The sequence below is a fragment of the Robertmurraya sp. FSL R5-0851 genome, from assembly GCF_038002965.1.
Taxonomy (GTDB): Bacteria; Bacillota; Bacilli; order Bacillales; family Cytobacillaceae; genus Robertmurraya_A; species Robertmurraya_A beringensis.
In genome coordinates this window covers 3,742,443-3,800,113 of the sequence record NZ_JBBOOE010000001.1, presented here as the reverse complement: position 1 = coordinate 3,800,113, position 57,671 = coordinate 3,742,443, and the positions used below count along the sequence as shown (strand labels likewise).

Annotated in this window: 49 protein-coding genes, 1 pseudogene and 2 riboswitches (2 of these 52 cut by a window edge); of the genes and pseudogenes, 39 read left to right on the top strand and 11 right to left on the bottom strand. The window is 38.1% G+C overall.

The genetic code is table 11. The features are described 5' to 3' along the window. The 6 genes from MKX65_RS19455 to MKX65_RS19430 form a co-directional block, all read left to right on the top strand. A protein-coding gene (locus MKX65_RS19455) for an ExeA family protein (protein ID WP_251524396.1) crosses the window boundary here: on the top strand, positions 1-400 show its final stretch. The gene continues 401 nt to the left of window position 1, outside the view; 400 of the gene's 801 nt are visible here — the last part of the coding sequence; its start codon lies beyond the left edge, outside the window; it ends in the stop codon at positions 398-400. Then, positions 397-633: a DUF5348 domain-containing protein gene (locus MKX65_RS19450; protein ID WP_251524393.1), complete on the top strand. Its 237-nt coding sequence runs from the start codon at positions 397-399 to the stop codon at positions 631-633. The genes MKX65_RS19455 and MKX65_RS19450 overlap by 4 nt, the downstream gene beginning before the upstream one ends. Positions 634-794: 161 nt before the next feature. Then, positions 795-1,799 carry a glycosyltransferase gene (locus MKX65_RS19445; RefSeq protein WP_340905167.1) on the top strand — a complete coding sequence of 335 codons (1,005 nt, stop codon included), beginning with the start codon at positions 795-797 and terminating at the stop codon, positions 1,797-1,799. A gap of 6 nt (positions 1,800-1,805) precedes the next feature. Further along, positions 1,806-2,711, top strand: coding sequence for an SP_1767 family glycosyltransferase (locus MKX65_RS19440; RefSeq protein WP_340905166.1), 906 nt, complete (start codon positions 1,806-1,808; stop codon positions 2,709-2,711). 16 nt (positions 2,712-2,727) lie between these two features. Next, positions 2,728-3,834, top strand: a complete 1,107-nt coding sequence (locus tag MKX65_RS19435; protein ID WP_340905165.1) for a polysaccharide pyruvyl transferase family protein — start codon at positions 2,728-2,730, stop codon at positions 3,832-3,834. A gap of 60 nt (positions 3,835-3,894) precedes the next feature. Then, positions 3,895-5,448 carry a lipopolysaccharide biosynthesis protein gene (locus tag MKX65_RS19430; protein ID WP_340905163.1) on the top strand — a complete coding sequence of 518 codons (1,554 nt, stop codon included), beginning with the start codon at positions 3,895-3,897 and terminating at the stop codon, positions 5,446-5,448. Between the two features lie 151 nt (positions 5,449-5,599). Here the strand turns inward: MKX65_RS19430 and MKX65_RS19425 are convergent, their stop codons facing one another. From MKX65_RS19425 to MKX65_RS19415, 3 genes and pseudogenes are all read right to left on the bottom strand, one after another. Next, positions 5,600-6,679: a hypothetical protein gene (locus tag MKX65_RS19425; RefSeq protein ID WP_340905162.1), complete on the bottom strand. Its 1,080-nt coding sequence runs from the start codon at positions 6,677-6,679 to the stop codon at positions 5,600-5,602. Between the two features lie 206 nt (positions 6,680-6,885). Next, positions 6,886-8,447: pseudogene (locus MKX65_RS19420) on the bottom strand (IS3 family transposase). Positions 8,448-8,475: 28 nt separating this feature from the next. Further along, positions 8,476-10,818 carry a chitobiase/beta-hexosaminidase C-terminal domain-containing protein gene (locus MKX65_RS19415; RefSeq protein WP_340905160.1) on the bottom strand — a complete coding sequence of 781 codons (2,343 nt, stop codon included), beginning with the start codon at positions 10,816-10,818 and terminating at the stop codon, positions 8,476-8,478. A 212-nt stretch (positions 10,819-11,030) separates the two neighbouring features. Here MKX65_RS19415 and MKX65_RS19410 point away from each other — a divergent pair, with 212 nt between their 5' ends. The 8 genes from MKX65_RS19410 to MKX65_RS19375 all read left to right on the top strand — a co-directional run bounded on the left by MKX65_RS19410 (position 11,031) and on the right by MKX65_RS19375 (position 17,408). Then, positions 11,031-11,825 (top strand): class I SAM-dependent methyltransferase, encoded by a 795-nt coding sequence (locus MKX65_RS19410; protein WP_340905159.1) that lies wholly within the window; start codon positions 11,031-11,033, stop codon positions 11,823-11,825. Between the two features lie 59 nt (positions 11,826-11,884). Further along, positions 11,885-12,601: a metallophosphoesterase family protein gene (locus MKX65_RS19405; protein WP_340905158.1), complete on the top strand. Its 717-nt coding sequence runs from the start codon at positions 11,885-11,887 to the stop codon at positions 12,599-12,601. A gap of 27 nt (positions 12,602-12,628) precedes the next feature. Further along, complete coding sequence (locus tag MKX65_RS19400; protein ID WP_340905157.1) at positions 12,629-13,069, top strand: VanZ family protein; 441 nt, start codon at positions 12,629-12,631, stop codon at positions 13,067-13,069. 240 nt (positions 13,070-13,309) lie between these two features. After that, complete coding sequence (locus MKX65_RS19395) at positions 13,310-14,092, top strand: hypothetical protein (protein WP_340905156.1); 783 nt, start codon at positions 13,310-13,312, stop codon at positions 14,090-14,092. Then, positions 14,092-14,358 (top strand): PqqD family protein, encoded by a 267-nt coding sequence (locus MKX65_RS19390; protein WP_340905155.1) that lies wholly within the window; start codon positions 14,092-14,094, stop codon positions 14,356-14,358. Before MKX65_RS19395 ends, MKX65_RS19390 begins: the two co-directional genes overlap by 1 nt. Beyond that, positions 14,348-14,803: a signal peptidase I gene (locus MKX65_RS19385; RefSeq protein ID WP_160548932.1), complete on the top strand. Its 456-nt coding sequence runs from the start codon at positions 14,348-14,350 to the stop codon at positions 14,801-14,803. The genes MKX65_RS19390 and MKX65_RS19385 overlap by 11 nt, the downstream gene beginning before the upstream one ends. Before the next feature lie 77 nt (positions 14,804-14,880). Next, positions 14,881-15,897 (top strand): nucleotidyltransferase domain-containing protein, encoded by a 1,017-nt coding sequence (locus MKX65_RS19380; RefSeq protein WP_340905154.1) that lies wholly within the window; start codon positions 14,881-14,883, stop codon positions 15,895-15,897. 245 nt (positions 15,898-16,142) lie between these two features. Next, a complete protein-coding gene (locus MKX65_RS19375) occupies positions 16,143-17,408 on the top strand; it encodes an L-lactate MFS transporter (protein WP_340905153.1) in 1,266 nt (421 codons plus the stop codon). 41 nt (positions 17,409-17,449) lie between these two features. On the opposite strand, the gene MKX65_RS19370 is transcribed toward MKX65_RS19375, so the two are convergent. After that, the gene (locus tag MKX65_RS19370) at positions 17,450-18,388 is read right to left on the bottom strand and encodes an SDR family NAD(P)-dependent oxidoreductase (protein WP_160549780.1); all 939 of its coding nucleotides are present in this window, start codon (positions 18,386-18,388) and stop codon (positions 17,450-17,452) included. 185 nt (positions 18,389-18,573) lie between these two features. Here MKX65_RS19370 and MKX65_RS19365 point away from each other — a divergent pair, with 185 nt between their 5' ends. Next, positions 18,574-20,067, top strand: coding sequence for a methyl-accepting chemotaxis protein (locus tag MKX65_RS19365; protein ID WP_340905150.1), 1,494 nt, complete (start codon positions 18,574-18,576; stop codon positions 20,065-20,067). Positions 20,068-20,711: 644 nt separating this feature from the next. Here the strand turns inward: MKX65_RS19365 and MKX65_RS19360 are convergent. Genes MKX65_RS19360 through MKX65_RS19350 form a run of 3 tightly spaced genes read right to left on the bottom strand, consistent with a single transcriptional unit; the run spans position 20,712 to position 23,294 of the window. Then, positions 20,712-21,263, bottom strand: a complete 552-nt coding sequence (locus MKX65_RS19360) for a VTT domain-containing protein (protein ID WP_160549778.1) — start codon at positions 21,261-21,263, stop codon at positions 20,712-20,714. After that, a complete protein-coding gene (locus tag MKX65_RS19355; RefSeq protein ID WP_160549777.1) occupies positions 21,248-21,922 on the bottom strand; it encodes a response regulator in 675 nt (224 codons plus the stop codon). Before MKX65_RS19355 ends, MKX65_RS19360 begins: the two co-directional genes overlap by 16 nt. Then, positions 21,894-23,294 carry an ATP-binding protein gene (locus MKX65_RS19350; RefSeq protein ID WP_160549776.1) on the bottom strand — a complete coding sequence of 467 codons (1,401 nt, stop codon included), beginning with the start codon at positions 23,292-23,294 and terminating at the stop codon, positions 21,894-21,896. Before MKX65_RS19350 ends, MKX65_RS19355 begins: the two co-directional genes overlap by 29 nt. Before the next feature lie 197 nt (positions 23,295-23,491). On the opposite strand from MKX65_RS19350, the gene MKX65_RS19345 reads away from it, so the two are divergent. The 5 genes from MKX65_RS19345 to MKX65_RS19325 all read left to right on the top strand — a co-directional run bounded on the left by MKX65_RS19345 (position 23,492) and on the right by MKX65_RS19325 (position 29,140). After that, complete coding sequence (locus MKX65_RS19345; protein ID WP_340905146.1) at positions 23,492-24,700, top strand: cell wall-binding repeat-containing protein; 1,209 nt, start codon at positions 23,492-23,494, stop codon at positions 24,698-24,700. 21 nt (positions 24,701-24,721) lie between these two features. Further along, complete coding sequence (locus tag MKX65_RS19340) at positions 24,722-25,720, top strand: F510_1955 family glycosylhydrolase (RefSeq protein WP_340905145.1); 999 nt, start codon at positions 24,722-24,724, stop codon at positions 25,718-25,720. A gap of 166 nt (positions 25,721-25,886) precedes the next feature. Further along, entirely contained in the window at positions 25,887-27,332 is a 1,446-nt protein-coding gene (locus tag MKX65_RS19335) for a spore germination protein (RefSeq protein ID WP_340906322.1), read from the top strand. A gap of 24 nt (positions 27,333-27,356) precedes the next feature. Beyond that, entirely contained in the window at positions 27,357-28,451 is a 1,095-nt protein-coding gene (locus MKX65_RS19330; protein ID WP_340905144.1) for a GerAB/ArcD/ProY family transporter, read from the top strand. Beyond that, entirely contained in the window at positions 28,448-29,140 is a 693-nt protein-coding gene (locus MKX65_RS19325; protein ID WP_340905143.1) for a Ger(x)C family spore germination protein, read from the top strand. Before MKX65_RS19330 ends, MKX65_RS19325 begins: the two co-directional genes overlap by 4 nt. Positions 29,141-29,288: 148 nt before the next feature. Here MKX65_RS19325 and MKX65_RS19320 read toward each other — a convergent pair whose 3' ends face one another. After that, positions 29,289-30,788 (bottom strand): transposase, encoded by a 1,500-nt coding sequence (locus MKX65_RS19320; protein ID WP_340902990.1) that lies wholly within the window; start codon positions 30,786-30,788, stop codon positions 29,289-29,291. A gap of 194 nt (positions 30,789-30,982) precedes the next feature. Here MKX65_RS19320 and MKX65_RS19315 point away from each other — a divergent pair, with 194 nt between their 5' ends. Then, the gene (locus tag MKX65_RS19315; RefSeq protein ID WP_340906320.1) at positions 30,983-31,399 is read left to right on the top strand and encodes a Ger(x)C family spore germination C-terminal domain-containing protein; all 417 of its coding nucleotides are present in this window, start codon (positions 30,983-30,985) and stop codon (positions 31,397-31,399) included. Positions 31,400-31,434: 35 nt separating this feature from the next. On the opposite strand, the gene MKX65_RS19310 is transcribed toward MKX65_RS19315, so the two are convergent. Both MKX65_RS19310 and MKX65_RS19305 read right to left on the bottom strand, forming a co-directional pair. Then, complete coding sequence (locus MKX65_RS19310) at positions 31,435-32,271, bottom strand: ABC transporter permease subunit (protein ID WP_340905141.1); 837 nt, start codon at positions 32,269-32,271, stop codon at positions 31,435-31,437. Continuing rightward, positions 32,258-33,172, bottom strand: coding sequence for an ABC transporter ATP-binding protein (locus tag MKX65_RS19305; RefSeq protein ID WP_340905140.1), 915 nt, complete (start codon positions 33,170-33,172; stop codon positions 32,258-32,260). Before MKX65_RS19305 ends, MKX65_RS19310 begins: the two co-directional genes overlap by 14 nt. 158 nt (positions 33,173-33,330) lie before the next feature. On the opposite strand from MKX65_RS19305, the gene MKX65_RS19300 reads away from it, so the two are divergent. The 13 genes from MKX65_RS19300 to MKX65_RS19240 all read left to right on the top strand — a co-directional run bounded on the left by MKX65_RS19300 (position 33,331) and on the right by MKX65_RS19240 (position 48,225). Beyond that, entirely contained in the window at positions 33,331-34,149 is an 819-nt protein-coding gene (locus tag MKX65_RS19300; RefSeq protein WP_340905139.1) for a methyl-accepting chemotaxis protein, read from the top strand. A gap of 121 nt (positions 34,150-34,270) precedes the next feature. After that, on the top strand, positions 34,271-34,684 hold the full coding sequence (locus MKX65_RS19295; RefSeq protein ID WP_160549660.1) for a winged helix DNA-binding protein: 414 nt from the start codon (positions 34,271-34,273) through the stop codon (positions 34,682-34,684). Positions 34,685-34,699: 15 nt separating this feature from the next. Then, positions 34,700-35,923 (top strand): MFS transporter, encoded by a 1,224-nt coding sequence (locus tag MKX65_RS19290; protein ID WP_340905138.1) that lies wholly within the window; start codon positions 34,700-34,702, stop codon positions 35,921-35,923. 633 nt (positions 35,924-36,556) lie between these two features. Continuing rightward, complete coding sequence (locus MKX65_RS19285; protein WP_340905137.1) at positions 36,557-37,630, top strand: XdhC family protein; 1,074 nt, start codon at positions 36,557-36,559, stop codon at positions 37,628-37,630. Next, complete coding sequence (locus MKX65_RS19280; RefSeq protein ID WP_340905136.1) at positions 37,590-38,207, top strand: NTP transferase domain-containing protein; 618 nt, start codon at positions 37,590-37,592, stop codon at positions 38,205-38,207. Before MKX65_RS19285 ends, MKX65_RS19280 begins: the two co-directional genes overlap by 41 nt. Continuing rightward, positions 38,204-39,055, top strand: a complete 852-nt coding sequence (locus MKX65_RS19275) for an FAD binding domain-containing protein (RefSeq protein ID WP_340905135.1) — start codon at positions 38,204-38,206, stop codon at positions 39,053-39,055. Before MKX65_RS19280 ends, MKX65_RS19275 begins: the two co-directional genes overlap by 4 nt. Positions 39,056-39,079: 24 nt before the next feature. Further along, positions 39,080-41,338 (top strand): xanthine dehydrogenase subunit D, encoded by a 2,259-nt coding sequence (gene pucD / locus MKX65_RS19270; protein ID WP_445677926.1) that lies wholly within the window; start codon positions 39,080-39,082, stop codon positions 41,336-41,338. Further along, a complete protein-coding gene (locus tag MKX65_RS19265) occupies positions 41,335-41,838 on the top strand; it encodes a 2Fe-2S iron-sulfur cluster-binding protein (RefSeq protein ID WP_160549664.1) in 504 nt (167 codons plus the stop codon). Before pucD ends, MKX65_RS19265 begins: the two co-directional genes overlap by 4 nt. Before the next feature lie 92 nt (positions 41,839-41,930). Next, positions 41,931-43,235 (top strand): IS91 family transposase, encoded by a 1,305-nt coding sequence (locus tag MKX65_RS19260; RefSeq protein WP_083967595.1) that lies wholly within the window; start codon positions 41,931-41,933, stop codon positions 43,233-43,235. Between the two features lie 334 nt (positions 43,236-43,569). Continuing rightward, positions 43,570-44,664: an L-dopachrome tautomerase-related protein gene (locus MKX65_RS19255; RefSeq protein WP_061794307.1), complete on the top strand. Its 1,095-nt coding sequence runs from the start codon at positions 43,570-43,572 to the stop codon at positions 44,662-44,664. Positions 44,665-45,013: 349 nt separating this feature from the next. Further along, entirely contained in the window at positions 45,014-45,583 is a 570-nt protein-coding gene (locus MKX65_RS19250) for a cupin domain-containing protein (RefSeq protein ID WP_144530162.1), read from the top strand. Between the two features lie 608 nt (positions 45,584-46,191). Continuing rightward, the gene (locus tag MKX65_RS19245; RefSeq protein ID WP_340905134.1) at positions 46,192-47,400 is read left to right on the top strand and encodes a glycosyltransferase family 4 protein; all 1,209 of its coding nucleotides are present in this window, start codon (positions 46,192-46,194) and stop codon (positions 47,398-47,400) included. A gap of 474 nt (positions 47,401-47,874) precedes the next feature. Further along, positions 47,875-48,225 carry a VOC family protein gene (locus MKX65_RS19240; RefSeq protein ID WP_340905133.1) on the top strand — a complete coding sequence of 117 codons (351 nt, stop codon included), beginning with the start codon at positions 47,875-47,877 and terminating at the stop codon, positions 48,223-48,225. A gap of 36 nt (positions 48,226-48,261) precedes the next feature. On the opposite strand, the gene MKX65_RS19235 is transcribed toward MKX65_RS19240, so the two are convergent. Further along, positions 48,262-49,956, bottom strand: a complete 1,695-nt coding sequence (locus tag MKX65_RS19235) for a transglutaminase domain-containing protein (protein ID WP_340905131.1) — start codon at positions 49,954-49,956, stop codon at positions 48,262-48,264. 191 nt (positions 49,957-50,147) lie between these two features. Here MKX65_RS19235 and MKX65_RS19230 point away from each other — a divergent pair, with 191 nt between their 5' ends. From MKX65_RS19230 to uca, 5 genes are all read left to right on the top strand, one after another. Next, a complete protein-coding gene (locus MKX65_RS19230; RefSeq protein ID WP_340905129.1) occupies positions 50,148-51,140 on the top strand; it encodes a hypothetical protein in 993 nt (330 codons plus the stop codon). 141 nt (positions 51,141-51,281) lie between these two features. Continuing rightward, positions 51,282-51,376, top strand: a riboswitch (guanidine-I (ykkC/yxkD leader). A 70-nt stretch (positions 51,377-51,446) separates the two neighbouring features. Beyond that, positions 51,447-52,814 carry an APC family permease gene (locus tag MKX65_RS19225; protein ID WP_340905128.1) on the top strand — a complete coding sequence of 456 codons (1,368 nt, stop codon included), beginning with the start codon at positions 51,447-51,449 and terminating at the stop codon, positions 52,812-52,814. Between the two features lie 83 nt (positions 52,815-52,897). Next, a riboswitch (guanidine-I (ykkC/yxkD leader) is annotated at positions 52,898-52,992 on the top strand. Between the two features lie 50 nt (positions 52,993-53,042). Further along, complete coding sequence (locus MKX65_RS19220; protein WP_340905126.1) at positions 53,043-53,771, top strand: urea amidolyase associated protein UAAP1; 729 nt, start codon at positions 53,043-53,045, stop codon at positions 53,769-53,771. Continuing rightward, a complete protein-coding gene (locus tag MKX65_RS19215; RefSeq protein ID WP_340905124.1) occupies positions 53,771-54,421 on the top strand; it encodes an urea amidolyase associated protein UAAP2 in 651 nt (216 codons plus the stop codon). Before MKX65_RS19220 ends, MKX65_RS19215 begins: the two co-directional genes overlap by 1 nt. Positions 54,422-54,441: 20 nt before the next feature. Then, positions 54,442-57,671 carry the 5' portion of an urea carboxylase gene (uca, locus tag MKX65_RS19210; RefSeq protein ID WP_340905122.1) on the top strand. The gene runs 415 nt beyond the window's last position, so only the first 3,230 of its 3,645 coding nucleotides appear in the window; it begins with the start codon at positions 54,442-54,444; the stop codon falls past the right edge of the window.

The following is a 57,671-nucleotide window of genomic DNA, read 5'->3' as shown; positions in this document are numbered from 1 at the left end:
AGATCGTGAAATGCTTGAAGAGGTCAGATTTTTACTCAACTTCAAGATGGATGCACAAAGCCCGATGGCTCTTATCCTTGTAGGACAAAGTGAATTATGGGATCGTCTGCGTCTTCAATCATACTCTGCCATACGTCAAAGAATCGATATTCAGTTTAAATTAAGTCACTATGATCGCGCACAAGTAGATGCATATGTCTCACGACATCTAGAATATGCAGGAATTGAACAACAAATCTTCTCAGATGGGGCATTGGAAGAAATTCATCGGTTTTCTGGGGGCACCCCACGGCTTATTAATAAAGTATGTACTCACAGCCTCCTGTATGGAGCTCAAAATGGGCGACGTATCATTGATGATCATATGATTAAGCATGTTATTCAGGGGGAACTGTCATGAGGAGCCGCTGGAAAGATATGAAGTATAATGAGGATCTCGATTGTTGGGTGGTCTTCTGGGGTGACAATACTGGTTACAAGGTGCGTTGTGGTGATTGGTTTGATCTTCACCTAGGAGATGGAAGGAAACTTTCTTGCCGTATGGAACTAGGAAGGGATTGGTATATTATCGTTGGTAGAAATGAAACAAAATTTTATTTAAAACAAAACGAAACCTATCAGGTTGATATTTAGATAAAGGGGAAGCTAAAGAAAGTTGTGGGCTTCCCCTTTCTTTCGGTCAATATTTCCGTCAGATTGTGGACAAATGCTTCTGACAATTTCTTGCCAAAATAAAACGTCAGTAACAGCTAACTATAGGAAGATACTCCATATATTTACGAGAAGGTGATTATTTGAGTTCACTAATAAGTGTTGTTATTCCAATTTATAATGTATCAAAATGGCTGCCAGGTTGCCTGCATAATATACTACAACAATCAATTAATGAAATAGAAATAATTTTAGTGAATGATGGATCTACTGATAACAGTGGGGAAATCTGTAATTCATATGGACAATTAGATGAAAGGGTAAAAGTGATTCATAAACAAAATGGAGGATTAAGCAGTGCTAGGAATGCGGGTATAAAAGTTGCAACAGGCAAATATATTGTGTTTATTGATCCTGATGACAAGATACGTGAGGATTATTTTAGTGTACTATACAATGCTGCCGAGGAAAATGATTGTGATGCAGTGGTTAGTGGATACATGACGGTACCTAATAATCAAGAAAAATTGCCAGGTTTTATAAAAAATACAGTAATGGATGGCAAAACTTTTGTTTTAAGTTCTCCAACCATTCATACAAATAATGACCTTTGTTTTGTGTGGAGAAATATCTATAAGCTCAAAAATATTAAAGATAATAACATTCGTTTCAATGAGCAAGTGTTTATTGGAGAGGATGTTATTTTTAATTTGGAGTTTTTTTTGAAGTCAGAAAGAATCATTGCACTTAATAAAATTATTTACCATTACACAATCAATAATCCTGAAAGTTTAATGAGGGTAAACTATAAACCAAAGTTAGAGAATAGTTTAGTATTGCAATATAAAATTAGGAAACAACTCTCTCAAGAGTTCGAACTATTACCTTATAGACATTACAGGAAAGACTTAGCAAACTACTATATTAACAATATATATAGATTAATTATTAGTAATTTAAAAAAGGATAATAAACTTAAATTAGTAACTGAAATAAAAAGAGTAGTGAACTATGATTTGGTATCTGACAGTGTTAGAGAAATTGGTTTTAATTATAAATGCAGCAATTTAAAAGAGTATTTATATTTTTTGTTAGTAAAGTATAAAGTTTATCCAATAATCCATTTACTTGAAACAAAGGCAAGGTGATTTTAGTTGATTAGAAATGTGGTTAACAGCATAGAAAAAAAAATAGGGTTACTCTACTTTTTTGGCAAGGATAAATTGTTATCATTGACGACAAAAGCACCATGTGTGAAATCCAATGAAGAAACCATTGAAAAGATTATAAATGAAAAATGTTCAGTCACAAGATATGGAGATGGAGAATTTCACCTACTAATTCAAAGCAAGGACCTGAAATTTCAGAAAAGATCTGAAGAACTAAGTGAAAGATTAAAAGAAGTTTTATCTTCTGATAGTAAAGGACTACTAGTTTGTATTCCAAAAGTGTTTTCAAAAAACGATTTAGATTATAGAACAAAACAATCAAGAGAATTCTGGAAAGACCATGTAGCAAATTATAGATTAAAGTGGTACCAACATTTAAATATGAATAAAACTTACTATAATTCCACTTTTACGAGAAATTATATTGCTTTACAAGACAAATCTAAACTAGGTAACTATTTTAATAAAATAAAAAAAATATGGCAAGAGCGAGACTTGCTTATTATTGAAGGGCAGTTTTCACGACTTGGAGTTGGGAATGATTTATTTAATAATGCAAAATCAATTGAAAGAATACTATGTCCTAATGAAAATGCATTTGAGAGCTATAACAAAATAATCAATGAAGCAAAAAAACGACCTAAGGAGAAATTAGTGCTTATTTCCTTAGGTCCTACTGCTACCATTCTTTCATATGATCTGCATAAATTAGGTTTTCAAACTATTGATATTGGGCATCTAGATGTTGAATATGAGTGGTTTAAGGAGAATGCTGCAACTAGAACTAAAATTAAAAATAAATATGTAATTGAGGCAAATAATAGGATTATAGAAGATGATAAGTTCATTAATAAAGAATATCAAAACCAAATTTCAATAAAAATTCTTTGATTGAAAGAGGAGAAATATGTACTCTATTAAACAATTTATTCCCGTTAAGATAAAAAAATATCTATATATTAAGAATTACTTTAATAAAGCACAGAGTGCTTATTTTGAACGAAAGAAATTCAAAGAATATCTACAAACAACCAAACCAACGAAAAGAGTCTTTATCCTAGATGCATGTGACCATCGAAATCTTGGGGACCAGGCTATTTTATATTCTGAAATTGAGTTTATTAAAGATTTTTTACAAGGATACGAGATAGTTAGTGTGGGACTTGGGAGTTTTTCCAACTTAGTAGGAATCATTAGTAAGGAAGTAAGTCCTGGAGACCTTATTTTTTTACATGGAGGAGGTAATTTAGGTAATGAATATAAAATAGCTGAAAACACCCGAAGAAAGATAATTCAACTTTTTCCCAACAACAAGATAATTTTGTTTCCTCAAACAATGTACTTTTCAGATGATGCAGAGGGAAAGAAAGAACTGAGTAGTAGTATAGAGATTTACAGTCGCCATAAATCTCTTACTTTGGTTGCCAGAGAGAAGACATCTTATAACTTAATGACAAAGTTCTTTAGCAATAACAATGTTTTACTCACTCCAGATATTGTTTTGTATTTAAATAAATCAAAAAAGAAGACTGAACGGGAGGGGGCTTTATTCTGTTGCAGAAATGACATTGAGGGTGTGTTATCTCAAAGTGAAAAGCAAAAAATATTGGATAACCTCGATAGTTATTTTAAAAGGGTTTCTATAACGGATACAGTTGGAGAAAATAATTTTAAAGCAGTAGAAGAAAAGTTTGAAGAATTCAAAAGAGCAGAAATAGTTATAACTGACCGATTACATGGTATGGTTTTTGCTGCAATTACAGGAACGCCATGTATAGCTTTAACCAATTATAATTACAAAGTAAGTGGAACATACGAATGGATTAAGCATTTGAGTTATATTCGTTTTGTAGAAAATACGGAAGAGATAGACAAAAATATATTAGATTTAAAAGATCTTAAAAATACTTCCTACAGCAATAAATTTGCAATAAAACACTATAATCAAATAATAGAAGCTATTAATGAAAAAAATTTAAATAGTAATAATAATGTCTTTTCTCAAATATTTTAATTCTTATTTAATGAATTAGGTGGGTATTAAAGGGGACTAACCATTAGGAGAAAAATAAAAATGAGAGTAAAAAATTCATTAATTAATATATCGACAGGAATAGGAAGCCAATTAATACTTACAATACTAGGTTTTATCTCAAGGACATTATTTATAGCTTATTTAGGGGTAGAGTACCTGGGGATAAACGGTTTATTTACAAATGTTTTAGGAATGTTGTCCTTGGCAGAAGCTGGGATAGGCTCTGCCATTGTATATAGTCTTTATAAACCTGTAGCAGAAAACGATCATGTGAAAATAAGAATTTTGATGAAATTCTATAAAAAGACTTATTTGGTTATTGGCATTATTATTTTTCTTCTTGGACTATTACTGCTACCTTTTTTGAGTTACTTCGTTAAAGGGGCAACCATTGATAATATCCATGTGATTTTTTTTATTTTTCTAATAAATACAGTGGCTTCATATTTGTTTTCACATAAAATCTCTCTTTTGAATGTTAATCAAAAGGGCTTTATTGTCACTAGCTTTTATACTTTATCAACAGTGGTTTCAACAATAATTAAATTGGTAATCTTGTTTTATACTGAAAATTATATTCTTTATTTATTAATTGATGTAATAGTTACTATAAGTACCTCAATAATTTTATCTAAGGTAGTAAATAATATGTATCCTTTCCTAAAAGAATGTAAAGTAGAGGAACAATTGGATCTAGTAACTAGAGGAACTATTTATAGAAATGTTAAGGCTTTAGTTTTACACCGGTTAGGCGGATATGCTGTATTTGGAACCGACAATATGATTATAGCAGCTTTTGTAAGTGTAACTGCAGTAGGCTTTTATTCCAATTATTATTTGCTAATTAACATGTGTAGAACCCTTATTAACCAGGTGTTTGATAATATTAGTTATAGTATAGGAAACTTGGTTGCTAAAGAGAGTAATGAAAAAATATACAGTATATTCAAAGTTATAATGTTATGTAATTTTTGGATATACTCTTTTTTTACAATTGTCCTATTCGTTATTTTAGAGCCATTTATATCATTATGGTTAGGTTCAGAATTTATTATGAGTAAAGGTGTTTTAATTATTTTATTAATAAATTTCTATTTCTCAGGTTTGAGGCGGTCTATCTCTACAGTAAAAACAACAGCGGGGATTTTTCATGAGGATCGATATGCTCCTTTTGCAGAAGCAGCAATTAATTTAACAGCTTCAGTAGTACTCGTTCGTTATTTCGGTATAACGGGTGTATTCTTAGGTACTTTTATTAGTACATTACTAGTTCCATTTTGGATTGCACCTTATTTTGTATATAAGAAAGTTTTCTTTAGACCAGTCATTTACTATTTCATGAGGTACTGCTCCTTTACTATTATTGGTGTAGGTACTTGTATAATAACTATGTATGTTAGTGATTTATCTAACCTAGATGGTTTCTGGAATATAATATATAAAATAGTAGTCTGTTTAGTAATTCCCAATTTAGTGTTTTTAATTGTTTTTTATAAAACAGCTGAGTTTAGGTATTTGATGGAGGTATTTAAGAGTATGCGGGGAAGTTTCTCTGGGAAGTTTGCATATATAAAGAGCACCTCGAAAGGATGATATGAACATATTTGGTGATTTTATCCTACCACTATTTTCAGAAATCAAATCTTAGGCAAGTCTATCTTGGGAAGAGTTGGTAATGGATGTACAAATTTCACTTCACCAAGAAAATGGTAGTCCCATAATTAGGACTACCATTTCATTTGATTTACTTTATAACCGTGTTAGCTATGTCATGTATCTTGTAGGATGCTGAAGAACCATGCATAGTACTTAAAGTGTAATCAGGAAGTCCTTTTAAAACGTTCCTAGCAAAGACTGAGTCTCCCTGGGTAGAAAGACTTGGACTACCAATACTAGACTTTTGATTAAATATATTATTAAAAACTCTCCAGTTTTGTGTTCTCCCCCAAATGGTTAAGGCAGATCGGTTAAAGATATTATTAAATGCAGTTAGACTAGCCCCTCCACTCATAATAACACCTATATTTGAGTTAAATGTGTTTTCTCTTAATACATCCCCAACCATATGCTCCCATCCGTCTTCCCAATCAATGTCACAACCAGGCATTCTCCCTTTGTTGTTAGAAAACGTGTTTCCTTCAATAATCCATCCCTGACCTCCACATAATGCCAATCCAGTACTAAAATTATTTTCAAATTTACAATTTCTAATAAAACAATTTCTTGGCATTCCTATTGTGCGAATAAATGCTACTGCCCCACTAAAATCTGAATCACCACTTGTGGGAGGAGTTTCCTGATAAATAACGATCTTTGCAAAATGCGCATCTGAAGGTTTCGTATAATTATAGAATTGGAGGTTATACATTTGAGTTTGAATATGTTGGTAATTAACATCGTAAAAATATATTGAATATAATCTTGACCGTAAATGTGGATATCCGTGATAACCTTGTGTGTATCCTAATAAGAAATATTCACCAAGCCCAGACACATCAAGAAATTCATTATATCTATAATGGTTTTTTGTTATATTATTATCAATTTCCCCATTTTTATTTATATTTCCTACCTCAAAATTGTAACGACTTACTGAGATGCTTTTTGTTATTTGTCCCATATTTCTGTTCTGTCTTGTACCGGTGATTACATTGAAACCTGGTGACTTACTAAATGTACATGATTCCAGACCTGAGTTCAAGCAGTCCTCAATTAATACACTAATGCAATTTTCAACTGAATTGCTAATTGTAGTTGAATCTGCTTCTCCAAAGATATGTGCTCTCACTAGTTTTGTATTTATTACATTATTTAGGTTAAACATAGTGTACCCAGTTTTTGTTAAATTACTTGGCTCGATATTTATTATCGGTGTTTGTCAAGATAGTTGTCGCATTTAACTTGTTTACTAGTGTAAGAACGTAAGGGTAACTACCGCGCTTTGCTTGGTGGTCTTCTCATCAAAGAACAGAATTCATTCTGTTCTTTGATGAGAAGGGAATGGGTAGTTCAAGCTCAGTCGCAGTGGGGCTATTTTGTTCCATCCTTTTCTATCTTGTCCTTTATTGGGTTTAAAGCCACTGAATCATGTGCACTCCAGTCTCTAGTTGAGCGCGTCCAACGTTCTGGATGCTTTTGTTTCGCTAGTTCATAAACTTCTTTGCGCTTTTTCAGTATCCCAATATGCGCACCTGTATGGCATTGTTCTGGCGTCACAAAATTTATACCACTGTGTAAATGTATACAGTTATACCAATTCACAAATCTTAATGCCCATTCACGTGCAGCCTCAAGTGTTTCAAAGCCTCTGTACGGGAATTCAGGTCGATATTTCAGAGTCCGAAACATTGCTTCAGAATAGGGATTGTCATTACTTACTCTTGGTCTTGAATAAGAGCTTTGGATCCCTAATTTTTCAAGTAATACCTGAAATGTTGCGGCTTTCATGGGACTGCCATTATCGGAATGTAAAACGAGTGGTTTACCTTGGATTTTTTCACTAATAATCGTCTTCTTCATTAAATCTTCAGCGTGTTTTGCCTCCTCTGACTCCCAAATCTCCCAACCTACGATTTTTCTACTAAAAATATCGATAATTAAGTAGAGTCGATAAAACAAGCCTTTCACCGGCCCTTTTAACCACGTTATATCCCATGTCCATACCTGGTTTGGGGCTACTGCTAAATGACTTTCTGGTAATCTACCCTCGGGCTTTTTGCTTCTTCCCCGATGATTTTGCATTTTATGCTCACGAAGAACTCTATAAAAGCTAGATTCGGAGGCGATATAAATGCATTGATCTGCTAATTTTGGCACGATTTGAGTAGGCGGTAGGTCTACAAATTCCTCTTTTTTAACAACCTCCAGTATCTCTTGTTTTTCCTCTATCGTTAATTTATTTTTTGGCTCTGGACGTAACGCAATAGGGCGTTGATCCTCCTTGATTCCACCTTCTGAAATCCAGCGTTCATAGGTGCGAACGCTAATGTTCAATTCTTTACACGCCGGGGCTAATCGCGCACCATTTTGGTTTGCTTCTTGGATGAGTTCTACTGCTAGTGCGCGATCTGACGGGCTGATCATTCGTCCTCTTGGTCCCCCCAGATCGCTTGGGCCTTTTTTCTTAATAGTAATAAGGCTGCAGCTTCTGCCAATGCTTTTTCTTTTTTACGCAAATCTTTCTCTAATGCCTTTCCTCGCTTTTTCTCCTCTTTTAATTCTTGATTTAACTGCTTTGTTTGACTAGATTCTCGCCCATTTGCATTAAGGCATGAATCTCGCCATGCGTCAATCTGTTCTTTATAAAGTCCCTTTTTTCGACAATACTCCGCTAGCTCCGCACCATTCATTGAGTATGTTTCCATAACTATGAGAAACTTATCTTCACTGCTCCAGTGTTCAGAACTTTGTCCATCTCCGGGTGTGGGGTTTCCAGATGATCTAGCCTCTTTTCTCCACTTGTAAAGCGTGGGTTCAGTAATGCCCAACTCTTCACTTAATTGGCCAACCGATTCATTAGTGGGGGGCATCATTCTCTTAATAATTGATGCTTTCTCTTCCTTTGTATAACGTTTACCATTATTACTTTTCATGTCGATCAACCTCCGTGTATGATTTAAACTATACACTAAAGTTCCCTACGACATCTATCCTAACAGAGGGGGTTATCGAATCACTAAAATCAATTGTAGTATTCGAAGGAAGTGCTATAGTACCAACTGTTGGTGTAATAAGATATGTTCCTTTGGGGAAGACAATCTTACTATAATTCTTTGAAGCTCCAAACTCCAACGCATTACTTATTCCTTGGGTAGTATTAACAGAGTCTGTATTGTTGTTACTTATATTGTATTCTAATAAAGGAACCTGATAGGTTTCTTCAATTGATAATAAGGTTGGCTCATCTTTAAGAACAGTAATGTCAAAGCTTTCAGAGAATTGCATTGTTGAATCAAATGCAGTTATTGTGGTTGTCCCTTCTGAAATTCCTTCAACTACCCCATACTGAACCTTGGCTATAGTTGGGTCTGAGCTTTCCCATATTACAATATTATCGTTAAAAATATCAAAAGCAAGACCACTTGAAAGTGCAGTTGCCATAACAACGAAGTTCTCCCCTACTTTAATTGAATCCGTTTTTCGATTAATTGACATACCGTCTATGATTCTTGTAGAGGAAGGTGGTGATGGTGGTTTTTCTGCAACTGTAACATTAACGTATTCTGTAAATGTTTTATCCTGAAAAGTTGCAGTAATCATAATATTTGTCTGGCCAATTGTTTTTCCTGTTAATATACCATTACTATCAACAGTAACATATCCTTCATTTCCACTCTGGAATGACAATATTAAATCATTTGTAAACTTATCTGGAAGACCTTGAATAGATAATATTTGATTTTCACCTCTACCAAGGCTAATTGTAGTGGGTGCAACTTGAATACCATTAATCGTTTCTGTACTAGCAAAATATTTATGGTTGTTCCTAATTTCATCATCAGTGAGTGAACGATTGTATATTAGAAAGGCTACTACTTTCTCAGATGCAGTATTCAATGCTAAGAAATTACGCTTCAATTGTAGAGGGGAGCTTGCCATGCTGTTTATATAATTTGAAAAGTCACTTGGTATTGGCCTTGGTCCATTATCATTTATGGCATCGTTTATATAGGTGTTAATTGTATTATCAGGATTTATTCTAAAGGAGAATGTATTTAAAGCATATGATCCCAAGGGGTGAACAAAGTCTGCAAAAGTTTGTCTGACCCCGTCTGAATCCCTAAACCAATAAGAACCTCCGCCAGTAGTTCCTTCACTACTATCCAATTTTCTATATTTTAATCTAACACTATCGTTTGAAGAGAAAAATCCACCATCTTCAGTCTTCCAATGAGAACCATTAGTATCATAGCTAATCATTTGAATGGTTATACCGGAATTCAGTTCTATCAAATTGTTTAAAGGTTTTATATTCGTTGGTATATTAACATAATCTTGGATTTGAAGTAAAAGCCCTCGATCATCCACATACCCATCAGTGGATCCATCATGTGTAACTCCAACAAGGGTAGCTACCACATTGTTAATCTTGTCAGTAATCGTATTGGAAGAGGTTCCAGCTCTATTTGTAAAGTCATAATGCAAAATAAGACCTTCTTGTATCGGTCCGTCAAATACCTTTGTGTAGGTAATCGTTTGAATATTACTAGTGTTACCTGCAGAGTCTATTGCAAATGCTCTTAGAGTTGTTGTATTGTCAAGGCTTAGTGGTTCAGTATATAAAAAACTTCCCGATGTTGGCTCGCTCCCATCCGTCGTATAATAAATATTTGCAGCTTCATTGGTTGACATGCTAACGATTTGATTTTCTGTAAAAGTTCCTCCAGGAGTAATCGTTAATACTGGAGGGTCTGTATCCTCTACTTCTTGTGGGAATGTATTTATGGTAATGCTAGTTCCACTTGAAAAATTATTTGCTTCGTCCTTTGCTTTAACCATAAAAGAATACTCAGTTGATGGAGCTAAATCGGTAAATTCATAGCTTCCACCTGTAACAGTAGATAAAAAGGAACCATTGATATAAATATCGTAACCTACTACATCATCGGATTCAGACAAAGTCCATGAAAGGGTTAGTGAGTTAGAAGTTACATTGCTAGCTGACAAATTTGTAACATCAGCTGGTGGGGTATTGTCAGGATCAGTAGGTGACCAAGTTTCATCTAATAGTGTAGAGACTGTTGCCTCAAATGGAACAGTAGTTGTAATTGTAACTGTTTTAAATGGAGTAAACTTTCCTCTAAATCTTTGTTTTGATTTTACGGGAATTGTAATTCCATTAATAGTAAAAGTAAGTCTTTCTGTTTCGTGGTTATTCGTTATCGAAAAACCAATCATATCTTCACCATATGTTTTTTGTGTATTTGCGCTTCCCTCAAAGTAATCTTTAATAACTAATATCACTTCTTTCTCCTCCATTTTTCATTCTTTATATATCTTATGGAAGGATTTAAGTCATTGTTTGGACAACTTCCTTAAGCTTGTTTAAAAAGGCTAGTTGTACATGTTTGAATTTTTATATATTTAAAGATTGTTCTCAATAGTGTACAATGATATATTGTATATAGAAAATATATCGAAGATACTAATAAATTTTTGGTAGGTGATTAGTAAATATGGATACGAAGGAATCATTGATCAGTACAGCAAAACAGTTAGTAAAGGGGCACCAGACCTCCCATAATAAGATTGTTAAACTAGGAACTAAATTCCTTTCGGCGTTATGGAGTGCATTTCATATCTCAAAGAGAATTATTAACGACAAAGACTACCGTTATCTTCTATTATTGCAATTGGTTAAGTATAAAAATGTTCATCAAACTACCCCTCTAACCTTTATGAATCGGTATCCCAAAATTTTTTCAGCGTGCCAAGAGTATTTTGAAGGTAAGGGAGATCTAAAGATTCTTTCCTATGGATGCTCAACGGGTGAAGAGGTTCTAACATTACGACGCTATTTCCCAACTGCTCAAATAATTGGTGCAGATATTAATAAGCGCAGTCTTGAAACATGCAGAAAGCTTCCGGTAGATGAGAAGATTTCTTTTATTTTTTCCACACCTAGTGAAATTCAAAAGCATGGTAAATTCGATGCCATCTTTTGCATGGCAGTGTTGGAAAGGAAGCCGCACGATGTAGCTGCTAAAGGAATTACTAATCTGAGCAAAATCTACCCTTTTGAAAAATTTGAAAAACAGATTATTGAGCTTGATAATCTATTGAATCCTAATGGTTTATTAGTAGTTCACTTTACACAATACTCACTTTTAGATACAAAGCTTGCCTCAAACTACCAAGCATTAGGTAACCATGTTCAGGATGATTATTTGACTCCTGTCTTTGATAGGAATAGTGAATTAAGAAGAAATACGAATCCTCAAAAGAGTATTTTTGTAAAATTGAATGGCTAGTCATAAATTTGTATAATTAAAGGAAATAACTAGCAGTACATGATAAGGAGTCTATATTAATGAAACTAGCATTCATCTCCGACATCCACGGCAACGCCATTGCATTGGATGCGGTACTACAAGATATACAACAGAAAAACGTAGATAAAGTCGTAGTTCTAGGTGATATCTGCTATCGCGGACCTGAACCACAGCGTGCGTTAGACCTAGTTCGAGCACTCGATTGTAATGTAATCAAAGGTAATGCTGACGAATGGGTAGTACGTGGTGTTCAGCAGGGAGAGGTCCCTGATCATGTACTTGAACTAATGAACAAAGAAAGAGATTGGATAGTCTCCCAATTGTCAGATGAAAGTATCGACTACTTAAAAGCATTACCAACTCAGTTGAACCTTGAGGTTGAAGGAATACGAATCCATGCTTTCCATGCTACTCCGGACAGTCTTTTCGAAGTCGTGCCCCCAACAGCTAATGACGAAACGATCCTAGAAAAGTTGGTTACCAGCGAGGAAGATTTGTATATCTATGCTCACATTCACAAGCCATACATACGTTTTATCAATGGAAAATGTATAGTAAACATTGGAAGTGTAGGTCTTCCATTTGATGGTCTAAATAAAGCTTCATATTCTATAGTTGAAATTAATGAGGGTAGTATTCAAACCTCGAACGTCCGAGTGAGCTATGATGTCCATAAGGTAGTAGAGCAGTACAAGAACGTAGAATACCCAAATGCAGAAATGATGAGTAAGGTTGTCTTACAGGGGAAACTGTGATGGGGTGCTAATAATCGGAGGTACAAAATGTTTTTTATAAGATTGCTCCTACTTGTTATCCCTATCGTGTATATGGCACTAATTTGGATTCAAACTAGCAACTTCGATCCTGAATCTGTCTATATGCTTTCCACTCAAATCGACATGAACATTCTATTACTTATAGGAGCTGGGTTAGAGTTAGCCCATCTTTTTGAATTTGGTCTTCTATATTTATTTTTAGTGATGGCTTTCCTCGTATTTGGAAAGCTATCATATAAAAAAGAACTATTTGCAGTTGTTATCGCATTCGGTTATGGAGTCGTTGATGAACTACATCAATACTATATTCCCTTTCGTTCCTTCTCTCTAGTTGATTTAATGAAAAATGGTATAGGTGTTTGGGCATTATGGTACTTTACGCGAAAGAAATATCATAAAAGACAATCTAGATTTGGTAACCTACTGAAAAGAATTACTCATACCTAAGAAAACCATCATAATATTAAATTGTGATGGTGATAGCGAAAAGTGTCGAAAAAATGTTCTTTAAAAAGAACTATTGAAGAGATAAAATAAATCGTAGTATCCAATGTTTTTATATGAAAAAGAAGTGTATTTTCATTATGGATTAGGATAACTACATTTTGGTCGTTCTGTATTAAGAAAAATAGGATGGTTGGAAATCAAAGATTACTCCTTTGATCTCAACCTCTAAGGGTTGATAACATGAACAAAACATGTGTATTAATTGCTGAACATTATACCCACTTGAAATGGGAGTCCAATTGGGTAGGGGAATTTATTGATAAATATTTTATTCATGCGACTATCTCTTCAAATAGGTTGGATATGAAGATTAGTATCGCTGACAACTACGGAAAGCCATTTTTAGACTACGAAGTTGATATTACAAAATCCTCGAAATACATCACTTTTCGTAGAACGGATTATTTAATAAAAGCAACATTAGATTATAAAGAAATGACAATTTATGTTCATGATGAATTAGCGTTGAAACATGCGTTTATGAATATATACAGTTCCTACATTGTCTACCACAACTGGGGATTATTACTCCATTCTTCCTGTGTATTGGATAATAAGAAAGCCCACATTTTTACTGGACATTCAGGTGCAGGTAAGTCGACAGTAGCAAAGCTTTCTAGCCCTAGGATGCTGCTCTCCGATGAGGCAAGTATTGTTAAGATTACAAATGAGGGCATTAAGGTGTTCAACTCCCCTTTTCGAAGTGAGTTAGAAGCATCAGGAAGAGAGCTCCCTGCTTGTCTAGCATCTATTCAACTATTACACCAAGCAACGCATAATAATAGAGAATTCATGGCAAAATCAGATGCGTATCTCGAATTAGTCAATAAGATTTTTTATTGGTCTCATTCTAAAGAAGAGACTAAGCAAGTATTAAATCTATTAAAAGTGCTTGTTGAACAAGTTCCAGTTTACGAGTTACATTTCCAAAAGAATAATGCGTTTTGGGAGTTGATTTCTTAATGAAGCAATATATAAAAAAGAGTGCATATGATTGTACTCAGTTAGATGAAAATTGGATTATTCTAAATACCGACAATTTTACCGTTACGAAAGTGAATGAAGTGGGTGGATACTGCTGGACTCTTTTAGAATCAATGCAAACGGCGGAAACCATTAGGCAGGCGGTTCAAGAAGAGTATTCGAGTGTCGAGGATATTACTACAGAAGATATCGAGCAGTTTTTGGATGAATTGTTACAATATGGACTGTTAACCCATGAGGTTTGATATCGATACGGTTTCTTTATTGCAAAAATCTATTCAAAAAGATGGGTGGTTAGATCTTCCAAGTCAAGGTTATAGTATGTATCCGACCATTCAAAATGGAGATATCTGTCGCTTTGTTCCTTGTAATGGTAATCAATTGAAGAAGGGTGATGTCATTTTATTCTGGACTGAATCCGGTCAATTGGTTGCTCACCGCTACTACTACAGCAAAGCAAATGAAGACGGTAAGTTACAATACTTCTGCAAAGGTGATACAAATACAAGTTATGACCAGCCAATCGGAAATGAAAACATCCTTGGTACACTCAAATATATTGATAAAGGAAACCATAAAGTTTTTCCAAACCAACTAAGAATACATCTCTGGGGATGGTTAATTATGAATCAACCCATTTTAACTGACTTCTTAAGAAGATATCTAAATAGAAGAAGTGTTTTATTATAACGAACTTCCACACGTTTAGTCGCAAAAAGTTCAAACCAAGAGTTGAGCTAGCATCTGAATAAAGGAGAGGGAAAGAGGTGAAATGGATTCAGGCTTTGTATGAATCAGAGGTAACCCTAGATTCATATAATTATAAATCCCTGTTAAAAGAAATCATGGAGTTTGGTGTTGCTCCTCAAGTTTACTCCCTATTAAAGCAACAAGGAACTTTAAATCAAACACCTGTATTTTTCCAAGAACGTTTGAAGGAGCAATACGAAGAAAATCTCTTCTTATCTCTTTTTATCAAAAGCCAATTAATAAAAGTGTTGGATTGCTTTGATCAAGCTGAACTCCCAGCTATTCCTTTAAAGGGCGTACTATTTGCTGAAAAGTACTTTGGTCATATTGGAGCTAGATGTACATCAGATATAGATTTGTTAATCCACCCAAAGGATTTAGAGAAAGCAATAACAACAGTTATAGCTTTGGGGTTCACAATTAATGAGAAACCAATCGAAGGCCATTTTCACTACAGCTTCAGTAAACCAATTCCAAACTCCAAAATTCCATTAATAATAGAGTTACATTGGAACCTGTTAAGGGATGATACCTCCAAGCTTCCGATTGAAGAGTTTTGGCAGGGAGCTAGGACTTTAGGAAACTACCAATATATCAAAGAACTATCAGACTATCATACCTTTTATATGATTTGCTTGCATGGATGGAGACATAATCTGGATTCTCCGAAACACTTTCTAGATATCATTCAACTGATTTATCAGGTTGGAGACCAAGTGGATTACATACAATTGCTCGTTCAGGCTAGGCATCATCGGACTCAAAAGCGAATGATCCGTACGCTTGCGATTGTTTATCAACAGCATCCTTATTTACAAAAAGTAAAACCATTGCCTGTTAAAAGACCTAACTTATGGGATTATAATGCGTTTAGAAATGGACACAAGAAACAGTTAAAGAACTACCTGGATTTTGTGGACTATTCCTTTTTTAGTTATGATAGCTTATCACATAGTAAGAGAGAATTTTACAGTTGGATTAAATCCCTACGACCAACTAAACCACTTGTTATTTCCTCCAATAAACATCAGTAGCTGTAGCACTTATTAAAAGGCTTACAGCTATTTTTCATTCTTCAAATTAATACTATTCCCACATTAAATATCATATTTACTATTGTCTTCCTCACTTTCACATGGTAAAGTAGGTTTATTCTTTTAAAAGACGAATATTTTTAGTTTGCATATTATTAATGTTCGTGTTTCGGTTGATTCAATCCTAAGATAAGCAAAATCCGTTATGATCCATTCATAACGTTTTTAGAATTTAATAAGGAGAGATGTTAGTGAGGAAGAACAGGTGGTTGATCGCATTATCAGCAGTGGGGATTCATATTTCGATTGGCTCCGTTTATGCATGGAGTAACTTTACTGCGCCGTTAAAAGAGATGTTTGGTTGGTCTGATTCTGAGGTGGCTTTAACCTTTAGTATTGCTATTTTATTTTTAGGATTATCTGCGGCCTTTTTAGGACATTTTGTAGAGAAATACGGACCGAAAAAAGCTGGGTTACTAGCAGCGGTATTCTTCGGAATGGGGATGACAGGGGCAGGGTTTGCTATTGATATGGAATCCAAGTTCATGTTGTACTTCTTTTATGGGGCTCTTGGAGGAATTGGGCTTGGAGTTGGTTATATTGCTCCTGTATCCACTCTCGTAAAATGGTTTCCTGATAGAAGAGGTCTAGCAACAGGTTTAGCTATTATGGGATTTGGCTTTGCAGCAGCGATTGCTAGCCCGATCATGAACTCATTAATCACCTCTGTTGGAGTGGCTAACACCTTTTATATTCTAGGAATCTCTTATTTTCTCATCATGGTGGTCTCTTCTTTATATCTTGAAAAACCAGAAGAAGGCTGGTTGCCAGAGGGGTTTAAAGAGAAGATTGCTACTGGAAAAGCTAAGGCTACGTTGGATTTATCACAATTAACAGCCAATCAAGCTGTTAAGACCAAGCGCTTCTGGTATTTATGGTTCATGTTATTCATTAACATTACCTGTGGAATTGCGATTTTAGCAGTGGCCAAGCCGTTAGCGATGGAAGCAATTGGGATTGATATGGCCACAGCTGCTGCGTTAGTTGGTGCGATTGGAATCTTTAATGGTCTCGGACGAATTGGCTGGGCTTCTTTATCCGATTATATTGGGAGACCTAACACGTATACCGCATTCTTTGTACTGCAAATCGTTATCTTCTTTTTCTTACCGCAAGTGTCGATTCAATGGTTGTTTATGGGTATGCTGATCGTTGTTTATACTTGTTATGGTGGGGGCTTCGCTTCGATTCCTGCTTATATCGGCGACCTATTTGGAACAAAGCAGTTAGGTGCGATTCATGGGTATATTTTAACTGCATGGGCTGCTGCTGGTTTGGCAGGTCCACTGTTTGCCGCTTGGATTAAGGATACGACCGGAAGCTATGCAGGGAGCTTATCCTTCTTTTCGGGATTATTTGTAATTGCACTCGTTCTTTCTCTATTCATTCGTGAGGATATTCATAAATTAAAATCTCAAGCTCTAATAAAGTCTGTAAAAAAGGCTGGATAAAAGGAAGGGTTCATGCTAAAAGATACGCATGAACCCTATTTTTATTCTTCCGTGAGCGTGGTGCTCAAGCTCCATATTTGTTCCACATTTTGAGGATTTGTGGCATATCTGGGATATCTGCTTGAACCAAGTATATTCTTTACTTGTGTGAAGCCTTTTTCTGTTGTAGATGGTTCAACAATTTCTCTCTTATGGTTGATCAGTTGGCCGGTAACATTCTTGAATTCTTCTGAGGTGCAAATGTGGAAGTAATTATCGGCCATGCCCGATGGTAAAGGATTAGTGAGATTTTGTGTCCAGGCAAGTATTCTCCAATAAGACTTCATTTTATGAATCGTCTCTTTTGATAGCTTTACACGGTTAATTTGAAGGGCATTGACTTTAATTCCCTGGCTTTTAAGTTCTTCTGCCATTTTGATGGTTAACATCAGCAGGGCCATTTTCGAGTCCCCGTACATTTTATAAACACTATACGAGCGAGTGCCGCGCATTTCTCCTCGCAAATTATCAAACTCGATTTTCCTATTAGGGTTGAAAAAGTTTTTGATGTTTGTTGTACAGGCATTGAGTACCCTAGGATCCTGTGATTTTGCCAAATGATCAGCTAATAAACGAGTCAGTAAAAAAGGACCGAATGTATTCGTAGCGAAAGACAATTCGATATGCTCAGGACTAAGTTTATACTCTTTTTCACCATGGTTTAAGTAGGCTGCATTATTGATTAAGATGTCCAAGTGTGGGTATGTATCTTTAAAAGCTGCACAAAAAGTACGAATAGAATCAAAAGAAGAAGTATCAAGCTTCAACAAATCTACATGGTTATTTTTGGTCGTGTGAATGATTTCTTTTTGTACGGCTGCACTAATCTCCAAATTGCGGCAAGCCATGATTACTCGATATCCTTCTGTCGCAAATTTTAATGCAGCTGCTTTGCCAATCCCCGAATTTGCCCCTGTAATGATGACAATTTTATCGTTCATATCGAACCCCCTGTAGAAAACCTAATTACTATCAATATATGGAATCAAACAAATGAAAAGAAGAGGGGAAGGCTTTACAGAGGGAAAAAATTTATTTATAGCCGGTGTGTTTTTCAGCTAAAGGTATCACAAATTTTGTCGATATTTCATTTAGGAAAACAAAGTAATAATAGAAGAGGTGCACTATGGCTACACATTATGAAAAACTGGGCACGAAGTTGCTGACATATACAGTAATTGCGCTCTATTTATCAGCGATTCCGACCATCGGGCTCATGTATTTTTTAAAGCAAATTGAGCTTGGACCAATGCTTGGATTCTTTGCGTTAACAGTAATCATTTGTTCTTTACTATTTGTGATTAACAAAAAACTAGCAAGCTATAGTTGGACGAAGTATCTAGTAGTCTCGTTAATATTTATTGCGAGTCATTTTCTACTAATAGCCATTCCAACCTTTAATGCTTGGCCGATTTTTATTCTGTATTTGATATTTTCCATTGTTTATTTAGATCGTCAAGTGATGATTGTGGCAACCGCTCTTATGTTATTTGTTTTTACGATTCAGTTTTTTATTAATCCAGCCTTTCAAACATTGCAATTGCCCGTTCTGGATCTGGTTGTTTTATACGTGTTAATTACGATGTGTGGTGTGGCAGGAATGATTATTTCTGTTATTGGTAGAAAAGTAGTATCTGATGTGAACGTACACTTAGAAGAATCAAAAAATCAGCAGCAGCAACTTCAACAAACCTTTGAGAACATTAAAACCTCTGTTCATGGGTTATTATCTTTTTATCAATCGATTCAAGCCGAAGTAAGTCATACGGGCAAGGCAACGGAGGAAATTGCGGTTGGTTTTGGGGAAGTAGCTAAAGGGGTGGAATACCAAGCCGTTTCCATTCATGATATTAAGGATAATATTGAAAAAATTCATAAGGAAATTTCTCTTGTTACTTCTACATCAGAGGATATGAAGGCTTTATCTGGTAAGACAGGTGAGTCCACTCAAATAGGTGCCACACATTTATCTCAGCTTGCTTCTAATATGGGGAAAGTGGAAGGAAGCATGACGGAAACCGTTAGCTTGATGGGAACTCTTGCCGCTCAAAATAGCAAAATTGAAGAAATGCTTGGGTCGATAAAAGGAATCACGGAACAAACCAATTTGCTGGCTCTTAATGCAAGTATAGAAGCGGCTCGTGCGGGTGAACAAGGCAAGGGGTTTGCAGTCGTTGCAGACGAGGTTCGTAAATTAGCTGAACATTCTCGTCAAGCAACCGAAGAAGTAGGAAGCATGTTAACAGACATTTTTTCAAAAATTATTCAGCTTCAAGAAAAACTCGACCATAGTAAAAATGCTTTTGAATTAAGCTCGAAAGCGGCAAAAGAAGCAGAAAATATTCTTCAACTTATAAGAGAAAATACAACCAATGTATTTTCACAGGCGGATCAAATTCAGCATAAAACAAAATCTTTATTAGAAGCTTCGGACAGCATTGTTAATGAAGTAACTTCGATTAGCAATATTACGGAAGAAGCCTCCGCCACAACAGAAGAAATTTATGCAGGGGTAGAGGACCAAAGACATTCGATGAAAGAAGTAATTGCTAGCCTGGATCAACTGAATCATTTGATTATTGCTTTGGAGAATATTGTTGGTCAAAATTCAAAGAACTAAAGATAGAGTGTCCTTCATCATTTTGGTGAGGGCACTTTTGCGTTAAAGAAGAATGAAGAACGTTAGGAGGGAGGATTAACTCGGAAACGTCCTTCATCAAGGGGATGAAGAACGTTAGGATGAGAGTTATAGCAGGAAACGTCTTTCATCAAGGGGATGAAGAACGTTAGAATGAGAGTTATAGCAGGAAACGTCCTTCATCAAGGGGATGAAGAACGTTAGGATGAGAGTTAAAGTAGGAAACGTCTTTCATCAAGGGGATGAAGAATGTTAGGATGAGAGTTATGGCAGGAAACGTCTTTCATTAAGGGGATGAAGAATGTTAGGAGGGAGGATTAACTCAGAAACGTCTTTCATCAAGGGGATGAAGAACGTTAGGATGAGAGTTATAGCAGGAAACGTCCTTCATCAAGGGGATGAAGAACGTTAGGATGAGAGTTATAGCAGGAAACGTCTTTCATCAAGGGGATGAAGAATGTTAAGATGAAGAATTAAGCAAGAAACGTCCTTCATCAAAGGTATGAAGAACGTTAGATGAAAGTTTTATCAGGAAACATCTTTCATTCTAGGAATTTTTCTGAGAGTATAAAATCAGGTGGAGCGTTCCGCTGTTGTAGCTTTCCAATAGTAAGATCGTCCTCGTATTAACCGCGGGGACGTTTCTTTATGAAAAACCCAATCACAAATATCATGATAACAACAGCGACCAAGATGAATTGAAGGTGGGTGTCAAATTTCAGAACATGATGAACTCCATAAGCTTCGATAAACAAAGAAGGGATCTTTCCTATCGTACTCACTATTCCGAAAGCTAGAATATTCATCTTACCAACCGCAGCAGTCAGTGTCACGAAACCAGATGGAACAAACGGCAACAGCCGGAGCAAAAGAACAATCGCAGCAGCCTCAGCCCCTTTTGATTGATACAACCGGTCTAGAAGGATTTGAACCCATCTCCACTTGACTTGAAATTTGTCCTTCACCCGTGAAAACCCTTTTCTATATAACCAAAAGCTCACGATGGCTCCAAGTGCTTCTCCAATAATAGAAACAACTAATCCAACCTCAAAACCAAGGATGGAAATATTCGCTACCGTCAAAAAGGCACTCGGAATGACACCTGCTACAGCGATGAGCACATTTCCAATCACACTTGCAAAAATAAAAAGTATTGGTTCCATTATCCGTTCTGCCATTTATACCCTACTCCCCAAACGGTTTGTAAGTGCTCATCAGCAGGGAAATGGGCTTTTCTTAATTTTTCTCGGAGATTCCGGACATGGGAGTCAATCGTTCTGTCCTCAGTGGTGACTCCATGTCCCCATAAGCTGGTGATTAAATGGTCGCGCGTAAATACCAGATTAGGATGAGTTAAAAATAGCTCCATCATGGAAAATTCCTTTGGGGTTAATGAAATCGGTGTTTTTTCATAATGCAGATCAAAGGATTCTAGATTTAATATGAGCCCTTTAAACGTTAGAAGTGGGCTTGTCGACTTATGTCTTCTTAATACTGCCCCAATTCGAGCAAGTAGTTCGTCTTCATCAAATGGCTTCGAGATATAATCATCTGCACCAATATCAAGTCCCTTCACCACATCGGTCTTATCTGTGCGTGCCGTTAACATGATAATAGGAAGATTCCATTTTTTCCTAATTTCTGCACAGAGAGTCCAACCATCCATCTCAGGCATCATGATATCAAGAAGAACAAGGTCAACCTGATAGGATGATAGATAGGTAAGTGCATCTAAAGCAGAAGTATGTGGTACACAATTGTATCCTTTTGGTTCTAGATAAAGGGTTAATAAATCCAACATTCGTTGCTCATCGTCCACCAGTAAGATCGTTTTCATCACTCCACGCTCCCCTAAACATCATTTGAAATTCCGTTCCTTCTTGGATCTCGCTTTTCACCGTAATTGTTCCATTATGTTTATTTACTAGTTCTTTGACAATGGAAAGCCCGAGACCTGCACCACCTAGCAAGCGAGTCCGCGATTTATCAACCCGGTAAAAGCGGTTAAAAATATGTGGTAAATCCTCTTCAGGGATGCCGTTACCAGTATCACGAATCGTTACAAAAAGCTGGCTTTTCTTTAGTTCAACGGACACGTTTGTTACTCCGCCAGTTGAAGAATATTTCATCGAATTATCCAACAAGTTTAAAAAAATCTGTTCCATTCGGATTGGGTCAGCATGTAAAAAGAAATCCTTTTGGCAAGAGATGTGAAGAGTCATTCCCCTCTCTTTAAATGCTGGGGCTAGTTTGACTTCCACTTTTTCAAGAATCTCCTTTAGGTTGACTTCCGTTTTTTCAATCTGAAAGGAATTTTGGTCCATTTTGGCTAAGTCGAATAATTGCTTGATTAAATCATTTAATCGGTTTGTTTCTTCCAGAATAATCGCTAGATAGTTCTGTTTTTCTTTCTCAGAAAGATCGCGTTTCAGGATCATTTCTGTATATCCTTTTATATAAGTGATCGGTGTTCGTAGTTCATGCGATATGCTTGCCAGAAAGTCATTTCTCTCTTGCGTTAAAAAGGTCAGATCATGTGCTAGTGATTCAATCGATTTTGCGAGGTCGCCAAGTTCATCGTTCCCTGTTTCAGGTAAAGAGATAGAGTAGTTCCCTTGGCTGATTTGAAAGGTAGCATCCTTCATCTTTATTAGAGGCTTAGTGATTGCCTTCGATAGTAAAGCGATAATAAATAACGTTAGAGCAACCGTTAAGAACCCCGCAAAAACAAAATGCTGGTTTAATCGCTTGATTAATGAATGAACGGTTTCTGTGTCTTGAAACATGAACACATAGCCTATGATTTCTCCTTTTTTTTCTAACGAGCTAACGGTAGAAATGAAAGGTTCTGTTTCCCAGTCATTCTCGATAATGAGTCCACCTTGAGGAATCTCATTTGAAGGCAGCTTTATGTTTCCTATAAGTTGTTCATTTTTACTCGAAGACCCAAGTATACGTAAGTCAGCATCAGTTACCACTACGTCTGTCGTGGATTCTGTTTCCATTAAAGCAACGTGAGCAATCGTTTCTGGGGTAAAATGGTTCTCTAAAATGGCACGATGAGAATTCCCGCGAGCTTGAAGAGCATTGAGTTCTTCTTGTATCCGTGATTCGACTAAAGCGGAATGAAGAAAGATGAACATAAACGATTCAAGTCCTAAAATACATAAAAAGAAAATAGCACCTAATTTGATCGATAGTTTTTTCAAAGGGAAATCTCCTTTTCCTGTCATACTTCTATAGTAATCGAAAGTACTATGGAAATCTTACTTTATGAATGAGAAAAATAGGCAAAACTATGAGATGACAAAAAAGGATCAAACTTTATGCATAAAATCTGCACAAAGTATTGGTAAAGTAAAACTTGTTTCCACTATGAATTTGTAGAAAAAGGAGAGTTCCAACAATGAAAAAGCTATTTGCAAGTGTGATAAGTATATTGCTACTAACATTTTTAGCTGCTTGTACCTCAAATGGTGAAGAAGGAAAAGAAGGAGAAAGTGAGCATGGAGAGCATACGGAGGTTACCGAAACCAATGGTAAAGTAACGAATGAGCTTCTTGTTACTAGCACGAAGAATGTAACGAGACTGGATGCTGATACTTTGGAAGAAGCAGCGATTATGGTTTCGCAAACGATATGGCCAGCAACAGGGAAGGATAATCGACCTGGAACCGTTATTTTAGCACCTGCTGACCAATGGCAAATCGCTCTTGCTGGTTCGGATTTAATCCACCATCCGAATAATGGGCCCGTATTATTTTACAATCAAGAGCTTTCTGAAGAAACATTACATGAAATTAATCGCCTGAGCCCAACTGGAAATGTCAATGGAACAGAAGTGATGGTCATGGGAGATGCGACCGAAAAGGTTTTAGATGCGTTAGCAGATTACAAGGTAGAGCAAATCACCGGTAACGATTCGGCTGAATTTGCTTTAGCAGTGGATAAGAAGTATGCGGAGACGGCTGGGGAGTTGCCTCAAAGTGTGATTATCGTTTCTCTTGAAGACGATGCAAAATTATACTCACTCATTGCCTCTAATTGGATTGCACATATGCCTGAACCGGTTTTATTTGTTGGAAAGGATGACATCCCACAAGCGACTGTGGAAGCATTACAAACCCGTCGGAATAATGCAAATATCTATGTGTTAGCACCTGAAAAAGTGATTTCTGAGGAAGTTGTTTCTAGCTTACAAGAGTATGGAAAGGTAACTCGTATTGATGGAGAAACTCCCGTGGAAGCATCCATTGCGTTTGCTAAGTTTAAGGATGCAAAAACAGGCTTTGGCTGGGGTGTGACGGAGCCGGGACATGGGTTTGCTTTTACAACAACAGCTCAACCTGAGTTTGCCATCGCTGGAGCTCCATTTGCCCATTTAGGAAAGCATGCGCCCCTTCTTTGGTTAGAGAATGGAGAAGCGACAAGTGAAGTACATGAATATTTAGGAGCTCTTCAACCAAAGTTTACAGATGACCCAACTGTGGGGCCATACAACCACGCTTATATTTTAGCGAATTTGAAGGAAGTTTCCATGGATACTCAAGGAATGATTGATAGTATGTTAGAGATTTCTCCAGCTGATGGAAGTGGAGGACATGGTTCACATTAAAAGGAGGAGGACCTTTTTCAGATGAATAAATTTTTACTAATGGCTACTATTAGTCTTTTAACAATAACGGCATGTAGTCAAGAAGAAGAGACAGCTCAACCAGAGGAATCAACAAATCAAACCGAAACTCAGGGATCAGACTCACAGGATGAAACCAAAGATTCAACGTCAGCCTCGCTTGTATCACATGACTTTTTTGAGCCCTTCACAGGAAACATCGATCATATCCACGGGCTAGGGTATGTGGGAAATCAAGCGGCTCCCTTTTTTGCCGCACATGACGGGTTAAAGGTATATGAGAATGGAACATGGTTAAAAACGAAGAGGGAAAACAATGATTATATGGGTTTTAACGCCACCAATGATGGTTTTTATTCTAGCGGTCATCCGGGAACAGATTCAAAGCTGCCCAATCCGATTGGCATTATGAAAAGTGTGGATCATGGTCAAACCTTACAAAGTCTTGGCTTTGAAGCAGAAGTGGATTTCCATCTTATGGGTGTTGGATATAACAATCATCAGATTTTTGCAATGAGTCCACATAAAAACTCCGTTATGGAGGCTGATGCATTTTATGTGAGTGAAGACGAGGGAGCTAATTGGAAGGAAGTTGCAGCAAGTGGTTTAAAAGGAGAACTCATCGGATTGGCTGTACATCCAACAGATAAAAATATATTGGCTGCTGCGGGTGAAGACGGAATTTACTTATCTAAAGACCAGGGGGAATCCTTTGAGTTACTAACAACTGGAACACAGGGGACAATTGTTTATTTTACAGAGAATAGCCTCCTGTACGGTGAATATGATGGTCAGCCTTCATTTGTAATAAGAAACTTAACCGATGATAATGAAGAGGGAATTGCCTTGCCGAAGATGAAGGAAGACGCTGTCATGTATGCAGCAATCAATCCAAAAAACGAGCATGAAATCACATTCGTCAGTTTTAATAATGACATTTACCAAACTACTGATCACGGTGAAAGCTGGAATATTCTGGCGAAATCAGGAAATTTACAATAACGGGTCCGACGTAGAGAACCTATTCTCTACGTCTTTTTTATGTAAAGAAAGTATAATTTTTCCCTCTTAAAGGATAATAATCCTAGCATAATTTTTACTTTGTGAAAGTTCGGTGAGTAGTTTGATGAAAAAAGGGAGTAACAAAAAATCTTAGAAAAAACCAGAAATAACGACCATAAGGGAAGCGTTTGATTCTCTAAGGAAATCAACTGATTTTGTGTTTTATAAGAAAGAGCATGGCAAGGTTCCGTATGTTATTTCCTATTTTTCAAGTATCGTGGATGCGGAAGTAATTCATCAATATATCCTACCGAATTTGCTACAAATCAGTGACTTGGAGGAACTAAAGTCAAAGATTCCGATTGAGGAAATTATTGATGTTACTAGCCCAAAAGATCTGACTGAGAAGCTACCTTCAGGATATGTGTATATTTACTTTACAGATTCAGATCATCATGGTGTATTGATTCCTGCAATGAAAAATGAGAATCGGTCCATTTCTCCACCTGAAGTTGAATTTAGTGTGGTGGGTCCAAAAGAATCTTTTGTTGAATCGTTAGATACAAATATTTACCTTATTCGAAAAAGATTGCCGATTGATAGCCTAAGAGTTGAAAAAATTACAATCGGTGATTTATCAAATACTGGAGTGGCCTACTTATATATAGAAGATATTGCAGATGAAGAAAATGTAAATACGCTCAAGCAGCGGCTGAATGAAATCGATTTTGATGCGATTGGCGATACAGCATATATTTCACAAATTATTGCGGATAACCAGCGCTCCCCCTTTCCACAAATTCTTGATACGGAAAGACCTGATCGGGTGGCGACCGCATTAGCTGAGGGCAAGCTAGCCATATTAGTCGATCGATCACCACATGCATTGATCGGTCCTACTACGTTTAATGAGTCCATCTCTACATTTGAGGACTATTTATTAAATTGGTATGCTGCTTCCTTCATTCGGATTGTCAGAATTGCATCCATTGCCTTCTCTATATTGATTACACCTATATACGTCGCGACTTTGACGTATCATTATGAATTAATTCCAAAGGATTTACTGGCAACATTAATTACATCTAGAAGAGCGATTCCCTTACCTCCGATATTAGAAGCTCTGTTTCTTGAATTGACCATTGAATTACTCAGGGAAGCTGGAGCAAGACTTCCAACGAAGGTAGGTCAAACCATTGGTATCGTAGGCGGGATCGTTATCGGGACTGCGTCGGTTGAAGCGGGGTTAACTAGTAATGTCTTGTTAATTATGGTTGCCTTGGCCGCCTTGGCTTCATTTACCACTCCAACCTATCAATTCGGTAACACGATTCGTTTGATTCGGTTTCCGTTTTTATTCTTTGCACATGCATGGGGCTTAATTGGAATTGTTCTCTGCTTTGCATTTCTAGCAGGACATTTATTGCAGTTAACCTCATTAGGGAGACCATATCTAGAGCCATTTTATCCTACAAGGGTTAGAGATTTAAAGGATACCATTATTCGACTGCCGTTTTCCAAGCTAAGTCGAAGACCTGTTCACAATCATCCCGAACAGAAAAAGCGCTTTTCACCAAAAGATGAAAAAGTTCATCGAGATATTGATGAATAGCTCGTTAGAAGGAGTTGTTCCTTTGTGACTACCATCCCGGACCGATTAAAAGTGTCACCATTTTTTTCTTTTTACCTAGTACAAGCGATCCAAATAGGAGTTGGAATCTTAGGGTTCCAGCGAGTGCTCACAAAAGCAGTTGGAAATGATGCGTGGATGTCTATTATTTTAGGAGGAATAGGAGTTCATGTAGTCATATGGATGATGTATCAAATTCTAAATAAACAAAATGGAGATATTACTGATGTACATCGGGTTCTTTTTGGCAAATGGATAGGATCGGCCTTTTCTATTATGTTAGTCTTATACTTTTGTTTATTAACACTGACGGTCTTAAGATCCTATATAGAAGTGGTTCAGGTGTGGATGTTTCCTGGCATTAGAATTAGTCTTTTCTCTTTAGTGATATTGATTATTGTATTTTATGTTGTCAATGGAGGCCTCCGTACGGTTACTGGGATGGCCGTTTTAGGAGTTGTTCTCCCTGCCTATTTGCTGTTTTCCTTGTTTTATCCCTTAAAGTATGCGTTTTTTGAAAATCTGCTTCCTATTTTTGATCACTCCGTGTTTGAAATTTTAAGTTCAACCAAGCAAATTACTTTAAGTGTGTTAGGGTTTGAGACATTGTTATTTTATTATCCATTTTTTAAAGATCCGAAGAAATCACAAAAATGGGCTCATTTAGGTTCAGCATCGACAATCTTTATCTATCTTGCCGTTATGATCATTAGTATAGCGTACTTTTCTGAAGAACAATTAAATCGAAATATATGGGCAACACTTACCATGTTAAAAATCGTTCAACTTCCATTTGTCGAGCGAATCGAATACGTGGCAATTTCTTCTTGGTTATTTGTGATTTTACCAAATCTTTGTTTAGCAATGTGGTCTGCAAGCCGGGGGGCAAAACGAGTCTTTAAAAAGAAACAACGAACCCTATTAGTCGTCCTATTATTACTCGTTTGTGCAGGTAGTTGTGTTTTAAAAACCCGTGAGCAGATTGAAATGATAAGTGATTTTACTGCTGAAATAGGTTTTTATTTAATTTATGGTTATATTCCTTTTTTATTTCTTTTTAGTATTATTTTTTATCGTATGAAAGGGCGGAAATCCGCATGAGGAAAGTCATTTTTTTACTGATTTCCATGATGTTTCTAACAGGTTGTGTAGAGCAAAAAATCATCGATGATATCAATATTATGAGTGCGGTTGGTTATGATGCTAGAGATGATGGAGAAGTAAAAGGAACCATCGTAATCCCGGTTTATAAAGCGGATAAAAGTATATCTAATGAATCCTTTATGAGTGTGGCTAGAGTAAGCAAAGAAATTAACCGACAATCCCAAATGAAATCAGCGGACCCATTAGAAAATGGGGGAATTGAAGTCGTTCTCTTCGGAAAAGAATTAGCGGAAAGAGGAATATACGAAATAACGGATACATTTGAACGTGATGCGGCCATTGGTTCTCGATTGTATTTGGCTGTTGTTGATGGCAAAGCGGATGAGATACTGGAGAAGAATCTTGGAAACCTTGGAACAGGAGCCTATTTAAATACCTTATTTGAACATAATATGAGGTACAGGGAGCTACCTCGATCGAATTTACATTTATTTATGTACTCGTATTATTCAAAAGTAAAGGAACCTTTTCTTCCCTATGTGAAATTGACAGGAAATAAAGTGAAGATTATTGGAATCGCCTTATTCAAAAGAGATAAAGCTGTAGATTATCTAAATGATAGTGATATGTTTTTTTTCAAAGCACTTATGGAGAATTTTAGGAATGGTTCCTATACCTTTAAATAGACTCTCGGAATAACTAAGTCATTTTTATGGGATTTGTAAAAAAATAACTGGAAATTAGCTTCGATTCGATGAAAATTCCTTTTTTTCATTTCCTTTTTCAAAAAAATGCATACCAAATAAGCCTTGCTTATAAAATTTTTAAAAATGATTAAGCAGACTTTTTAAAAATGACATTTTCGAGATTCAGCTTTTCTTTTTTAACGTCGTACCAAGCATCAATATGTTGGCACATCATAATGGCATAAGTCCGAATGTACCACATTTTCGTGGAACGATGACGACCTAATTCTAAATGATAATCAACCTTTTCACGTTTGTTCGACCGTTCTACAGATGTACGACGCTTATAAGTTAGCTTCCACTTTTCAGACGTTCTCGGAGTCTTAGTAAACAACCGAAGGTTGTCCTTCCGGAATGTATGAAATGTTCGACCGTATTTAGCTTTAGAACAGGGATTCTCACAAGTAATTTTTGTGCCGCATGCGAGTGGACATCTCCATTTCTGCCGGTTTTTGGATTTATCAAAACCATTGGGCTTCATTTTTAACCCTGCAGAACAAATTGGTGTCCCTTCGGGAGATATTTGTATATCGCTTTCAGTGCTGAAATTTTTCTTGGTTCGAACATTCAGATCAATGAAAGGCTCGATATTATAATGATCTAGCAATTCATAAATAGGTTCCGCATCATGAGCAGCATCCAAGAGAATCTTACCAATTGTGCCCAAGGTAGTGCGTTGCGAAAATTCAATAGAACTGGCAACAAGACTGACAGAATCATGCCGGGAAGCTGGTTGAAGTCTTGGATACAAGGGTAGGTCGTATCGACTGTCGCTAGTGGATAACATGTAGAGATGGTATCCGTTGAAGTAGCGTTCCCGTGAACTGTCCCACCCTGAGTCGATGTCAGGTTGGGAATAATGACGAGGATGGTTACAATTCGTTAGTCCTTGGGCACTGCATTCACAAGTACGCTTGCTTCTTGGAAATCTAGCCGTTTCAATCGGGGTACCGTCTCCGACAACCCCTAGAGCGTCCAAGTCTCCGAGTAAGCCTAGGTTCGCTGATACATGGAGAAATTGAGATTGAAATAATTCAAATAATCGATCGCTTGGCAGCACTTTTTTCTTAGCATCATAACGAAAAAAACGATCGATTAACTTTCTAACTATACCTGGACTTGATGGGGACGCTTTTTCGCCTTTCTTGGGTTTCTTCTTTTTCTTTTTTTGGCGTTTCGGTTTGATATTGGGTTTTATATTAGCGTTATCCCTTCCCCATAAACGGTGGAAAAAATCGTAGAAAGTCCCTATACCAGGAACTTTCCCCGGTTCAAAGCCACTCATGATGGCATAGAAAGGCACTCGATACAATTCATCAACCCATTCAGTAATACTGAGAGTTGGTTTAGCCAAAAGAAGCAAAAGGTAAGAGCGCATCATAGAAGACGGATCACGAGGCTCCGGACCTTTATTCGAATAAGAGCTCCGAAGCCACGAGGTAATCTGAGAAAGGTCAGTGATCCATAACTTGTAAATAATGGGCCAATCATTATTTACAATAGTAAGGACGTTACCAGAGTAATGCTTTCTTAATTGTTCTAAAACGAAGTTTTGGTAATCTTCATGACTAACGACAGTTGGCTTCACCTCAACACCCCAATTCACGGTTTATAAGGAAATAAATCCCTTCGCCGGCGATTATTGTGGTGTTTTCAAAAAGTCAAGTATTTTCGACAAAAAAATCAACAAAATTTCACTGAGGAATTTCCAATTCTTCTTATAAAACGTGAAACATCCCCCTACTAAAAGTAGGAGGAATCAAATAAAAATGGTACAAGAAAATCCTTGTACCATCTAACTCGGCGAATGCCGAGAGTCTATTTAAAGTAGGGGAGGATTATGTCACTACGTACAATATAACGACGAAAAGGAAGTATGAAATCGAGGACCCATTAACTCAGCCTAAGGTAAAGTTACGTGTCAAATTAGAAGCGCATATACGAGAATATTCAGGTAAAACCCTTGATCCAAAGGTCATCGATTTAGCTGGAAAGTCATTGGAAGAGCAAATAAATAAACGAACAGAAGAGTTGCTGAATCGTTTCCGGGATAAAGGCATCGATCCAATTGGAATCGGTGCTTTAGCTAAAACTAAAACAAGAAATTTTGATCCGGAAAAGTGGCATGAAGTCTATCCCAATACTACTTTCAAAGTATCGAGTAAAGTGTTAATTACAGAAACCGGAGTAATTGAATAAGAAAAGGTACATTTGTCTGTACCTTTTCTCTTTTATTACACTTGGCTTTCAAATAAGGTGTTTCGGTTATTGTATTTAGATATTAAGAAAAGCAGTAGCACGTTAATTATCAATAAGAAAAGGCCAACCAAAAGAAGGATGATCGGGCTAATAATGAGCATTCCTGTCGCTTGACCAACGAATAATCCAACGATTGGAAGGACGACCAATCCACCAATTTGCTGAGCTTCCTGAAAGCTTTTTGACCTTGCAGACACTAATACTTCTATTAAAATCGTAAATAATGTAATGATTGGTGATAACCAAAATACGAGTAATATCCAGTTGGTATTTGGAAAAATAAAACCGTTAAAGATTGGATACGTAATAGCAGTCGTAATCACACCAAAAAGGACAAAGCTGCCGATTGTTAACACCATGGTGGGCACAAAAGCGGATAGTACCTTTCCAATAAACAGTTCTTTTACTGTGATCGGTGCAAATAACAAGCTCTCTAAGGTGCCTCTTTCCTTTTCTCCAACAAAACTATTAAGAGCAATCATCATCGAATTGATTACGGGAATAAGTAGAAACATGGAACCTAACAAATAGTTTACGATTACATAAATGATTTGATGGTTAAAGGACGGTAACGCGTTAATCGTATCTTTAATACCGCCGTTAGGTAGACCAGAAATAATAGTGTTTGTCATGATCTCAATATCAGAAGAGGTGAGAGAAACAAAATGAATAAGTAAAATAAATGCAGCAGGAAAAATGACCGCGAAAATTAACGGCAGGATAATCAGACCGATGAGCACTTGTTTATTACTTGTTATGCCTTTAATATCTTTCATGGCTATTGTCCACACTACATGCCTATTTATCTTCATTTTTCACACCTCTAATCTGAAAATACAAGCTCTCTAAATCTCTATTTTGAATCTCAACATGGTGAATCCAGAATTGCTTCTTCAATATCTCCTCTAATAATCTTGGAAGTTGCTCTTTTGTTTGCAGGATAAAGGTGATGTAAGAGCCGTCCTGTTTGACCACTTTATAAAGAGGATTTAATTCATTTACTACGGCATTTGTTTCAATTTTTACAGAGATTTCTTTGATGTATTTTGTTTCCAATTCTGACTTGGTACCTGACTCAATAATGGTGCCATGATCCAAAAATAAATATTGTGAACAAACGCTTTCTATCTGGTGCAGAATATGAGAGCAAAGGAAGATCGTGGTGCCGTATTGCTTGTTTAGTGTATGGATATTTTGAAGGACCATTTGAATACCTTCTGGATCCAATCCATTGGTTGGTTCATCTAAGAACAGGATGGTCGGGTTATGTAAGATGGCTTTAATGATTCCTAATCTACGTTTCATTCCTGTGCTATAGGTACCCACTTTTTTCTGCTGATGGTCGGCCAGTTGAAAGTCCTCAAGTAATTGTTGAATCCTCGTTTCATCATTTACTCCATAAAGTTTCCCGAAAAACCTAAGATTATCAACACCACTCATTTCGTGATAAAGACCTGCACCATCTGTAAGTATACCGCTGATTTTTCGAATTTCATGACCTTGTGAATGTGGATCCCAATTGTTGACGAGTATCTTTCCCGCTGTGGCTTCGATGACACCATTTAATAATCGAATGATGGTTGTCTTTCCACTGCCATTGGGTCCTAGCAACCCAACAATATCGCCTTTATTAACGGTGAAAGATACATCATATAAAACAGGCCGAGCATCGAATTGTTTTTGAATTCCTTCTACTTGAATAATTGGAGCCAATCTTTTTCCCCCTTTAAATAAACCTATAAAAATAGGTTCTATATAAATAACCACTTGTAAAAAAAAGTAACTAGATTTATTCTAGTAGTGGTGAATTTCCATTAATAAGGTAATTATACCATTTATAAAGTAGAAGAAAACGAACAGGAGAGCACGTTTTGAATAAAATAAACTCATTACAACAATTAGTTGAATACATCCCAGTATTTAAAGCAGCCATTCCTGCTGATTTATCGATGGCTGTCTGTAATCTTGAAGAATTTATTGCCTATTTTCCAGGTGATAATATTGATTTAAACATTAAAGTAGGACAAAAAATTCATCGAGAAGAACCCCTTTCCGTGGCCATTCGACAAAATAAAAGGTTGCAAGCAGAAGTACCAAAAGATTTTTATGGATTTGAATTTACAGGTACGGCTCTTCCCCTTCATGATGAGAATAACAAGGTCATTGGAGGCATAGCCGTTCAAATTAGAAAACAGAGTGAACTAAGAGCCATTGCTGAGAAAATCTCGAATTCCTTGTCGCTCGCTACGGAACAAATTAATGCAGTGTCGACAGGATCTGAATCCTTAGTCCGACTATCAAAGGAGCTCCTCGAACAGTCGAGCCAAGCAGGAGAGAATGTGAAAGAAACGGATGTCGTTTTGTCAATGATCAAGAAAGTTGCGGATCAGACGAACTTACTCGGTTTGAATGCAGCAATTGAAGCGGCTCGAGCAGGACAGCATGGTAAAGGATTTGAAGTAGTGGCAAACGAGATTCGGAAATTTTCGAGAGAAACCGTATCGTCCACACAAAAGGTCAGTGAAATCACCTCACAAATTCAAAAAGCAACGAACCATATGGGAAAATCGATTGAAAAAATTGCCACAGTTGGTGATGAACAAGCGCAGTCCATTCATGAGATTTCTTCCTTGGTTGAGGAAATTGAAAAACTTTCAAAGAAGCTCGGAGAATTTGCTAATAAATTATAAAAATGAACGATTCAAACAGGCACTTCGTTTTTCGCGGGTGCCCTTTTTATTGTAAATTACTTACCTAGGTAACTAATTTGTGATATAGTAATCATACGGATAGGTAAGGAGAGGTATTTATATGGAGGAGAATCACGAACTATTTCATAGTATCCACCAACTTTCAAGGAACCTGACTAAAAGAATAAATGCGGCTTTAGAACCGTTTGAAATTTACAGCTCTCAATGGTCCGTTTTATTTGTGCTTAAGGAAAAAGGATCTATGACCCAAAAGGAGCTATGCCATTATTTAGCCATTGAAGCTCCACCGATGACAAGAACCATTCAGAAGCTTCAAAAGCTGGGACTTGTTGAACAGACGGAAGGGGAAGACCGACGTAAAAAGTACATTGGACTCACCGAAAAAGCAATCACGAGCTATCCGGTTTGGGAGCAAGCCGTTATGAATGTGAATAATCAAATCGTTAGCAGTCTTTCAGAACATGATCAAAAGAAACTGCGAGTCATGGTGACCACATGGTTAAAAAAATTATAGGGAGTTGTGAACATCTTGGATGATAATACACAAACAAAATTGTGGACTAGAAACTTTATTGCAGTTTCAGCTAGCAATTTCTTTTTATTTATGAGCTTCTATTTTCTTTTAGTAACATTACCCGTTTACATCGTTAACGACTTAGGAGCATCCAAATCCTCAGCTGGTTTACTTACTACGGCATTTCTTCTAGCAGCGATTATTATTCGCCCCTTTTCAGGAAAACTAATCGAAAAATATGGCGGAAGAATCATTTTAATCACTTCATTAGTATTATTTCTTGCGACCACCCTTTTGTATTTCTTTTCGAATAGTGTTCCACAACTTTTAACCGTAAGATTGATTCACGGGTTAAGCTTTGGGATGGCAACGACTGCTACAGGTTCAATCGTAGCGGATATTATCCCTGAAAAAAGAAGAGGGGAAGGGATGGGATATTTTATCTTGTCCTCGGCACTAGCAATGGTCATTGGTCCTTATCTCGGGCTGACTTCCATGCAAAGTGGCGGCATTACCTTGATGCTTATGATTGCGCTTGTTGCTTCATTAGGTGGACTTGTTGCAGGTTTCACTTTATCAAAAACAAAGGAGCAGAGAGAAACTTCAAAGGAACCAACTAAGTTTACAACAGGTTCACTTTTTGAGAAAACCGCATTACCGATTGCCATAACGGGTGCTTTCTTTGCGATTATCTATTCATCGATCATTTCATTCATCTCTGTGTATGCAAATGAGATCCATTTAGGACACGTCGCAAGCTTTTTCTTCGTCGTTTATGCCATTGTGCTCTTAGTGTCGCGTCCCTTTACTGGAAGATGGTTTGATCAATTTGGAGCAAATATCATTGTGTTTCCTGGGATTGTTCTTTTCTCCATTGGTTTGTTCATTCTGAGTCAAGCATCATCAGGTTTTATCTTTTTGCTTGCAGCTGCTTTTATTGGCCTTGGTTGGGGTACTTTGTTCCCAACCTTCCAAACCATCGCCATACAGTCTGCCCCACCGAAACGAAGAGCCATGGCAACCGCCACCTTTTTATCTGTGTTTGATATGGGAATTGGTCTTGGCTCCTATATCGTTGGACTACTAGCATCTGGGCTTTCCTTTAGCCAACTATACTTTTACGGATCGTTTTATGTGCTAGTAGGAATGGCTGTATACATTTACTTTAATCTAAGAAAGTCCATCAGCAAGAACGTGGAAGCAACTTATCGTACGGAATTGAATAAGCGGGCTAATTAGTTTGGTTCGTTGTTATTTTGGAGGAGTGGACTCGGATTTTTAAATCCGAGTCCTTTTTGTGTGGATGGTTTCGGCAAAAGAGGTTATGGGAACGGTGGTTTTGTCTGGGTGAGAGGTGGATTGTGACAGGATTGCGCTCGAAATTTATTATTGAGCCCGAATCAAGGGTGGATTGAGACAGCACTGGGCATGAAAACAATGGTAGAGTCCGAATCAAAGGTTCATTCGGACAGGAGCAAGAGCCGAAAGCGCCACCAAAGTCCGAATCAAAGGTGAATTGAGACAGCACTGGGCTTGAAAACAATGGTAGAGTCCGAATCAAGGGTTCATTCGGACAGGAGCAAGAGCCGAAAGCGCCACCAAAGTCCGAATCAAAGGTGAATTGAGACAGCACTGGGCCCGAAAACAAGCCTTGAGTCTGAATCAATGGTTCATTCAGACAGGAGCAAGAGCAGAAAGCGCAACCAGAGTTCGAATCCCAGCTCTTAACAAGAGATCTTCTTTGTTTTCAAATGCTTCCCCATTTTAACTTTCTATGTCAGGTTACCTTACAATATTATACATTTCCCTTTTTTAATTTGGTATGATTCATAAATACACTGAATTATACGAAAATTCAAGGAGGACGCACGGATGGAAGCAATCCATGACATTCTACAGAAGATTTCAACTTCTAATGAGGGGGTTCTTGCAACGATCATCCGAGTGGAGGGCTCCGCCTATAGAAAAGAAGGAACATCGATGTTGTTCCATCAAAATGGGTTAAGGACCGGCATCCTCAGTGCCGGCTGTCTAGAAACCGATCTCGAGTATCGAGCCAAAGAATGGTTTGGAACAAGTGAACCCCAAACCGTTGTTTACCATATGCAAGCGGAAGATGATCTCTCATGGGGACAAGGAGCAGGCTGCAATGGAATCATTACAGTCTTACTCGAACCAATTGACGATCAACTTCTAGAACATCTGATTATTTTAAAAAATCATCTCGAACTTGGGAATAGAGTGACGATGATCAAACAACTAGATGAACATTTATCCGCATCCTCTTGCCTGTTTATAACTGATGATGGAACGATTTTTGGGAGCTGGAAGGGTAGCAATATTTTATCAGCCAAAAGTCTGTTAAAGAATTATCATTTGATGCCTCAAAAAAGCGGAACACTCTTTTCTACCGAGTTAGCTTCAAATATATATATCCATACCTTTGAACCCAAACCACGGCTGATGATTTTTGGAGCGGGGGAGGATGTCATTCCATTAGTAGATTTGGCTTCTAAAACTGGATTTTCAGTAATTGTATCAGATTGGCGTCCGGCGTTATGCAATAAAGAAGCGTTTCCGAAGGCAGATCAACTGATTGTTGGATTTCCGATGGAGAGCTTTGAAAAATTAACTTTTTTCCCTACAGATTCTGCCATCGTCGTTTCACACAATTTTCAGAGAGACAAAGAATATTTACAATACTTGCTTACAAAAGAGATCAGATATTTAGGGGTACTTGGGTCTAAAAACAGGACACAGAGATTGTTAGAAGGAAATATCATTCCACCCCATGTGAAAAGTCCAATTGGTTTATCCATTGGAGCAGAGGGGCCCGAGGAAATTGCGGTTAGTATTGTCGCTGAGTTAATTCAGCAACGGAAAAAAAGCAAAGAGGGAATTACTCATGAAAAATGGAATCATCGCCATATATCTTGCTGCGGGTAAGAGTAGCAGAATGGGGGGAAACAAGCTTTCTCTTCCACTCTCTACTTGTACCATCGGTAGCTCTGCCCTACGAACGGCATTATCTTCCTCCCTAGAACATGTCCTTGTTGTTTCAAAAATAGCAGACTCCCTCGACTGGATTGATCCCTCTCTCTTTTGTTCTCCTTATTCTAGTCAATGGTCTCCTGTGGTTTGTGATGACGCAGAGAAAGGGCAGGCACATTCCTTGCAACGTGGCTTACATGCAGCCATGAGTATGAACCCAAAAGGAATCATGGTTCTTCTAGCTGATCAGCCTTTTTTGTCTAGATCAATCATAGAACAGTTAATCACTGTTTATAATCATGCTCACCAGGGGGATTTTGTTGCCGCCTCTTTCGAAGAAACCCCTAGACCACCAGTCATCTTTTCCCCACGCGTAATCCCTAAGTTGATGAAACTACAGGGAGATGAAGGGGCAAGAAAGATTTTTCAGGAATTAGAAGGAATGTTTGTAGAGTTCTCAGAAGCTCGTGACTTTTATGATATTGATACGAAAGAAGATTATGAAAGAGTACTTGGAGGTGAATGGAGATGATTAGACAAGGAACGACTTCACTAATTGATACGGAAGTATGGATGCCTACCTCACTCGCGGAGGCTTGGGGTCTAATGGAAAAGTTAGGGGAAAATGCTTCGTTTATTGCAGGTGGAACTCTAATGCAAACACATTGGGCGAAAGGATTCGATGCTCCTTCTCATTTAATTAGTTTAGATGGCATTAAAGAGATGATAGGCTGGGGAAAGGAACTTGTAAATGGCGAGTCGTATACTCGTCTAGGTGCTGCCATTCCTTTGGATTTCTGTCGTCAAAACAAGGAACTCATCCATCCTCTTCTTGTGGAGGCCGCCAGAAATATTGCGGCACCCGCTGTCCGAAACAGAGCGACGATCGGAGGTAACATCGCAAATGGGTTTGGGGATCTTATTCCGGCCTTGCTTGTATTGGAAGCCGACCTTTCCGTATATGACGGTAACTCAGTTCAACATCAACCGATATATGATTATATAAAAAGTAACAATCAATCGCTTATTATCTCTGCCTATGTGCCAGACGATCCAACGAAGCGGTTTTTTTATAAGAAGCTTTGTCATCGTGAGGCGTTTACTCCGAGTGTTGTGACGGTGGCAGGAACCTTCCATCTTCATGAAAAAAGGGAGATATCAGCCGTTCGACTCGCTGTAAGTGGTAGCACCACTCAACCTCAACGATTATATCAATCTGAACAACTATTAGAAGGTTCGACACTGACGAACGATCAATTACAGAAGGTATTCCAAAAAATAGAAGAAGAATTTACTCCTTCTACAGATTCTTATTCTACTGCAACTTATAAAAAATCAGTAGCCGCCAATTGGATAGTTTCAGAGATTGCAAGGGGTTAGCTAGATAAAGGAGGGGGGATCATAGTGATAGAAACGAAGAAAAAGAAAATACGTCCTGACGGTCCTGGAAAAGTAACTGGTGCACTAAAATATTTAACCGACTTATCGTTTCCAGGGATGCTATATGGAAAAATCTTAAGGAGTATGGAGCCTCATGCAGAAATACAATCGATTTCCGTTGACCAGGCGAAGCAGCTTCCTGGGGTAAGAGGGATTGTCACCTATGAGGACGTTCCAGGGTTAAACGGGTTTGGACTCATATTTCCTGACCAGCCAGTACTATGTGAGAATCGAGTACGGTATGTTGGGGATGCGATCGCAGCTGTGGCTGCAGACACGATAGAAATAGCTGATGAAGCGTTGCAACTCATTCAGGTGGAATATAAGCAGCTTCCGGTCATTGTTGATCCTGAAAAAGCCCTGCATCCTGATGCACCAAAACTTCATCCCGATGGAAATCTACTCCACCGTGCCTATTATTCAAAAGGAGATGTGGAGGAAGGATTTCAGTCATGCTCCTATATTATAGAGGAAACCTATGAACTTCCAAGACAAATGCATGCTTATATGGAGACAGAAGGTGGAGTGATTGTCCCTGAAGCTGACGGAAAATTAACGGTCTATGTTGGTACGCAGCATGGGTTCAAAGATCGTTATCAGCTATCAAGAATTTTAAATATGAATGAGTCTGATATTCGGATTGTATCGAGTCCGATGGGTGGATCGTTTGGAGGAAAAGATGAATTAAATATACAGCCGTATGGAGCACTACTCGCACTTGCAACAAACTGTCCTGTTAAAATTCATCAAACGAGAAGAGAATCGGTTCGCGCGGGGCTAAAGCGCCACCCGATGAAAATAACGATGAAAACCGGTGTGGATAATTCGGGAAAAATCCTCTCACATAAGGTAAGGATTTTAGCGGATACAGGAGCTTATGCCACACTAGGTCCCGCTGTTTTGGATTTTGCTGTAGAGCATGCTCCTGGTCCTTACATCATTCCGAACATAGAAATAGAAGGTTTGTCCGTTTTCACAAATAACGGTGTGGCAGGTGAATTTAGAGGATTTGGTGGGAATCAGGTGACATTCGCACTCGAAGGACAAATCGATCGTTTAGCTGAAAAATTGCAGATGGATCCTATTGAATTTCGCGAAAAAAACTTGAGACAAGTGGATAGTCCTGGACCTTTAGGACAAAAAATTGCTCCAACTAGTGGGGCTAGAGATGTCTTAGAGGCAATAAAGGAAAAAGTGGTTAAAACTACAAACGAAAGTCATTTGTCAGATCCGTGGAAGGTAATAGGAACTGGAGTGACCATTTCCGTTCATGGTGGAGGATTAGGTGTCGGTCGAATTGACCCTGCAGGTGGACGACTTTCTTTTACTAAAGAGGGAAAAATAGAAGCTGCTTTTGGCTTCGAAGAGTGTGGGCAAGGCTTGCTAGCTGTGATTGAGACGTTAGTTATCGAAGAATTTAAATGCAAGGAAGATGATATTCGTATTGTTGTCGGAGACACAGACTCCGTACCAATATCGGGATCGTCCACAGCCTCTCGTGCAACAAGTATGGTGTGGAATTCCATTCAAAGAATGAAGGAGACTTTTCGAGGCGGGATTTTGGAAAGGGCATCGAGTGTAACCGGTATACCAGTTGCTGAACTAAATATGGGACCGAATGGAGTTTGGCTCAATGATGGCAATCTATGTGTCTCGTATGCTGAATTAGCTGAAAAAACTCTCAATGAACCACTTTTAAATGTAGAAACTTCCTTTAATTTTCCAGTAAGTCCTGATGCGGTTGTAGATGGAAGTCATTTCTTATATGCGTTTTCTTCTGTGTTAGCACGGGTGGAGGTTGACCTTTTAACCGGGAAGGTAAAGGTGCTTGATTTAGATCAAGCAATTGCGGCTGGTCCTGTTGTTAGCTTGCTAGGTTATCAGGGACAAATTGAAGGAGGAGGGATTATGGCGCTAGGCTACAGTTTGATGGAAGAAGCAAAGATGGAAAATGGAGCGTACGTAAATGATAATTTTGATACGTATCTAATCCCGACTATTCAAGATGTGCCATTCGTCATGAATGTGGAAGCGATCGAGAAGCTTCAAGAGGGAGATCTATATGGTCCGCGTGGAGTAGGAGAGATTGGTACCATTGCCGTTGCTCCAGCGATTGTGAAGGCGATCCATGATGCAACGGGGTGTTGGGTTAACAAACTACCTGTATCAAGGGAGTTTTTACTAGAGCAAATGTCTACTAGAGGGGAGAAGCGCTGGATATGAAAGAACAAACAGAAATCATGTCTCCTCCCCAAATGGAGCTCTCTTTAACCATTAATGGAAGCAATGTTGTATTACAGGTTCCCCCCACGAAAAGGCTTGTTACCATTTTGAGGGAGGAATTAAATTTCACAGGTACGAAAATTTCGTGTGAAGTTGGCCGTTGCGGAGCTTGTGCGGTTCAAATGAACAATCAGTTAGTGAACTCATGCCTAGTGATGGCTTATCAGGCAAACGGCGCTTCTATCGTGACGATTGAAGGATTAGCAGGAGAAGAACTGGATCCTATTCAACGTGCATTTTTAGAAGAGGGTGGTTTTCAATGTGGTTATTGCACACCGGGAATGGTGATGGCGGTAAATGCCTTGTTAGCTACAAACCCTTCTCCATCAGACGAGCAAATCCAGGAAGCTCTATCTGGGAACCTTTGTCGATGTACGGGATATGGTGGAATAATACGTGCTGTCCAAAAGGCGATATCAAGTAATAATCAAGAAATTTGAGGGTCCTTCAATAGGGCTCTCTTTTTTAAAAGATAAGAAAGTATAAAAATTTGGGTCTACCACAGTCATTTAAGCTGTGGTATTTTCATTTTATGGAGACCAATATATTGAGAAGAATATTTTTTGATAAACACCAACATTGGGAAGCTTTCAAAAGAAAACACGGTGCTAAAATCCGCCCTATCGTAATTAAGGAGGTTGAGAAATTTCGAGATTGTGGGGATATCAAAAATGGATTTAAGTTATTTGTGTGTGAAGGTTGTCATGATGTGCGAAAGGTTCCTTACCGATGTAAAGGTCGATTTTGTACCACGTGCTCTGTTGGAGAAAGTGAAGAATGGAGTAGGTTACTTACTGAAGATGTTCTTCAGGTTAATCATCGGCACGTAATTTTTACGATTGATGAAGGACTAAGAGATGTATTTCTCCTTCACCGACATCTATTAAAAGATTTAATGGATGCTTCTGCAAGACTACTTACTGACTTCTTCAAAAAGAAAGCAAAGGTAACACCTGGGATTATTGCTGGACTCCACACTTTTGGTTCAAGGGTCAACTTCAATCCTCACGTACATATGTTAGTTACAATGGGTGGATTAACAGAAAAAGGAGAATGGAAGCAGTATGATTTCTTGCCATTTACGATGCTTCGTAAACAATGGCAAACGGTCGTATTAAAATTAATTAGAAACGGAGTTTCACCAAGAGAAAAGAAAAGAATCCAACCAAGACTTCAAAAGGCGTTCACCAATAATGGCGAAGGCTTCTATGTGTATGCACCTAAACAGAGGGGAAAAATAAAAGAACAACTTCGTTATATTGGCCGTTATATTCGTCGACCAGCGATTGGAATCAATCGGATTGAGGCATATGATGGGCAATTCGTTACGTTCAAATATAAGGATAAAACTGACGGAAAAGACAAATCCGAAACCGTAAGTGTCGAAGAATTTATTTCACGTTTAATTCGCCATATCCCAGACGAGCAATTTAAAACTATTCGGCATTACGGTATGTATTCTAGAAGATCAAAAAACTTGTGTAAAAAAGTGTTGAGTACTTGGCAACAAAAAGCAAGACGTTGGGTTGTAAAAGTTAAGAAAACCTTACGTCGCCAGACGTGGCGTGAAAGAATAGTAGCCAGTGGCAAGAAAGACCCTCTCGTTTGTCAGAGGTGTGAATGTTACTATGAATACAAGGGAGAAGTCTGCCTTGAAAATGGTAAATTAGAAATAAAGGTAGCCTTATGCAAAACTACAAGAGCTTATTTAGAAAGGATGATTAACGATCTCACCGGTATCAAAAACCCGCAAAAAGGGAAAGAAAAAGAAGAAAAACATAAGCCTAAACCAGTCCAAGCAACAGAGCGTCAACTATGTTTGTTTGGCGTGTCATGAGAAAGAAGAGATTCCTATTAACGTGGTAAGGGATTTCGATTTAATGGATGATGGAGATCCGACAACTCCTCCTATGTTTGCATGTGAAAAATGTGGGGGTGAAATGTATCCTGAGTATTATAAAGGGGTACATGGCATAGAGTACAAATTATCGGATATTCTCTAACCATGAAAAGGACCGGGCTATGCCCGGTTTTTCTTATTCCGACCGACTTTAGTTGTTGAATCGATAGAGGTTAATGTTTTATAGAAAAAAACTTATTAAGAAACATGCACTAGAAAAAATATAAATCATATATAGGTGATATACCGTTTGATGCTTAAGGAGGATATGATGATACCTATGTTACCTAGTGAAAAATATTTCGGTAATTTTGAACTGGTTTATCCATTTTATGGGGCTATGCCTACAGGTGTTACTGTTTCAGAAACCGGTCGTATTTTCATTTGCTTCCCGAAATGGGGAGACGATGTTAAATTTACGGTGGCGGAAATTGTTGAGGATAAATTGCAGCCTTATCCTAATTTACAAACCAATTTGGTTAACCCCGAGAATTTTACAAGGACTTTTATCAGTGTCCAAAGTGTAGTTGCTGATGGAAGGGGAACACTTTGGGTATTAGATACAGCTGCACCCAATTTTTCTGAACCTATTAAAGGGGGGGCAAAATTAGTCGCTGTTGATCTAGAAACGAATACAATAAGAAAAGTATATACCTTTACAGAAGATGTTGTCCTGCCTACAACTTATTTGAATGATGTCCGTTTTGATTTTCGTGTTGGAAAAGCAGGGTATGCTTATATAACGGATTCTTCTTCAACAGGACCAGGAGCTATAATCGTCGTAGATTTAGCAGATGGAAACGCCTTCAGACGGTTAAATGGGGCAAATTCAACTTCACCCGATCCCTATTTTATACCGAAAGTAGAAGGAAAAGTATTAATGAATCGAAATAAAGATGGCAGTACTTCTCCATTTAGACTGGCTTCTGACGGTATTGCGATTTCGCCTGATGGAAGGGTATTATTTTTTTGTCCACTAACCAGTCGTCATCTGTTCTCGATCACAACAGAAGCCCTGAGAGACAGAAGCATACCGGACATGGAATTACCTTATCATGTGGAGTATTGGGGAGAAAAAGGTGCATCTGATGGAATGATCACTGATGCAAAGGGAACTGTTTATGCTGGAGATTATGAACACAACTGTATCCGCAAGATATTGCCAAATGGCACAATGGAAACGATCATACATGACCCGAGAATGTTGTGGCCGGATACTTTTTCAATTGGTCCGGATCAATATTTGTATGTCATTGTGAACCAATTACATCGACAGCCTAGATTTCATTATGGAAAAGACTTACGACAGAAACCTTATAGTTTACTTCGTATCAAAATTGATGAATTTCCTGCTCCGACCTTTTGATAATAAATAAACTTAAAATTAGGAACAGTTTATTGGGGTAATGACAGGGTTCGTGCTACAGACCGCAAAGTAAAGTAGCAAACAGTAGGCTAAAGTTGTGGTAAAAGTATTTGGTAATACTTTTGGACATATCTTTTGGTAATTATAGAATCCAATAGCAATCATTCATCTGATAAATAGACAGAGTAATTACAAAAACAGTGGTTTTTGGTAATCTAGTTGAGTAAAAAAAAGTTATTTAATTAAAAATAAATCGTTACATTTACAATATAGTAATCCTGCTGCGTAAATTCACGTTTTTAAAAAAAGTGACATATATTAAAGGGATAAATACGTCTGTGAAAGGAGAATGAATTTGTACCGACAATTAGGTTATTACCATCAATGGCAAAATCCAATGTATTATAACCGGTATGACAATAATTGGTGTAACGACTGGAATCCCCATTATTATAACTGGAAAAATAATTTGGGCGATAATGAAAATCCTTATAATAGAGGCAATGTATTAAAGGATTTCGGGCCGCAGCCATTTGTAATTAATATTGAACAGGCCGCCAAGAAGAATAACAATTTCCGCATAGCTTTATGGACGGGAAATCATTTGCAGGTTACTTTAATGAATATTGGTGTTGGAGAAGATATCGGATTGGAAATCCACCCAACATTGGATCAGTTGCTCCATATTGAAGATGGTCAAGGACTTGTTCAAATGGGGAAAAATAAAGGAATATACGATTTTCAAGCCAATGTCTATGACGACTATGTAATCGTGATACCCGCAGGAACATGGCATAATCTAACGAACACAGGTAATAAACCAATAAAATTATACTCCATTTATGCACCACCTCAACATCCATATGGTACTGTTCATGAGACAAAGGCAATTGCCATGGCTTCAGAAAATCACTATTAATAATTTTTGACTGATAACCCTAACACAAATTAGTAATCCCCATATTTTATGGGGAATCACTCTTGTAACGAAGGTATTCAAACGCTGGACAAAATTCATTTTCCGTTTAATAAATAGCAAAATATTATAGCCTACAATTTGTCCTGCTAGTTATATGGATTAATAACTGCGTTAAGGTTAGCTTTGCACCCCAAATGGGATAATCCAACAACGTATACAAACATAGGACTTTACTTGGAGAGATGGGTATGATAGGCTCGTTTGCCTGATGAAACCTTAGCTTCAGCCTTTCAAGACAAATCGTACCGTTCAACTATATGCACCTTATATATAGTATCAACAACAAAACATTGATATGTTGCACCCTTTATCATTGTTTATATGTATCCACAGAATATGCGTTTAAGGACTTGACTTGGAGCCTCTGTGTAAAGGAATTTTTTTTGTAACATAATTTTTTGTTCTACAATCTTTAAGTATATTTAACAATTCTCCAAAGTCTTGTTTAAAACACTCTTTTATACTAAATGGATAGTATGAAAGGTGTTTTTTTATTTTATTTAGACTCAAGTTTGTCCGTATGAAAAAACGAGCAAAGGTGGCTAAATATGAAAATTTTACTAACAACAGAGTGCTACGCGCCTGTCATAAATGGGGTAGTCACGTCTGTTATGACTTTTGAAAAAGAACTAAGAGAACTAGGTCATGAGGTGAGAATCCTAACTCTATCTATGACAAAACGTTCGTATACGCAGGACCATGTTACTTATATTAGCTCACTTGGAGCGGGTAAGTTGTACCCTGGCGCAAGATTTGCTTGGCGCACGGATGCAGAATTTCTTGATGAGTTGGTTGACTGGCAGCCGGATATTATTCACTCTCACTGTGAATTCAGTACCTTTTTAATGGCGCGACAAATGGCTAGGAAACTAAGGATTCCGATTGTGCATACCTATCACACGGTTTACGAGGACTATACGCATTATTTTTCTCCCAACAAAAAGTGGGGCAGAGCCATGGTTGCACTTTTTACCAGAAAAGTCTTAAACCACACACACTGTGTGATAGCTCCTACGAATAAAGTTCGCTCCATTTTGCTCGAATATGGAGTGACTCGACCCATTCAGGTGGTGCCTACAGGGATCAATTTAGCTAAAATAACCAGACCCATCGATGACCATGAAAAGCAAACTCTTCGTATGGAGATGGGTATCCCTAAACATTATAAGGTTCTTTTATCGGTTGGCCGATTAGCAAAGGAAAAGAACCTTGAGGAAATACTATTTTATCTATCAAAAACAGAGCAAAAGAATGTGACCCTACTGATTGTGGGTGATGGACCCAATCGGGAGAACCTAGAGCAATACGCAAAAACATTGGGAATTCGTAATCATGTAATATTTGTGGGAATGATCTGTCCGACGGAAATTTCTGCTTATTACCAACTCGGAGATGTGTTTGTTAGTGCATCAAATAGTGAAACACAAGGACTGACGTATGTGGAGGCATTAGCCAATGGAGTGCCTGCCCTTTGCCGGAAGGATAGTTGTTTAGATGATGTGATTACAGATGGGGTAAATGGATGGCAATACTCATGCTTTGATGAGTTTGATGAAAAACTCCATGCAATGCTGAATCGGGAAGAGGTGTATCGTCGATTAAGTCATCATGCAAGAGAAAAAGCAGTATGTGACTATTCTTCTGCCTCGTTTGCAAGGAAGGTTGAACAAATCTATCAACGGGAGATTGCTAATTTTGGTACAACGATCCTAAAATCTCGAGGTGGCGATCTTTATAGGGTGCATGAAGGACGTTAGCTCAGGTAATATGGAAAGAAACGCTCGTCATAAAGGGGATGAAGGACGTTAGCTCAGGTAATATGGAAGGAACGTTCTTCATAAAGTGAATGAAAGACGTTAGCTCAGGCAATATGGAAAGAAACGTTCTTCATAAAGTGAATGAAAGACGTTAGCTCAGGCAATATGGAAAGAAACGTACTTCATAAAGTGAATGAAGGACGTTAGCTCAGGTAATATGGAAGGAAACGTTCTTCATAAAGGGGATGAAGGACGTTAGCTCAGGTAATATGGAAGGAAACGTTCTTCATAAAGGGGATGAAGGACGTTAGCCCAGGTAATATGAAAGGAAACGTTCTTCATTAGGTGGATGAAGGACGTTAGCTCAGAAAAATTTAGATAAACGACCTTCATAAGGACGCTAGCCCAAATTAACTTGATGATAATTGGTGAATTTATATTAAAATGTAAGTAAATGACAAAGGGGTGGAGTTAGTGGGAAAATTAGTAGGATTCGAATTAAATAGTCAGGATCCCAAAAAGGCTGCTAGTTTTTATTCTACAGTTTTTGGTTGGGAGATTTCAGAGCCTCATTGGGATTATCAAACAGTCACGACCACCAAAGATCAGCAATCGGGAATAAACGGTGGAATTGCAAAGGGACCGCATGACTATCCTCACGGTATTCGCTTGCAATTAGAGGTGGACTCGATTGAGGAAGCAATTACTAAAGCAACTGCAAATGGCGCATTAGTGGTTAGGGACAAGATGGAGTTTGAAGAGTTTTATCTTGCTTACATAGTGGATCCAGTAGGTCTTGGACTAGGATTAATTGAGAGAAAGTAACACGAACAAGCACCAGAAAATTCTGGTGCTTGTTTGTTAATAAGATACTCCAGTACGCTTATGAGATTTTTCAAATTCTGTTGGATTTGGATCAAAGTACTCTGCTGTGTACTGTGCGACGAATGCGTTGTCTTTGATATAACCCGCGCCCCAGGTCGGATCCATGGTGAGCCAGTTTCCATCAACCTTTGCCTCAACCCAAGCATGCTTTTGTGGCCAAAATCCTCCAAAGGCATTTCCTTCAATTAATCGTGCTTCTACATTGCTCGCTCTTAATAAGGCAATGGTTAGGTAAGCGTAGTCCTGACAAATCCCCTTCCGTAACTCTAGTGTTTTTAAGGCACTATCATCCCAGTTATAGTTCTTCGTTTCGTACTTTTCAACATCATAGGAGATATTGCTTGCTACATATTTGTAAATGGCTTCTGCTTTTTCCCTGTCAGTGGTTAAACCGTTTGTTAACTGCCCAGCTAACTCTTTAATTTCTGGAGCATCGGACTCAACCCCACGTGATGGTAGTAAATCTCGCTTATCTTCAGAAGTAGACTCTACCTCAAATTTGGCAAATCCGAAATATCGAAATCGATCACTATTCTCTTCCTTGATTTCAGGGACGCTAAGCATGACTTCATATGTTCCCGATCCAAATCGCAAGTAGAAGGAATCATCAAATGAGAAATCTTCTACAGGAATCACGTCTAGTGCTTCGTCTTCCCCTTTTTTCGTTGTCACATAAATATGTGTGGTTTCGGGTCCAAATGAAGCTTTCGGGTCAATTGTTCCTTTAATCGTAAAAAGGCCATCTGATTCGAGTCCGCCAAATTGTGGATACTGGAGTGTGACACCTCGTTCTAGGTAAGTACTTGAAAAATCAATCGGTAGCATGGTTCGATCAGATTCATTATTAATAAGTATTTTGGTTGCTGGCTGATAATATTTTTCTCGCTCTTCATCAGGGACTAGAACTTCGAGTTCATGTATGCCTTTTCCATATAAAAGGGGGACATCAAAGGAAAATTGACCATCCACAATCGGCAATACATGAGTCCAGGAATCCGAGTCTTTGGTTAGTTTAATCATGATGGTGTCGTTATCGGATAATGTTCCTGCAGCTCCACTTAATGCAAAAATTTCTTTTTCCGTCACATATCCGTGATCAAGATTCAGTAGTATTTCTGCTTCTTGACCAAAAGGAGAATACGTAACATCACGTTCAATGTCAGGGTTCACGTTATGAACCGTAAAAGATGCTGTTTCATAATAATAGTCTTCACGATCTAAGCTAGGCACCTGCACTTTTACTTCATACTGGCCTTCTCCATTAAAAAGGGAAATCTCTTGCTTAAACTTTCCTTCCTTAATCGGTGCGTAATATTCCTGCTCCATTCCAGCAGGTCCCTCTTCATTAGCTCGAACCTTGATCCAAACATAGTCAGACTTGATCTCTGAAAACTTCTCGATTGCTCCTTCTACGATCACTTTTTGATTGACGGCGAATTCTTTATAAGTGGGTTTTTTTAATGTGACTCCTGCTTCCGTGCTATATGAAGTTAGCTCAATGGGCTGAAGATCGAGTTCTTTGTTCTTTTCTTTTACGAGCTTATCGTATTTGTTTTCTTCTTTTTGAGTTTCCTTAGAATGACTTGCCTCTGAGTTGCTGCATCCGGAAACAAAAAGAATAATACTTAGTAAACAGATGATAATAAAAATAACAGGATTTTTCTTTTTCATATATCCTCCTTTAAAACGACGATTTACAAAGGTATTTACGTTATCAAGGTGTGTTAGGTTTCTGGGTATTCCTTCTTATTTATGGATTGTGATTTTATTCACAAAAAGTTCAATATTCCTATCACCCAAACCATCATCGGTAAAGTATATTAATAATATGTTAATAGTGTTATTCGCAAGGAGGACTAATAATGAAGAAAATCTTTTTCTTTACAACATTAATTGGAGCTATTTTAACCCCATATTTTGCACAAGCACATGTGAAGTGGTTCACAGATATAGCGCCGCAAAAAGAAACCATTGAAAATATATTATCGCCGTTTTTTATATCTTTAGCACTACTTGCCGCGGTTGTTTTAGGGGTACTCACATTACTTATTCCAAGGTTTGCTGAATGGAAGCAAATTAAGGTTTGGGATGGCAAATTATCAAGTCTCAGAAAATATTCAAGACATTTGCTAAAATATGGAACTGCCATCGCTCTTATTTTACAAATTATCAATGGAACGTTATTTGCACCCGAACTACAAGTAAGTCAGATGGTATCCATTATTGCTTGGGTAAGTGTTGGATTCTTATTGATTCCACATCATATAGCAACAAAAGTCGGTTCAGCTATTCTTTTAGGATTATTTGTTTATATTACTGCCGAACATGGTATTTTCTACATGCTTGATTACAGCTTTTATATCGCCATTATTGGAGTTTTACTTGTAGGAAAAACAAAACTAGAAAATGTAGGATTCCCATTTTTATATTTAGGAACAGGGTTATCTCTATGCTGGGTGGCCGTTGAAAAATGGGTGTATCCAAGTATGTCGATGGACATTATTGTGAACCATCACGTTCCAACATTTGGTTTTGCACCAGCTACTTTTATTGTGATGGCTGCATTCATTGAATTTATCGTAGGTTATTTACTTGTGGTAGGTATTTTAAACCGAGTGTTAGGTCTTGTAGTTACGGTTATCTTTATTATGACAACCATGTTGTTTGGTTTTACAGAAATTATCGGTCACTTTATGATTCATATTGTTTTAATCATCTTTATCATTGAAGGGGTATCTTTCTATAATCCACCGATCAAATGGCATAAAACCAAACTGGATCAATTTATCTTTGTATTTTTAAATTTCTTGTTTGTACTAGCAACGATTGTATTAGTTTACTACCGTTTTGGATGATAAAATTGGATCCCTTGAAAGCTACCGTATTTTGGGTAGCTTTTTTCTATGTCATATAATCTGACATGTTCCTTGAACCCCTGCTTTTACACGTCTATACTTCAGAGTATAAAAGCATACAGGTTCTCGTTAGTGGGGACAAAAATGGCTCTCTAGGGTTCCGGTTGGAAAATGTCTGGTCCGAGAGAGAGCGTACAGTATAACTGTAGACACGGAGGGACAAAAGCCCGGGAGAATTTTTCTGTAAAATTCTCCTGGGCTTTTGTTTTTTTATAACACGAAATCCAAAAAAGAAGGTGTTAGAGAATGAACAAAGGAACAGGATTAGTAAAATCACTAAAGTTGCATCAAGTTGTATTTATGGGACTTGCTTGGATGACACCGATGATTTTCTTTACCGTATACGGAGTTGCTTATGAGGCATCAAGTGGAATGATGGCGGCTGCCTATGTAACGGCATTTATTGCGATCTTTTTCACAGCTTATAGCTACAGTTTAATGGTTAAGGCTTACCCGGTCTCAGGTTCTGCCTATACGTATACGAAGAGGGCAGTTCATCCCATGGCAGGCTTTCTTGTTGGTTGGGCTCTTCTTTTGGATTATCTTTTCTCTCCTATCATTGCAATTCTTACATTTGGTATCTTCATGCATACAGAATTTCCTTCTATACCTGTTTTTGTTTGGATTATCTTCATGAATATCATCTTGGCCATCGTTAATATCGTTGGTATAAAATCTGCTGCTCGTGTGAGTGGGTTGTCGGTACTTGTTCAAATCGGGTTTATTGTTATCTTTTGTATTCTCGTCGCAAAGGATCTTTTAGCAGGTGGAACAGGTACTGGTTCACTCTTCTCTTTAACACCTTTCTTCGGCGAACATATTGCTTTAAGTGCTGTTTTTTCCGGCGCAGCACTCATCTGTTTTTGCTTCCTCGGTTTTGACGCAGTGACAACGATGGCAGAAGAAACGATCGATGCAAAAAAGACGATACCAAAAGCAATCTTTCTTATTGTGATCATAGCGGTAACGATGTACACGGCAATTTCATATTTGACTCAACTTGCCTATCCGGATTTTACTTTTACCAATCCTGATAATGCAGCCTATAATCTCGTTCAATTAGTTGGTAGCAATTTATTGAGTTCTCTATTTATTATGGTTCTTATGATTGCAACCTTTACACAGGGTGTTTCCTCTGTAACAAGTGTGAGCCGATTTTTATATGCACTTGGTAAGGAATCCATTCTTCCTGGAAAAATATTTACAAGCATACATCCTAAATACAAAACACCTTTTGCTAATATCATTTTGATTGCGTTTATTTCATTGTCTGCGGTGTTTATTAGTCTAGATACGGCTGTCATGTTTGTAAGCTTCGGTGCCTTAACCGCATTTATATTTGTGAATCTATCAGTGATTGCACATTACTATGTGAAAATGAAAAAACGCTCCCTAAAAGACACTTGTATTTATCTAATTTTCCCACTTGTCGGGGCAAGTTTTATAGGCTGGCTGTTAACCTTGCTTGATAAACATACGTTAACAGCGGGAGTCATCTGGGTTGCTGTCGGATTTACTTATCTCTTCTTGAAGACGGAATGGACAAAAGCTAAGGAACGTAAAATGGCTTTGTCTTTTCAACAAACAGCAATTAAGAAAAACATTGTTAGATAGTCTGACACATTCATTGTTATCTATCTTTTCTGATAGTTATACTAAGTACAACAACATACAGGTTTCCACATTCTGTTGGAAACGAAAAAGCTTTCTAGGGTTCCGGTTAATAACGTCAGGTCCGAGAGAGAGCGTACAGCATCTGCTGTATACACGGAAGGATAAAAGCCTGGGAGATGAATGATCTCCTAGGCTTTTATCCGTTTTTATTTTAAAGGAGGCTAAATGATGAGTAAGATACTAACGAAATTAATTCCTGCTGGTGGAAAATGGTCAACAAAAATAAAAAGTGGAAAACAACTAACCTTTACGACTCTCGGTGATGGAGCCAATCTTTCTCTCCTTTTATATAACGCAGATGACACATCCGAACGCTACAATATGCCGGATACATTAAAGGCTCAGCATACCGCTCACTTAACGACTGGAAATGTCTTGATGAGTGACAATGGAAGAGTATTAGCTAGTATGATTGATGATTCTCTAGGCTGGCATGACACGATATCAGGTTATGCCACACGCCTAATGATCGACGAACGATATGGGAAGACCACCTATCAAGAACAAAGAAATGATTGGTATCGAAGTGGGGAAGAAAACTTTGCGGTTGAATTGTTCCGAAATGGATTAACAAACAGAGATCTAATCCCCGTTGTTAATTTATTTTCGAAAGTATTTTGCAAGGAAGATGGTTCACTTCATTTCAAGCCAGGTCATTCCAAAAAAGGGGACACCATTACACTGAGAACAGAGATGGACGTTCTGATGATCGTATCAAACACGCCAAATCCGCTGGACGCTAGTTCCAATTATCCCTCTGTTCCTGTCGAGATCACGATCACTGATGCAGCTCCTGTAGAAGAGAACGATGTTTGTGTGAACCATCGTCCGGAAAATCGTCGTGCATTTGAGAACACATGGGACTATTGTTTACTAACAAAAGGAGGAACAAACTAATGGCCACTTTACAATATAAAGTTAGTGAAAGACAGGTAGATGAAGCAATTGATAACTATATCGTTCCTGCTGGAGAAGGGTGGACCAAAATTCTTGAACCAGGACAGGTGTTAAGAATAGTGGATCTAGAGGGAAACCAGGCGGCAGACACCCTATTTTACGATGCGGATCATCCAATGGACCATTATAGTGCGATCAATACAATCCAACGCCAAGGCAATGTGTATTTAACGACGGGTTCCGTTCTAGTATCCGAGTCAGGAAAAGAACTAGTTGAGATTGTTGCCGATACATGTGGACGCCACGATACGCTTGGTGGTGCTTGTTCCGCACAAAGTAACACCGTTCGTTATGCTCATGACACGCTTCCGATGCATAACTGTCGAGATACGTTTATGCTTCAACTATCAAAGTATGGAAGCCAATTTAACAAACGAGATTTAGCACCAAACGTGAACTTCTTTATGAATGTTCCTGTGACTCCAGAAGGTGGATTAACCTTTGAAGATGGTGTATCCGCTCCAGGATATTATGTAGAAATGAAAGCAGTCAGTCGAACGCTTGTCCTTATTAGCAACTGTCCACAATTAAATAATCCTTGTAACGCTTATAATCCAACACCTATTCAACTACTAATCTGGGATAAATAACATAGAGAGGAGCTCCAACCATGTTCAATAAAGTCCTTATTGCAAACCGTGGAGCAATTGCGGTTCGAATTGAAAGAACGCTAAAAAAACTAAACATTTCATCGGTTGCGGTGTATACAAAAGCAGACCAAGATAGCCTTCATGTTGATCAAGCGGATGAAGCCGTATTAATTGGTGAAGGTGTGGCAAAAGATAGCTATCTCAATGCCGAACTCATTTTAAAAACGGCACTTGAAACAGGAGCGGAAGCCATTCATCCAGGCTATGGGTTCCTTAGTGAAAATGCTGATTTCGCGCGTGCTTGTCAGAAACATGGAATCACTTTTATTGGTCCTACTCCTGAGCAAATGGAGCTGTTTGGATTAAAGCATTCAGCACGTGAAATTGCGGTGAAAGCAGGAGTTCCTCTTTTACCAGGTACCACCTTAATAACGAAAGTAGAAACCGCCGTTGCGGAAGCCGAACGAATTGGTTATCCTGTTATGCTTAAAAGTACAGCAGGAGGTGGAGGAATTGGAATGCGTGTTTGTGCAGATGAGTCTGCGCTAAAGGATGCCTTCGATTCAGTCTGTCGCCTAGCAGAAACGAATTTTAACAACGGAGGAGTCTTTTTAGAAAAATATATTCAAAAAGCACGCCACGTAGAGGTTCAAATCTTTGGCAATGAGTACGGTGAAGTGGTTGCATTAGGAGAACGTGATTGCTCCATTCAGCGCCGTAATCAAAAGGTGGTAGAAGAAAGTCCAGCTCCATGTTTATCTTCAGCAGTTCGTGAGGAAATGCTAGCTGCTTCAAAACGATTGGCTGAGGAAGTGGGATACAGAAGTGCAGGAACGGTCGAATATTTGTATGACCCGGAAGCGGAAAAGTTTTACTTTCTTGAAGTGAATACCAGGCTTCAGGTAGAACACGGTGTGACCGAAGAAGTGTTAGGTCTTGATTTAGTCGAGTGGATGGTTCGTGAAGCGGCTGGTGAGCTTCGTGATCTAAATACTTTGTACGGCGCTCCGAAAGGGCATAGTATTCAAGCTCGAATTTATGCAGAAGACTGTCTGAATGATTTTCGTCCGAGCGGTGGTCAGTTGGATCAAGTTCGCTTTTCAGAGGATGCTCGGATTGAAACGTGGGTTAGAGATGGTTTGAGCGTTACCTCTTTGTATGACCCCATGCTTGCCAAAATAATTGTTCATGCAAACACTCGTGAAGAAGCCATCAATCAGCTAAGTCAAGCGCTACAGGATACTAGGCTCTATGGTGTGACCACCAACTTACAGTATATACAGTCCCTATTAGAGGAAGAAGAATGCCGCTCTGGACATGTGCATACTCAAATGTTAAAGGAATTTTCGCCAGCGGAATGTGCCATTGAAGTACTCGATGGTGGGATCCAAACGACGGTGCAAGATTGGCCAGGACGGGTGGGGCACTGGGATGTAGGAGTCCCTCCTTGTGGACCGATGGATCCATTCTCTTTCCGAATCGGAAATCAGTTGCTAGGGAATGACTCTCATGCTGCTGGACTAGAGCTAACGTTACGTGGGGGCTCTTACCGTTTCCGTGGAGATATTGTTTTTTGCTTAACCGGCTCAGATATGAAAGCGACTTTGGATGATCTTCCTGTTCCGACCTACCAGGTGGTCACTGCCAAGCGCGGGCAAATTCTTTCATTTGGTGAAGCTACACAAGGAATGCGCACTTATTTACTAGTGGCGGGTGGGTTCGATATGCCCCTCTATTTAGGGAGTGCTTCAACCTTTACACTTGGAGGGTTTGGTGGACACGGTGGGCGCGCACTTCGTACAGGAGATGTGTTGCGTGTTCATCCTTGTGCAACACCTCCTGATAAAGAGCTTGTCATTACACAACAGCCTGTATTAACAAAAGAATGGACAATAGGTGTTATTCCCGGTCCACATTGTACAGAAGAGTTTTTATTGCCAGAGTATTTGACGCAGTTGACAGAAACAAGCTGGGAAGTTCATTTTAATAGCTCTCGTACAGGTGTACGTTTAATTGGGCCGGCTCCACTTTGGGCTAGAGAAGACGGAGGAGAAGCGGGCTTACATCCTTCTAATATTCACGACAACGCGTATGCGATAGGGACATTAGATTTAACTGGAGATATGCCGATCTTACTGGGCCCTGATGGTCCGAGTCTTGGGGGATTTGTTTGTCCAGTGACAACCGCATCAGCCGAGTTTTGGAAGTTAGGCCAGCTTCATGCTGGTGACAAGGTTCGCTTTCAGCTTTTAACTTTAGAAGAGGCAGAGCAACTAAGAAAGTCACAAGAATTGTTTTTAGAAAATATAGGAGATTATCCAGTTCCTACATTGCCAGGAGAAATGAAGCTGTTATCACCAAGTTATCCGATACTTGTTCAAAATAATGAAAGTCATTTTCCAATGACGATTCGTGCAGCGGGAGATGAACATATTCTCATTGAGTATGGAGATATGGAGTTAGATCTCTTGCTCCGTTTTCAAATTCATGCATTGATGGATGCGATTCAAGCTCGTGAAGATATTCCGGTTTTAGATTTAACGCCAGGGATTCGTTCTCTACAAGTCCATTTTGATGCAGGCCAAATATCAACTTTAGCTATTTGTGCATTAATGGAAGGAATTAACCGAGAGTTACCACCGTTAGAGGAGATTGAAGTACCGTCCCGTGTGGTTCGACTTCCTCTTTCATGGGATGATCCAGCCACTCAGCTTGCCATCGATCGTTATCAAAAAAATGTCCGACCTGATGCGCCTTGGTGTCCAAGTAACTTGGAATTTATCAGAAGAGTGAATGGTTTAGAGCAGATAGAGGATGTGAAGAAAACCGTCTTTGATGCGAGCTATTTGGTTCTTGGTCTTGGCGATGTATACTTGGGTGCACCTGTAGCAACTCCCATCGATCCAAGACATCGATTGGTAACAACAAAATATAATCCCGCTCGAACATGGACACCGGAAAATGCCGTTGGAATTGGTGGCGCCTATATGTGTATCTATGGAATGGAGGGACCTGGTGGCTACCAGTTTGTTGGACGGACGGTTCAAGTTTGGAATCGAGTTAGGGAAACGAAAAGTTTTACAGAGCAAAAGCCATGGTTACTACGTTTCTTTGACCAAATTCAATTTTATCCTGTCAGTACAGAAGAGCTTACAGTGATGAGAGAAGATTTCCTAAGAGGTCGTTTTGAAGTAGATATTACCAACACAACCTTTAACCTTGGAGAGTACTTAGCGTTTTTAGATTCGAT

Excerpts from the sequence above, each read along its gene's own strand:
- MKX65_RS19275 (WP_340905135.1), top strand. The coding sequence starts at position 38,204 with ATGATTAGACAAGGAACGACTTCACTAATTGATACGGAAGTATGGATG.
- MKX65_RS19215 (WP_340905124.1), top strand. The coding sequence starts at position 53,771 with ATGGCCACTTTACAATATAAAGTTAGTGAAAGACAGGTAGATGAAGCA.
- MKX65_RS19385 (WP_160548932.1), top strand. The coding sequence starts at position 14,348 with ATGAGGTTTGATATCGATACGGTTTCTTTATTGCAAAAATCTATTCAA.
- MKX65_RS19405 (WP_340905158.1), top strand. The coding sequence starts at position 11,885 with ATGAAACTAGCATTCATCTCCGACATCCACGGCAACGCCATTGCATTG.
- MKX65_RS19295 (WP_160549660.1), top strand. The coding sequence starts at position 34,271 with ATGGAGGAGAATCACGAACTATTTCATAGTATCCACCAACTTTCAAGG.
- MKX65_RS19345 (WP_340905146.1), top strand. The coding sequence starts at position 23,492 with ATGAAAAAGCTATTTGCAAGTGTGATAAGTATATTGCTACTAACATTT.
- MKX65_RS19425 (WP_340905162.1), bottom strand. The coding sequence starts at position 6,679 with ATGTTTAACCTAAATAATGTAATAAATACAAAACTAGTGAGAGCACAT.
- MKX65_RS19390 (WP_340905155.1), top strand. The coding sequence starts at position 14,092 with ATGAAGCAATATATAAAAAAGAGTGCATATGATTGTACTCAGTTAGAT.
- MKX65_RS19375 (WP_340905153.1), top strand. The coding sequence starts at position 16,143 with ATGTTAGTGAGGAAGAACAGGTGGTTGATCGCATTATCAGCAGTGGGG.
- MKX65_RS19450 (WP_251524393.1), top strand. The coding sequence starts at position 397 with ATGAGGAGCCGCTGGAAAGATATGAAGTATAATGAGGATCTCGATTGT.
- MKX65_RS19430 (WP_340905163.1), top strand. The coding sequence starts at position 3,895 with ATGAGAGTAAAAAATTCATTAATTAATATATCGACAGGAATAGGAAGC.
- MKX65_RS19435 (WP_340905165.1), top strand. The coding sequence starts at position 2,728 with ATGTACTCTATTAAACAATTTATTCCCGTTAAGATAAAAAAATATCTA.
- MKX65_RS19220 (WP_340905126.1), top strand. The coding sequence starts at position 53,043 with ATGAGTAAGATACTAACGAAATTAATTCCTGCTGGTGGAAAATGGTCA.
- MKX65_RS19365 (WP_340905150.1), top strand. The coding sequence starts at position 18,574 with ATGGCTACACATTATGAAAAACTGGGCACGAAGTTGCTGACATATACA.
- MKX65_RS19360 (WP_160549778.1), bottom strand. The coding sequence starts at position 21,263 with ATGGCAGAACGGATAATGGAACCAATACTTTTTATTTTTGCAAGTGTG.
- MKX65_RS19325 (WP_340905143.1), top strand. The coding sequence starts at position 28,448 with ATGAGGAAAGTCATTTTTTTACTGATTTCCATGATGTTTCTAACAGGT.
- MKX65_RS19250 (WP_144530162.1), top strand. The coding sequence starts at position 45,014 with ATGAATTTGTACCGACAATTAGGTTATTACCATCAATGGCAAAATCCA.
- MKX65_RS19310 (WP_340905141.1), bottom strand. The coding sequence starts at position 32,271 with ATGAAGATAAATAGGCATGTAGTGTGGACAATAGCCATGAAAGATATT.
- MKX65_RS19340 (WP_340905145.1), top strand. The coding sequence starts at position 24,722 with ATGAATAAATTTTTACTAATGGCTACTATTAGTCTTTTAACAATAACG.
- MKX65_RS19410 (WP_340905159.1), top strand. The coding sequence starts at position 11,031 with ATGGATACGAAGGAATCATTGATCAGTACAGCAAAACAGTTAGTAAAG.
- MKX65_RS19230 (WP_340905129.1), top strand. The coding sequence starts at position 50,148 with ATGAAGAAAATCTTTTTCTTTACAACATTAATTGGAGCTATTTTAACC.
- MKX65_RS19355 (WP_160549777.1), bottom strand. The coding sequence starts at position 21,922 with ATGAAAACGATCTTACTGGTGGACGATGAGCAACGAATGTTGGATTTA.
- MKX65_RS19245 (WP_340905134.1), top strand. The coding sequence starts at position 46,192 with ATGAAAATTTTACTAACAACAGAGTGCTACGCGCCTGTCATAAATGGG.
- MKX65_RS19260 (WP_083967595.1), top strand. The coding sequence starts at position 41,931 with ATGGAGACCAATATATTGAGAAGAATATTTTTTGATAAACACCAACAT.
- MKX65_RS19225 (WP_340905128.1), top strand. The coding sequence starts at position 51,447 with ATGAACAAAGGAACAGGATTAGTAAAATCACTAAAGTTGCATCAAGTT.
- MKX65_RS19395 (WP_340905156.1), top strand. The coding sequence starts at position 13,310 with ATGAACAAAACATGTGTATTAATTGCTGAACATTATACCCACTTGAAA.
- MKX65_RS19235 (WP_340905131.1), bottom strand. The coding sequence starts at position 49,956 with ATGAAAAAGAAAAATCCTGTTATTTTTATTATCATCTGTTTACTAAGT.
- MKX65_RS19285 (WP_340905137.1), top strand. The coding sequence starts at position 36,557 with ATGGAAGCAATCCATGACATTCTACAGAAGATTTCAACTTCTAATGAG.
- MKX65_RS19370 (WP_160549780.1), bottom strand. The coding sequence starts at position 18,388 with ATGAACGATAAAATTGTCATCATTACAGGGGCAAATTCGGGGATTGGC.
- MKX65_RS19265 (WP_160549664.1), top strand. The coding sequence starts at position 41,335 with ATGAAAGAACAAACAGAAATCATGTCTCCTCCCCAAATGGAGCTCTCT.
- MKX65_RS19400 (WP_340905157.1), top strand. The coding sequence starts at position 12,629 with ATGTTTTTTATAAGATTGCTCCTACTTGTTATCCCTATCGTGTATATG.
- MKX65_RS19280 (WP_340905136.1), top strand. The coding sequence starts at position 37,590 with ATGAAAAATGGAATCATCGCCATATATCTTGCTGCGGGTAAGAGTAGC.
- MKX65_RS19255 (WP_061794307.1), top strand. The coding sequence starts at position 43,570 with ATGATACCTATGTTACCTAGTGAAAAATATTTCGGTAATTTTGAACTG.